At 70.3% G+C, this 57,671-nt stretch carries 46 protein-coding genes, 1 tRNA gene and 2 pseudogenes (1 of these 49 running past the window's edge); 27 read left to right on the forward strand and 22 right to left on the reverse strand.

Features of this window, described 5'->3' with window-relative positions:
- Positions 1–72: 72 nt before the first annotated feature.
- On the reverse strand, positions 73–666 hold the full coding sequence (locus ACGFYV_RS15160) for a hypothetical protein (protein ID WP_393878838.1): 594 nt from the start codon (positions 664–666) through the stop codon (positions 73–75).
- A gap of 582 nt (positions 667–1,248) precedes the next feature.
- On the opposite strand from ACGFYV_RS15160, the gene ACGFYV_RS15165 reads away from it, so the two are divergent.
- The 3 genes from ACGFYV_RS15165 (at position 1,249) to ACGFYV_RS15175 (ending at position 3,427) form a co-directional block, all read left to right on the forward strand.
- Positions 1,249–1,410, forward strand: coding sequence for a DNA-binding protein (locus ACGFYV_RS15165; protein WP_393878839.1), 162 nt, complete (start codon positions 1,249–1,251; stop codon positions 1,408–1,410).
- Between the two features lie 121 nt (positions 1,411–1,531).
- Entirely contained in the window at positions 1,532–1,861 is a 330-nt protein-coding gene (locus tag ACGFYV_RS15170) for a helix-turn-helix domain-containing protein (protein ID WP_393878840.1), read from the forward strand.
- A 48-nt stretch (positions 1,862–1,909) separates the two neighbouring features.
- Positions 1,910–3,427, forward strand: coding sequence for a LacI family DNA-binding transcriptional regulator (locus tag ACGFYV_RS15175; protein ID WP_393878841.1), 1,518 nt, complete (start codon positions 1,910–1,912; stop codon positions 3,425–3,427).
- A gap of 118 nt (positions 3,428–3,545) precedes the next feature.
- Here ACGFYV_RS15175 and ACGFYV_RS15180 read toward each other — a convergent pair whose 3' ends face one another.
- Positions 3,546–4,439, reverse strand: a complete 894-nt coding sequence (locus tag ACGFYV_RS15180) for a phosphorothioated DNA-binding restriction endonuclease (protein ID WP_393878842.1) — start codon at positions 4,437–4,439, stop codon at positions 3,546–3,548.
- 31 nt (positions 4,440–4,470) lie between these two features.
- A complete protein-coding gene (locus ACGFYV_RS15185) occupies positions 4,471–5,847 on the reverse strand; it encodes a DUF4041 domain-containing protein (RefSeq protein WP_393878843.1) in 1,377 nt (458 codons plus the stop codon).
- 716 nt (positions 5,848–6,563) lie between these two features.
- On the opposite strand from ACGFYV_RS15185, the gene ACGFYV_RS15190 reads away from it, so the two are divergent.
- Positions 6,564–7,406 carry a PE-PGRS family protein gene (locus ACGFYV_RS15190; protein ID WP_365160794.1) on the forward strand — a complete coding sequence of 281 codons (843 nt, stop codon included), beginning with the start codon at positions 6,564–6,566 and terminating at the stop codon, positions 7,404–7,406.
- Here the strand turns inward: ACGFYV_RS15190 and ACGFYV_RS15195 are convergent.
- From ACGFYV_RS15195 to ACGFYV_RS15210, 4 genes are all read right to left on the reverse strand, one after another.
- Positions 7,336–8,973: a PE-PGRS family protein gene (locus ACGFYV_RS15195; RefSeq protein WP_393878844.1), complete on the reverse strand. Its 1,638-nt coding sequence runs from the start codon at positions 8,971–8,973 to the stop codon at positions 7,336–7,338. The two genes, ACGFYV_RS15190 and ACGFYV_RS15195, sit on opposite strands and share 71 nt — an antisense overlap.
- 218 nt (positions 8,974–9,191) lie before the next feature.
- Positions 9,192–9,265: transfer RNA gene (locus ACGFYV_RS15200), tRNA-Pro, on the reverse strand.
- A gap of 66 nt (positions 9,266–9,331) precedes the next feature.
- On the reverse strand, positions 9,332–10,090 hold the full coding sequence (locus ACGFYV_RS15205) for a Pr6Pr family membrane protein (protein WP_393878845.1): 759 nt from the start codon (positions 10,088–10,090) through the stop codon (positions 9,332–9,334).
- 226 nt (positions 10,091–10,316) lie between these two features.
- A complete protein-coding gene (locus tag ACGFYV_RS15210) occupies positions 10,317–11,243 on the reverse strand; it encodes a metallophosphoesterase (RefSeq protein ID WP_393878846.1) in 927 nt (308 codons plus the stop codon).
- Between the two features lie 160 nt (positions 11,244–11,403).
- On the opposite strand from ACGFYV_RS15210, the gene ACGFYV_RS15215 reads away from it, so the two are divergent.
- Positions 11,404–11,871, forward strand: coding sequence for a GatB/YqeY domain-containing protein (locus ACGFYV_RS15215; RefSeq protein WP_393878847.1), 468 nt, complete (start codon positions 11,404–11,406; stop codon positions 11,869–11,871).
- A gap of 149 nt (positions 11,872–12,020) precedes the next feature.
- Here ACGFYV_RS15215 and ACGFYV_RS15220 read toward each other — a convergent pair whose 3' ends face one another.
- Positions 12,021–14,342, reverse strand: coding sequence for a transglycosylase domain-containing protein (locus tag ACGFYV_RS15220; RefSeq protein ID WP_393878848.1), 2,322 nt, complete (start codon positions 14,340–14,342; stop codon positions 12,021–12,023).
- Between the two features lie 474 nt (positions 14,343–14,816).
- Here ACGFYV_RS15220 and wblA point away from each other — a divergent pair, with 474 nt between their 5' ends.
- The gene (gene wblA, locus ACGFYV_RS15225; protein ID WP_063777071.1) at positions 14,817–15,155 is read left to right on the forward strand and encodes a transcriptional regulator WblA; all 339 of its coding nucleotides are present in this window, start codon (positions 14,817–14,819) and stop codon (positions 15,153–15,155) included.
- Between the two features lie 142 nt (positions 15,156–15,297).
- On the opposite strand, the gene ACGFYV_RS15230 is transcribed toward wblA, so the two are convergent.
- The 4 genes from ACGFYV_RS15230 to ACGFYV_RS15245 all read right to left on the reverse strand — a co-directional run bounded on the left by ACGFYV_RS15230 (position 15,298) and on the right by ACGFYV_RS15245 (position 21,593).
- Positions 15,298–16,719 carry an ArsA family ATPase gene (locus ACGFYV_RS15230; RefSeq protein WP_393878849.1) on the reverse strand — a complete coding sequence of 474 codons (1,422 nt, stop codon included), beginning with the start codon at positions 16,717–16,719 and terminating at the stop codon, positions 15,298–15,300.
- On the reverse strand, positions 16,716–17,693 hold the full coding sequence (locus ACGFYV_RS15235) for an ArsA family ATPase (RefSeq protein WP_393878850.1): 978 nt from the start codon (positions 17,691–17,693) through the stop codon (positions 16,716–16,718). Before ACGFYV_RS15235 ends, ACGFYV_RS15230 begins: the two co-directional genes overlap by 4 nt.
- A gap of 480 nt (positions 17,694–18,173) precedes the next feature.
- Positions 18,174–18,752 carry a recombinase family protein gene (locus tag ACGFYV_RS15240; protein WP_393878851.1) on the reverse strand — a complete coding sequence of 193 codons (579 nt, stop codon included), beginning with the start codon at positions 18,750–18,752 and terminating at the stop codon, positions 18,174–18,176.
- Positions 18,753–19,934: 1,182 nt separating this feature from the next.
- Positions 19,935–21,593, reverse strand: a complete 1,659-nt coding sequence (locus ACGFYV_RS15245) for a recombinase family protein (protein ID WP_393878852.1) — start codon at positions 21,591–21,593, stop codon at positions 19,935–19,937.
- Positions 21,594–21,618: 25 nt separating this feature from the next.
- Between ACGFYV_RS15245 and ACGFYV_RS15250 the strand changes: the two genes are divergently transcribed.
- From ACGFYV_RS15250 to ACGFYV_RS15265, 4 genes are all read left to right on the forward strand, one after another.
- Positions 21,619–21,795 carry a DUF4177 domain-containing protein gene (locus ACGFYV_RS15250; RefSeq protein WP_359401980.1) on the forward strand — a complete coding sequence of 59 codons (177 nt, stop codon included), beginning with the start codon at positions 21,619–21,621 and terminating at the stop codon, positions 21,793–21,795.
- Entirely contained in the window at positions 21,792–22,256 is a 465-nt protein-coding gene (locus ACGFYV_RS15255) for a RidA family protein (protein ID WP_393878853.1), read from the forward strand. Before ACGFYV_RS15250 ends, ACGFYV_RS15255 begins: the two co-directional genes overlap by 4 nt.
- A gap of 289 nt (positions 22,257–22,545) precedes the next feature.
- Positions 22,546–23,439: an NUDIX hydrolase gene (locus ACGFYV_RS15260; protein WP_393878854.1), complete on the forward strand. Its 894-nt coding sequence runs from the start codon at positions 22,546–22,548 to the stop codon at positions 23,437–23,439.
- The gene (locus ACGFYV_RS15265; protein WP_393878855.1) at positions 23,436–24,266 is read left to right on the forward strand and encodes an MBL fold metallo-hydrolase; all 831 of its coding nucleotides are present in this window, start codon (positions 23,436–23,438) and stop codon (positions 24,264–24,266) included. The genes ACGFYV_RS15260 and ACGFYV_RS15265 overlap by 4 nt, the downstream gene beginning before the upstream one ends.
- A gap of 44 nt (positions 24,267–24,310) precedes the next feature.
- On the opposite strand, the gene ACGFYV_RS15270 is transcribed toward ACGFYV_RS15265, so the two are convergent.
- Positions 24,311–25,147 carry a nucleotidyltransferase gene (locus ACGFYV_RS15270; protein ID WP_393878856.1) on the reverse strand — a complete coding sequence of 279 codons (837 nt, stop codon included), beginning with the start codon at positions 25,145–25,147 and terminating at the stop codon, positions 24,311–24,313.
- A gap of 149 nt (positions 25,148–25,296) precedes the next feature.
- A complete protein-coding gene (locus ACGFYV_RS15275) occupies positions 25,297–25,971 on the reverse strand; it encodes a Crp/Fnr family transcriptional regulator (RefSeq protein WP_393878857.1) in 675 nt (224 codons plus the stop codon).
- 339 nt (positions 25,972–26,310) lie between these two features.
- Between ACGFYV_RS15275 and nth the strand changes: the two genes are divergently transcribed.
- The 3 genes from nth to ACGFYV_RS15290 all read left to right on the forward strand — a co-directional run bounded on the left by nth (position 26,311) and on the right by ACGFYV_RS15290 (position 29,291).
- Entirely contained in the window at positions 26,311–27,099 is a 789-nt protein-coding gene (nth, locus tag ACGFYV_RS15280; RefSeq protein WP_393878858.1) for an endonuclease III, read from the forward strand.
- A gap of 179 nt (positions 27,100–27,278) precedes the next feature.
- Complete coding sequence (locus tag ACGFYV_RS15285; protein WP_393878859.1) at positions 27,279–27,974, forward strand: NUDIX hydrolase; 696 nt, start codon at positions 27,279–27,281, stop codon at positions 27,972–27,974.
- A 117-nt stretch (positions 27,975–28,091) separates the two neighbouring features.
- Positions 28,092–29,291, forward strand: a complete 1,200-nt coding sequence (locus ACGFYV_RS15290; RefSeq protein ID WP_393878860.1) for a MarP family serine protease — start codon at positions 28,092–28,094, stop codon at positions 29,289–29,291.
- 511 nt (positions 29,292–29,802) lie between these two features.
- Here the strand turns inward: ACGFYV_RS15290 and ACGFYV_RS15295 are convergent.
- From ACGFYV_RS15295 to ACGFYV_RS15315, 5 genes are all read right to left on the reverse strand, one after another.
- On the reverse strand, positions 29,803–30,738 hold the full coding sequence (locus tag ACGFYV_RS15295; protein WP_393878861.1) for an alpha/beta fold hydrolase: 936 nt from the start codon (positions 30,736–30,738) through the stop codon (positions 29,803–29,805).
- Entirely contained in the window at positions 30,735–31,214 is a 480-nt protein-coding gene (locus ACGFYV_RS15300) for a phage holin family protein (RefSeq protein ID WP_393878862.1), read from the reverse strand. Before ACGFYV_RS15300 ends, ACGFYV_RS15295 begins: the two co-directional genes overlap by 4 nt.
- A gap of 53 nt (positions 31,215–31,267) precedes the next feature.
- The gene (gene nhaA, locus ACGFYV_RS15305; RefSeq protein WP_393879028.1) at positions 31,268–32,710 is read right to left on the reverse strand and encodes a Na+/H+ antiporter NhaA; all 1,443 of its coding nucleotides are present in this window, start codon (positions 32,708–32,710) and stop codon (positions 31,268–31,270) included.
- Between the two features lie 307 nt (positions 32,711–33,017).
- Positions 33,018–34,973: an acetate--CoA ligase gene (gene acs / locus ACGFYV_RS15310; protein ID WP_393878863.1), complete on the reverse strand. Its 1,956-nt coding sequence runs from the start codon at positions 34,971–34,973 to the stop codon at positions 33,018–33,020.
- 126 nt (positions 34,974–35,099) lie between these two features.
- A complete protein-coding gene (locus ACGFYV_RS15315; protein WP_393878864.1) occupies positions 35,100–37,844 on the reverse strand; it encodes a SulP family inorganic anion transporter in 2,745 nt (914 codons plus the stop codon).
- A 351-nt stretch (positions 37,845–38,195) separates the two neighbouring features.
- Here ACGFYV_RS15315 and ACGFYV_RS15320 point away from each other — a divergent pair, with 351 nt between their 5' ends.
- Complete coding sequence (locus ACGFYV_RS15320; protein ID WP_393878865.1) at positions 38,196–39,464, forward strand: hypothetical protein; 1,269 nt, start codon at positions 38,196–38,198, stop codon at positions 39,462–39,464.
- Between the two features lie 3 nt (positions 39,465–39,467).
- On the opposite strand, the gene ACGFYV_RS15325 is transcribed toward ACGFYV_RS15320, so the two are convergent.
- Positions 39,468–40,448 (reverse strand): ATP-binding protein, encoded by a 981-nt coding sequence (locus ACGFYV_RS15325; RefSeq protein WP_393878866.1) that lies wholly within the window; start codon positions 40,446–40,448, stop codon positions 39,468–39,470.
- Positions 40,449–40,594: 146 nt separating this feature from the next.
- Between ACGFYV_RS15325 and ACGFYV_RS15330 the strand changes: the two genes are divergently transcribed.
- Entirely contained in the window at positions 40,595–41,419 is an 825-nt protein-coding gene (locus tag ACGFYV_RS15330; RefSeq protein WP_393878867.1) for an oxidoreductase, read from the forward strand.
- 397 nt (positions 41,420–41,816) lie between these two features.
- On the opposite strand, the gene ACGFYV_RS15335 is transcribed toward ACGFYV_RS15330, so the two are convergent.
- Positions 41,817–42,662 carry an HAD family hydrolase gene (locus ACGFYV_RS15335; RefSeq protein ID WP_393878868.1) on the reverse strand — a complete coding sequence of 282 codons (846 nt, stop codon included), beginning with the start codon at positions 42,660–42,662 and terminating at the stop codon, positions 41,817–41,819.
- Between the two features lie 567 nt (positions 42,663–43,229).
- Between ACGFYV_RS15335 and ssd the strand changes: the two genes are divergently transcribed.
- From ssd to ACGFYV_RS15370, 7 genes and pseudogenes are all read left to right on the forward strand, one after another.
- A complete protein-coding gene (gene ssd, locus ACGFYV_RS15340) occupies positions 43,230–44,336 on the forward strand; it encodes a septum site-determining protein Ssd (protein ID WP_393878869.1) in 1,107 nt (368 codons plus the stop codon).
- Entirely contained in the window at positions 44,333–45,517 is a 1,185-nt protein-coding gene (locus ACGFYV_RS15345; RefSeq protein WP_393878870.1) for a TadA family conjugal transfer-associated ATPase, read from the forward strand. Before ssd ends, ACGFYV_RS15345 begins: the two co-directional genes overlap by 4 nt.
- A gap of 242 nt (positions 45,518–45,759) precedes the next feature.
- Entirely contained in the window at positions 45,760–46,614 is an 855-nt protein-coding gene (locus tag ACGFYV_RS15350) for a type II secretion system F family protein (protein WP_393878871.1), read from the forward strand.
- Positions 46,611–47,423: a type II secretion system F family protein gene (locus ACGFYV_RS15355; RefSeq protein WP_393878872.1), complete on the forward strand. Its 813-nt coding sequence runs from the start codon at positions 46,611–46,613 to the stop codon at positions 47,421–47,423. The genes ACGFYV_RS15350 and ACGFYV_RS15355 overlap by 4 nt, the downstream gene beginning before the upstream one ends.
- Before the next feature lie 120 nt (positions 47,424–47,543).
- A complete protein-coding gene (locus ACGFYV_RS15360; RefSeq protein ID WP_393878873.1) occupies positions 47,544–47,744 on the forward strand; it encodes a DUF4244 domain-containing protein in 201 nt (66 codons plus the stop codon).
- Between the two features lie 22 nt (positions 47,745–47,766).
- Positions 47,767–48,093, forward strand: a pseudogene (locus ACGFYV_RS15365) (TadE family type IV pilus minor pilin); the annotation flags it as partial.
- A gap of 194 nt (positions 48,094–48,287) precedes the next feature.
- Positions 48,288–48,626 (forward strand): annotated as a pseudogene (locus tag ACGFYV_RS15370) (Rv3654c family TadE-like protein); the annotation flags it as partial.
- 50 nt (positions 48,627–48,676) lie between these two features.
- On the opposite strand, the gene ACGFYV_RS15375 reads toward ACGFYV_RS15370, so the two are convergent.
- Positions 48,677–51,277, reverse strand: a complete 2,601-nt coding sequence (locus ACGFYV_RS15375) for a DEAD/DEAH box helicase (protein WP_393878874.1) — start codon at positions 51,275–51,277, stop codon at positions 48,677–48,679.
- Between the two features lie 83 nt (positions 51,278–51,360).
- On the opposite strand from ACGFYV_RS15375, the gene bldG reads away from it, so the two are divergent.
- The 5 genes from bldG to ACGFYV_RS15400 form a co-directional block, all read left to right on the forward strand.
- Entirely contained in the window at positions 51,361–51,702 is a 342-nt protein-coding gene (gene bldG / locus ACGFYV_RS15380; protein ID WP_100827485.1) for an anti-sigma factor antagonist BldG, read from the forward strand.
- A gap of 156 nt (positions 51,703–51,858) precedes the next feature.
- Complete coding sequence (locus ACGFYV_RS15385; protein WP_393878875.1) at positions 51,859–52,296, forward strand: ATP-binding protein; 438 nt, start codon at positions 51,859–51,861, stop codon at positions 52,294–52,296.
- A 520-nt stretch (positions 52,297–52,816) separates the two neighbouring features.
- Positions 52,817–55,225, forward strand: coding sequence for a sodium-translocating pyrophosphatase (locus tag ACGFYV_RS15390; protein WP_393878876.1), 2,409 nt, complete (start codon positions 52,817–52,819; stop codon positions 55,223–55,225).
- Positions 55,226–55,420: 195 nt separating this feature from the next.
- Positions 55,421–56,029: a small secreted protein gene (locus ACGFYV_RS15395; protein ID WP_393878877.1), complete on the forward strand. Its 609-nt coding sequence runs from the start codon at positions 55,421–55,423 to the stop codon at positions 56,027–56,029.
- A 258-nt stretch (positions 56,030–56,287) separates the two neighbouring features.
- Positions 56,288–57,671: the 5' portion of a methyltransferase gene (locus ACGFYV_RS15400; RefSeq protein ID WP_393878878.1), read on the forward strand. Its footprint extends 158 nt past the window's final position; only the first 1,384 of its 1,542 coding nucleotides appear in the window; the start codon lies at positions 56,288–56,290; its stop codon lies off the right edge, out of view.

Below are 57,671 nucleotides of genomic sequence, written 5' to 3' on the forward strand. Positions count from 1 at the left end.
AGCTACTTGGCCGCCCTCCATCTCCGCGCCTCCATCATCTGGATCAAGGACCTCGCACGGGCCACTCAATGATCACGACCCGATACACGCCCTAGGTCCTAGATCCGGGCAGTGAGGGTTCACCGACGGCTCCGGAAGGACTCCATGAGTCCTTATGAAGTCCTCTATGAATCCGTCCTGACCTGCGGTTTCGCAAGCGGTACCCGGATTCGCTGCGGGCTCGCGCATTCCCCTTGTGTCCTCGCGGAGGGCTCCGTGAGACGGCAGTGAGGGCTCCGTGAATCCGGTCTCGGCTGGGTTTGGTGTGACTCCGGCCGGAACCTCGTGATGCGGGCATGCAGGGAGGCGGCTCTTGCTGGGCCGGTTGATCTTCTGATGGAGGCCCCAGGTGACGATGTGCAGGTACCGCTTGTGATCCGGCGCCTTGTAGCGGCAGATCAGCCCGGCGTCGGCGAGCTGGGCGAGGTCCGTCTCGACATCGGACGGGGTGTGCTCCGGGCGCAGGACCCACAACTGTCCGGCGATGATCGCGGCGTGGTCGCGGTGGCGGCCCTGGTCGTCGGCTTGGGTGAGCAGGCCGAGGAAGGTGCGCTCGGCGGTCAGGGAGACGGCGGCCAAGGACTCGGAGACGAAGGCTTCGGGCTTGATGGTGCGGATTCTTGCCAAGTGCGGGGCGGTCCTCACTCGGCGGCCTGTGCGTGGACAGCACGGCTCACCGTCGGTCGGGGCGGGATTCGAGCGGGGGACGTTGGCGCGGACGCGCCCGGGAAGCGATTGCGCTTCCGGGGGCGTCGTCAACATAGCCACACCCCCGTCGCGCAAGTCCAGCCCTATCCGGCGCAATCTCTCACGGCAGAAAGGCTGCGAGAAATGGGGCTGGGTGGCGGGCGGGAGGAAAACCGTAAGGCACGATCCGCTGTTGACCAAATAGTTGCCCGGACCGCAGAGCCAGAAGCATCACATCGGCAAGCCGTTGACGCGCCGCCGACATGGAAGCTACAACACAACACCCCACGTCAGAGCCCTGATCGATGCTCCGCTCCGCGCCGTTCCCGGTCCCTCGGGAACCACTTCGCGGCGAACCGCGCGAGCGCAACATAGCCGACGATCGCCGGTTACCAAAACCGGCGATTGGACCTTTCAATTGGAGTCATGCCCCCACGCTCATTGGAAGTCGGACCCGCTGGAATACAGCCGGCCCGCACCATCGGAATCTTCCGTACCGAACGAGGCTTGTCACAACGGCAGTTGGCCGGCCGAGTGACCGCCCTCGGCCACCCGATGTCCAACACCATGCTGTCCCGCATCGAACGCGCCCAACGACGATGCGATGCCGACGACCTCGTCGTGATAGCCGAAGCCCTCCTCGTCTCGCCTCTCGTGCTGCTGCAGAGGCCGACCGCCACGTGACGAGGCCCGCCCAGCGCCGCTGACAGAGCACGCTCCCACCCAGTAAGGACCCGCGCTTCTTGCACTCCGACATACCTCCTGCCCTCGTGCGACGTCTTCCCGGCACCGAGGGCGGAACCCATTGCCCCGTCTCTACCGCCCCGAGGAAATCGCCGAAGCCCTCGGCTGTTCCGCCTGGTGGGTCAAGGACCGGGCCCGACGCGGACTCATCCCGCACACCCGCGTCGGCCGCGCCTACCGCTTCACCGCCACACACCTCGCCGAGATCGTGCGCCTCCACGAAGAACGCCCGAGGCGATCCGTCAGCAGCGCGTCGGTCAGTCCGGCAGCAACAAGACCTCCCGCTGCACGAACGCGTGCCGCCCAGCCTCCTGGGTCGACTACGGCTCCGACGACAGGGCGTCTGCGGGCCCGACCGCCGCGCCGTACCCAGTACGAGACCGTCGCGTAGCACGCCCGCGCCCAGTCACAAGCCGAGAGCAGGGGAGGAAGACGGAAGTTGGGTTTCGCGGAGAAGCGCGGAAACTACTGGCGCGGCCGGTACAAGACGGCGCCCGGCAAGCACCTCACGGTCGTCGACGAGAATGGCAAGGCGATCCACTTCGCCACCAAGGGTGAGGCCCAGCGCGCCGCGAGCGAGGCCGAGAACAAGTACCGCCGCGGCGACTGGCGCGACCCGGCACTCGGCCATGAGACCTTCGGCGAGTACGCGAACCGCTGGTACGAGGCCCAGGACCTGGCCGCCTCGACCATGCAGAACTACAAGCGCCACATCGAGGAGCACCTGCTCCCCGACTTCGAGGACAAGGCGCTCGCCGGCATCCTGCGCACGGACGTCGACCTGTGGGAGAAGAAGGAGAAGGCCGTCTACGTGGCCTCCAGCGTCAAGACCTGGCGCTCGACGCTCCACCTGATCTTCGAGGACGCGATCGACGAGGGCCTGATCACGTCCAACCCGGCCACCCGACGGCGCGGACGCGGCAAGCGCGCCGGCCGCTCCCGAGACCGCGGCCCGGAGAAGGTCGTCACCGACCCGCTCGGCATCCTGCTGACCGCCGAACGGGCTGCCCTGCTCTCAGGCCGCGACGACGAGTTCGTCGCCGTCGTCCTCAAGGGCTACACCGGCATGCGCTGGGGCGAAATCGTCGGCCTAGAGGCCGAGTTCGCCCGCCCCGGTGCCGTCCGTGTCGAGTGGCAGCTGTACGAACTCGACACCGGCGAGCTGGTGCGCTGCCCGCCCAAGGACGACAGCTACCGCACCATCGACGCGATGGACTGGCTGTCGGCCCTGGTCGCCAACCACGTCGCCCGCACGAAGCCGACACCCTGCCCGTGCCACGGCAAGACCTACGTCTTCCGGGGGCAAGGTGCGGCCCGCACCGGTGGCCACCAGGGCGCGAAGCTCGTCGACGTCGCGCGCCGTGCCGAGGTCTCCACGGGCACGGTGTCCAACGTCCTCAACCACCCCGACCGCGTCACCGAAGCCAAGCGGGTGAGGGTGGAGCAGGCCATCGCGGACCTGGGCTTCGTGCGCGGCGGCCCGGTGTCGCAGCATGCCGCCCACTGGCGCCGCAACGGTTTCGCGACGTGGCTGTTCACCCCGGCGGTCTCCGGCTGGTACCCGAAGAAGGCACCGCAGGAGGCCCGTCCCGTACCGCTGCTCGGCGAGCCGTGGCCTGGTGTCCCGGCCCGAGGACGCGGCGCCAGCGACCGGGCCGACGCCTGCTGGCTCCCGATCGCCAAGGGCCTCACACCCCACGGCCTCCGCCACACCCACCGGACCGTGATGGAGGACCTAGGCACAGAGAAGGTCCTTATGGACGAGCGCATGGGCCATATCGACGGCTCGGTCTCCGCGCGCTACGCCCATGTCACCCCTGGCATGCGTAAGCGCCTCAAGCTTGGGCTGACCGAGCAGTGGGAGGCAGCGCTCGATGCCCGCTTGGCAATGAGCCCTCGCTCGCCGGTGAGCGTCCTCGACGCACTGTTGCGAGTGCGCCGTGAAGCGGTGAAATAGCGGAGTGTTGCCCGAGGCGACGGAGCGGGGGACACATGCGAGCGCTGAAAGCAGCATGGGGAGCGATCACCGATGCTTGGTGCGCCCAGTCCCTTGGCATCCGACATTGGACACCGGGTCAGGCGGCGGTCGGGCGTGGGCTGCCGTGGAAGACCTGGCTCGTGTGCCAGGAGCGGTGGGCTGCCGCGATGGGCGGGGTGCCAGGTTGAGGGCCTATGAGCGGACGGCCTGCGAGTGCTGTGACGTGCTCGCGGGCGGCGGGGCTGCGGCCGACGAAGCTCTGCGAGACCAGGATGCGGTGGCCGTCGCCTATGCCGAGCACGCCCTTGTCGAAGAGCTTGTGGTGCAGCGAGCACAAGCACAGCCCGTTGTCGACCTCGTCCGGGCCGTCGAACGCCCACCAGCGCACATGCGCGGCCTCCAGCCCGACGGGCGTCGCGCCGATCATGCCGTCGTAGCCGCAGAAGGCGCACTGGTACTCGTAAGCAGTCAGAACCATCTCCCGCATCCGCCGGTCCCGCTGCCGCCTCTCGGGCGTTGCCAGCGCGGTTGTCTCCGCCAGCTCCAGTTCCAGGCCCACCGTCTCGCACAGGTCCTGGTGCAACGACGGCGGGAAGTGCAGGTCCAGCAGCACCCTTGCCATGCGGCCCAGCAGCGACGGTTCCCGCCGCAGCGCCAGCCGCAGGTCCGGGGCCAGCCGCCCCGTGGCCCCACTGGCCCGCAGCTCCCGTACCCCCGTGCCAGGGCTGCCGGCGCCGCGATCGGTCCGTACCTCCCACACCTCGTCGCTGACCAGGTGGTGGAAGGGATAGGCGGGCGTGGTCCCACGCGTCGGGCCGTACTCCGCCAGCAGTTGCTTCAGGTCGGCCTCCACCGCGGTGTAGCGCAGCTCGTCCTCGGCATCAGCCTGAAACCGGCTCAGCGCGTACAGCAGCAGCAACGGCTTGTGCGGCGCCCGCACTCCGTCCCGACTCCACTGCCTCAGGTTCGCGGCCCGCTCCAGCCAGTCCATGACCGTGATCGTAGTGATGCTTGGCCGCACATCATGCTGTCCGGGTGGCAACTCCTCCTGCGCCTGCGGCGGGCGCACCGGCTTCGCCGCCCGTGTGCCTGCCGGCCCGCCATTCCAGCGCCTGGGGTTCCTCGGTGAACTCGATCAGGTGCTGTCCGGCGAACCGTTGCAGTGCGTCGCGTACCTCCGCCGGGGTGGCGTAGAAGAACTCCTTGCGACTGTTGACCTGGTTGACCCGCTTCGAGGCGAACTGCCGGTGGAGTTCCGTCTCCAGGCCGACCGCGTCCTTGCTGAAGATCAGCGCGTGCACGTCGAAGCGGAAGGGCACGGCCGCGCCGCTCAACTCGTATACGCGCTCCAGAGGTTCGAGTCGACGCGTCATGCCGATCTTCACCATGCGATCGCCGAAGGCGCCGATGTTCGAGATGACGTAGACGTAGCCGGCGCGGATGTTCGCCGCGCGGGACTCGACGTCCTGCAGAGCGTTCTCGATCTCGGCCAGTTTGGCCTCCATCTCCGCCACGCCCGCCTCGTCACCGCGCTCGCGCAGGCGGTCGAGTGCTGACTGGTAGTGGCCGAGTTCCTTGTTCAGCTTCTCGCGCTGCCGGTCGAGTTCCCGCTGGACCGCGGCCTCCTCGCGCTCGCGGGCGCGTACTTCGCGCTGGGCTTCCTTCTCCTCTTCCTTCTTCTGCAGGAAGTCGGCTGTGAGTTCCAACTCCCGTACGCGCGCGTTGTGGTACTCGTCGGTGATTCGGATGTGCATGGTGGCACCGAGCCGGGCGATCGTCTCGCGGCTCTTGTAGAGCCGGTCGACGAGGGAGCTCAGCCGGTGCGGTCGCATGGACCGCACGGCGTAGTCGGCTTCGGCGTTGTAGGCGCGCAGCATGAGCTTGGAGAAGTCGCGGACCATCTTCTGGCCCTCGCGTTTGGAGCCGTTGACCGTCCAGTCCGTGGCCGTCTGGACGGCGCGGCCCGCACGGGCGAGCGCCTTGATCTCGTTCTGCAGTGTGTCGAGCCGGCTGCGGTAGGCGATCGCGTCGTGCAGCGCGTGCCGGTAGGCGTAGATCCCGGCCTCCTGGAGCATGGCGGTCTCGTCGGCGTTGACGATCTGGGCCTGCAGTTCGGCAAGCCGTCGCTCGGCGTCGAAGACGTCCTTGCGGTGCCGGTCGGCCTCCTTGCGGACCCGTTCGGTCTCCTTTGCCGTACGGCGCGCTTCGGCGAGAATCTCCTTCGCCGTCTCGCGGGCGTCTTTGAGGATCCCCTCGGCCTCCTCGGCGGCTTCGGCGGATGTTCGCTCACGCAGTGCTGCGGCCTCCACCTCGACCTGCCGCACAAGACCGGCGACCTGCGTGGCATCCAGTCCCTGCGTCCTTGTGATCCACGCCCGCAGTTCCTCGGCCTCGGACACCGCATCCGAACGCCGGCGCCCGAACAGCCCTCCCTTCCGAGGAGCCGGTACCGCGGCCGTGCTCCCGGGAGCGGCCATGGTCGGCACCGCAGAGGCTCCCGTGGCAGTGCCCACAGCGAGGGCGCCGGTGGTGGAGTCGGCCTCAGGAACCCACAGCTGCCATCCTGCTGGCATCGGGGGCCACGTGGGGTCGGGCCGCCAGTCCGGCGGCGGCATCCATCCCGCGGGTGGCACAGGCCAACCCGGCGGCGGATTGAAACGGTAAGTAGTCATTCCCCACCCCCTCGCCCCTGAGGCTCCCCAGCACACAGGGTTCCGGATATTCCCGGCAAACGTAGAGTGACATTTTCTTGGTGATCAGCCACTTGATCACCCGCATATTCCAGCTCGTAACCATCCTGTGACTATGTGTGAGGGTCTCTCCGGGGGAGGGACACGACTTCCAGGTGGAACGCGACGAAGTCCCTGGCTGGGCGAACTAGCTGACGAGCCAATGAGTCTCGTACGTGGAGGGAGCGTCGTCCGGTGAGAAACGCTCCGAGGAACAGCGCGGATGGCCGGACGTGCTGCTGTGCCTCCTTGCACTTGCTGCCGGGCGAAGACATCTCGCGCCGTGCATCGCAGGGCTGCGGCGTCAACTTGGTGATGAGGAGTCGGCGCCGGTAGTTATGGCAAACGCCCAGTGACGGGCCCAACAGTCCTGGCTCAATAGGCACATGGAGATTGGCGAGCACTGGGCCTACCGCGCGAGGCCGAAGGAACTGGGCGGCGCGGTTCGCCAGGTGGAGGTCGTTCGCGTGGGCGGCCCTGGCAGGTCTGGCTGGGTCCACGTGCGGTTTCTCGAAGGCGATGCCGCCGGCCTGCAGGAGTGGGTCAGTTCCGGCTCCCTCGTAGCGCCGTGGGCGGATGTCGATACGTTCCGCGCGGACGACGCGGCTGAGTTGGCGCTGGTGGAGTCCTCGCGCCACGTCCGGGGTAGTACGGAATTCGAGGCCGCCCGCATGATCCTCGGATTCGTTCGCCCAAAGAACAGGTTGCGACTGCGCCGAACGGTGGCGGACGCAGGCGTTCTGGAGCTGAGCCGCCTCGACGAGACCGCACCGCTCATCGGCATGGACGCCGTCGAACTACGCGGGGACACCATGGTGTTCGAGAACCATCGCGGAATGTGCCTGGCCGGGTGGCCGGTCACCGAGCGCATCGCCCGCCACGTGGCCGGACGCCTCGCCGACGAGATCCTTCCGGAGGTGGACCGCAAGCAGCAGGACATCGAGCAGGAGCGTTCCCGGCCCTCCTGGTACTCCTACAGCCGGCGTGACGAGCGCAAGTTGGACGCGGAGGCGGCAGTCCTTCGCACCGTCCGAGCGTGGTGCGGCCAGGACAAGGCTGACCGCTACGACGAGTTGGTTGCGCTGCGCGCCGAGGTCATCCGGCTCGGGGAGTTGGTCGAGAAGGCGGTCAAGGCCCTACGCGACCGCGGCCATGGCGTCATCGCCTCCACCATTGAGCGCGACCTGGGCGTCCATATCTCCAGCCTTGATCCTGACGTGCGTCGATGAGACCGCGCCACGGATCTGGCTCCGCCCTAGGTGGTGCCGGCTGAGCAGGAGGCTTCGTCTCCTTCTCCGGCCGGTGTGGGTGCCAGCCGTCGAGGAACGGCCGCAGTTGATCTCCCGTCGGCTCCGCATGGAAGTTGAGAGAAGCCAAGCCCTTGCCGCTAAGGGTGGGGTCGAGCCGGTCGGCCTCCGCCTTCCCCCAAGCCGACCACTCTCGCAGCCTCTCAGCTTCGAGGGCGTCTCCCGACGCCGCGGCGGCTTCATCCAGAGCGGCGCAGAACATCCGGATCTCCCCTGCGGCCTGCCACTGCTCAAGGGCCGTGCCGAAGCGCTCGGCCCGTACCGCGTGAACCGCCTTGATCGAAGCCACGCTGACGGCGGCCTCCCACTCCCGCTGCTCGCGCTCCTCTCGCTCCGCTTCCAGCCGCCGACGCTCGGCCTCCTGACGCTCCCGCTCCTCTCGCAGCCGCTGTTGCTCCGCCTCACGTTCCAGCCGAGCCCGTTCCTGTTCCTCCGCACGGGCCTTCAGCGCCCGCAGGACTGAACCGATCTGGTCCTCCAGCGGCTTCTTGGCGGTGTCGGCCCACTCCTTCTTCCAGCCGTAGCTGTAGCCCGATTGCTGGCTGACCAGCAGCTCCAGTTCGCCGGACGGCTCGAACTTCTGGGCCGGGGTGACACGCTGCCAGTCGTACGTACGGCGGCCTGGCTGCTTGGGGACGTACCGGACCGGCTTCTGCCGTTCACGGAAGCTGACCTCGTACGTCCTGCCGTGGACGGTGAGCAGCGGCCTCGGCTGCCTGCGCTTCTTCGACACCGCGATCTCGCCGTGGCGTTCGAGGGCTTCCTCGGCGAGGAGCCGGAGCAGCGAGAGCACCCGGGGGAGGACCTCCTCCGAGATCTCGAAGGCGCTGTGGTCCGCGCTGACTGCGGCGATCACGTCCTCGACGTCGGTGATCACACGGCTGCGTGCCAGCCGGATACGGTTCCACTCGGTCTCGTCCTCGCCGGTCACCCGCAGCAGGCCGAGAAAGAAGTCCCCCTTCGCCCGCCCGCTGTACTTCAGGCTGTATCCCTCGGGGGCACACTGCCGGGCCGCGTCGAACGCCCTTCGGTAGCGGGCTCGCTCCTCGTCGCTGGGGTTCGGGATCCGGAGGAACCGCCCAGCCTGCTGTACCTCCGCGATCAAGACGGCTCCGACTTCCGCTGGCGACGGCTGGGGGGCCTTGGGGGCGCGCTTCGATGCCAGCTTCGTCGTGGACGGGGCTGTGTCTTGCTTCTGCGGCGGAGGGGCCGGTCGTGCCGGTTGGTCGGAACCTGTTGACCGCTGCTTGCGCTGAGCTGGTTCCGGCCGGTCCGGGTGATGGCCGTGTTCCAGGTAGAAGCGTCCCGCGTCAGTGATCTCCGCCTGCCATTTCCCGTCCTGCTTGGGCATGGTGATCAGGCGCCGCTCCTTGAGCGCGCGGGCGGTGAGAGCGAAATCGGGGCTGTCCGACGTCACGGGGTCGGCTCCACCCCCGATGCGGGTGAGGAGTGCGAGCTGCCGGTCATTTAACGGAGACCATCGGTGCATGTCGATCGTCGTACCGTTTGCTGTCTCCTCGGCACAAGCCGTGGGGATGACTCTTGCGGAGCGCACGGTGCACTGGGAGGCGGAACACCTCTCGCTGGGAGCCGCCGGGGAGCCGCTCCCCGAAGTCGGCTCCCAAATGGCTCCCAAAACGGGGCCGCAATGCAAATCAGGCCCAGTGCTGATCTCTCAGCACCGGGCCTGACCTGGTGTTTCAGCTGTCGGGGTGGCGGGATTTGAACCCACGACCTCTTCGTCCCGAACGAAGCGCGCTGCCAAGCTGCGCTACACCCCGATGTCACTGCTTGTCGCGGCGACGTCGTTTACTTTAGCCCACTGGTGGCTGGAGACGAAATCCGATTCAGACGCGGCGGCGGGTCGGGGTCGGGCGCGTGTGGTCCAGGCCTGTCAGGAGGAGCCCCAGGGTGTAGATCGCGAGGCCCAGGAGGAGGGCGTTCGCAAGTGTGCCGCGGTAGCCGTGGGCGGTGGCGTCGAGGAAGGGGTAGAGGTAGCGGCCCGGCGTGGAGGCGGGGAGGGCGGCGGCTCGGACGAGGTAGAAGAGCAGGTAGGCCAGGGGGTAGAGGAGCCAGGACGCGGCCATGCGCAGGTGCAGGCGGGCCGCGGGGGTGAGGAGGAGCCAGTCCAGGAGGGCCGCCACGGGGACCACCATGTGGAGGATCTGGAGGGCTGTCCACTGGCCGTGCCAGCGCACGGGCGGCACGGTCGCGCCCGTCATGGAGAACGGGGGCGTCGTGTGGGCCAGGAACAGGTGGTAGACCAGCGCCGCGACCACGACGTAGAGGAGTGCGGCTCCCGTCACAGCGGGGGAAAGCGGGCGGCGGGCCCACCAGGCCCTGGAGGCCGACAGGAGCATGACGACGGCCAGGACGAGCGTGGCCTGGACGCCGAAGTAGCTCAGGGTGCGAGCGGGGCTTCCCAGGAGGAGTTCCAGGGCGACCCCGGCGAACGCCACCACCGCGGTCACGAAGCGGAACAACGCGACCGCGGGACGATGGACCGGAGCCACCACCGCCGTGGCCGGGACGTGGGAGGGCATCAGCACGGGCGGGGCCGGGACTGCGGGCAGGTCCGGCATGTCCCTGGGTATCGGTGCCGTCATGCCCTCACGCTAAGCAGAGGGGATGAATGGGGCCATCTGGAGCACTCCGGGCGGGTGAATCAGGTCCAGGTCCCTGAGGGGCGGGGTGCCCTCAGGGCGGGGACGCCCTCGGGGGCTGGGCCGCCCTCAGGGCGGGGACGCCCTTGGGGTGGGTGCTCTCCGCTCCCCGGTTCCCGCTTGCTGGTCCCGGCTCCCCTCTCCCTGCTTCCCGCTTCCCGTCAGTCCCCTACTCCCTGCCCACCAGCGTCAGCAGCGTCGCCTCCGGCGGGCACGCGAAACGTACCGGGGTGTAGCGGTTGGTTCCGCAGCCGGCGGAGACGTGGAGGTAGGAGGTGTGGCCCTCGGCGGTGTGCGTGGAGAGGCCCTTCACGCGGTCCGTGTCGAGGTCGCAGTTGGTGACCAGGGCGCCGTAGAAGGGGATGCAGAGCTGGCCGCCGTGGGTGTGGCCGGCGAGGACCAGGGGGTGGTCGTCGGCCGTGAAGGCGTCGAGAACGCGCAGGTAGGGGGCGTGGACGACGGCCATCGAGAAGTCGTACGTACCGGACGGGCCCCCGGCGACGCGGGCGTAGCGGTCGCGCTTGATGTGGGGGTCGTCCAGGCCGGTCAGCTCGATGGAGACTCCCTCGACCTTCAGGACACCGCGGGTGTTCGTCAGGTTCAGCCAGCCCGCCGAGTCGAAGCCGTCCCTGAGGTCCTCCCAGGGGTTGTGGATCACGCCGACCGCCGGCGGGTTGCCGTTCAGGCCGTGGCGGCCGTTGACCTTCTCCAGCAAGTAGCGGGCGGGGTTGCGGGGTCGGGGGCCGTAGTAGTCGTTGGAGCCGAAGACGTAGGCGCCCGGGAACTCCATCAGCGGGCCGAGCGCGTCGAGGACCTCGGGGACGCCCTCGGGGTCCGACAGGTTGTCGCCGGTGTTGATCACGAAGTCGGGGCGCAGGCCCGCCAGCGACTGCAGCCAGCGCTGCTTCTTGCGCTGCCCGCCGACCATGTGGATGTCGGAGACCTGGAGCACGCGCAGCGGGCGCATGCCCGGCGGAAGGACGGGGACCGTCACCCGTCGGAGGCGGAAGGAGCGGGCCTCGAAGCCCGCCGCGTACGCCACTCCGGCGGCGCCTGCCGCCATGATTCCCAGGGGTACTCCGTATCGCGCGCGCATACGACCATCGTGTCAGACCCGGCCACCACCACCGCCACCGTCCCAGGGGCCGGCCGCCCGCCGCCCGTGGACCAGCGGGCGTTCGGCCCCGTGGAGCGCCGGGCGCCGGGCTCGGAAATCAGCGGGCGTTCGGCCTCGGACACCTGCGACAATCGACGGCATGACCACCACGCTCAAGTCGAAGCTGCACGACGACCTCAACGCCGCGATCAGGGCGCGTGACGAGCTGCGCTCCTCGACGCTCCGGCTGACGCTCGCCGCGATCACCAAGGAAGAGGTCGCGGGCACGGAGAAGCGGGAGCTCTCCGACGACGAGGTGCAGAAGGTGATCACCCGCGAGGCGAAGAAGCGCCGTGAGGCGGCCGACGCCTTCGCACAGGGTGGTCGTCCCGAGTCGGCCGAGCGCGAGAAGGCGGAGGGTGAGATTCTCGCCGCGTACCTGCCCAAGCAGCTGTCCGACGACGAGCTGAACGTGATCGTCGCCCAGGCCGTCGAGGAGGCCAAGGCCGCCGGCGCCGAGGGTCCGCGGGCCATGGGCGCCGTGATGAAGATCGTGAACCCGAAGGTGGCCGGCCTGGCCGAGGGCGGCCGCGTCGCCGCCGCCGTGAAGAAGCTCCTCCAGGGCTGAGCGGGGCTGAGCGGGAGCGCCGCCCGAAGCCGGCGGCGCACGGCACAGCGATACGGCGGCGGGGCCGCACCCTCACCAGGGTGCGGCCCCGCCGCCGTATGACCACGGAAACTCGGGCCCGGAGGCCCGGAGACCTGAACCCGTGAAGGTCAGCCCCGCGTCCCTCCGCGCCCGTTCCCCCCGTTCCCCTGTCCCTGGATGAAGTTCCCGGGGAGGGTGAAGGTCGGGTTCGGGTTCGGGCCGCCGGTAGTGCTGCCCGGACCTCCGGTAGTGCTGCCCGGACCGCCCGTGGCGTTACCCGGGCCGCCGTTCGTTCCGCCGCCGATCAGTCCCCCGATCAGTCCGCCCGTGTCCCCCTTGTGACCGCCCCGGTCGCCCTTGCCCCGGCCGTCCCCGTGGTCGTCGTCGGGGATGTCGACCAGGGTGAAGCCGGGTGCGTCCTTGCCGACCAGGGCGCCGGTCATGGCGTCCTTCCAGATCGGGCCGGGGACGTCGGCGCCGAAGACCTGGTCGTGGTAGACGCCGCCGATGGTGATCTGGTTCATCTTCACGTTCTGCCGGGCGCTGCCGACCCAGACCGCGCCGGCCATGTTGGGCGTGTAGCCGACGAACCAGGCGTTCCTGCGCTCGTCGGTCGTACCCGTCTTGCCCGCGCTCTCGCGGTCGGTCAGACCCGCCTCCTGGCCGGTGCCGGAGTCGATCACGCCACGCAGCAGGGTGTTGACGGTGTCGGCGGTCTTCTCGCTCATCGCGCGCGAGCAGGTCGACTTGGGCACCGGGATCGACTTCTGCTCGTTGCCGACCTTCTGGGTGATCGACTCGATGGCGACCGGGGTGCAGTACATGCCCCGCGAGGCGAAGGTGGCGTACGCGCTCGCCATCGTCAGCGGGGACAGGCCGATGGAGCCGAGGGCGATGGCGGGGGTCTCCGGGAGCTTGGAGCCGTCGCCCTGCACCACGTGCAGCGCGTCGGTCATCTTGACCACCGGGCACAGGCCGATCTCGGAGATCAGCTGCACGAAGTAGGTGTTGATGGACTTCGCCATCGCCTCCTTCATGCGGTACGGGCCCTTCTCGGACTCGTTCTCGTTCTCCACGGTCTCGTTCTTGGTGTTGACGTACGGGTTGCCGTCACACCGCTGGACCGGGCTCGGGTAGTTCATCTTGTACGGCGACGGGTACTCCTGCGTCGCCGGCTTGCCGCCCTCGATCGCGGCCGCCGCCACGAACGGCTTGAACGTCGAACCCGTCGGGAAGCCGTAGTTGGAGCCGCCCATGTCCCGGTCGACGGAGAAGTTGTACTCGGTCTCGTCCTTGCCGTAGCCGAAGGCCTTCGACTGGCCCATCGCCAGGACCTTGCCGGTGCCGGGCTCGACCAGGGTGGAGGCCGCGGCGACCGTGTCGGACTGGTTGATGTGCTCCTTGAGGGAGGCCTGCACGGAGTCCTGGGCCTGCGGGTCCAGGGTCGTACGGATCGTCAGGCCGCCCTTGTTCCACAGCTTGGCGCGGTCCTCGCGGGTCTTGCCGAAGGCCGGGTCGGTGAGGAAGACGTTCTCGACGTACTTGCAGAAGAACGCGGCGCCCCGGGTGGCGGTGATGCAGCCGTTCTTCGGCTGGCTGACGTGCAGCCCGAGCGGCGCCTCCTTGGCCCGCGCGGCCTCCGCCGGGGAGATGTCGCCGACCTCGGCCATGCGCTGGAGCACGATGTTGCGCCGCTTGGTGGCCTCGGCCTCGTCGTTGACCGGGTCGTAGCGGCTCGGGGACTGCACGATGCCGGCCAGCAGCGCCGACTCCTGGAGGTTCAGGTCCTTGGCGTGCTTGGAGAAGTAGCGCTGGGAGGCGGCCTCGACGCCGTACGCCTGCTCACCGAAGAACGTGATGTTCAGGTAGTTCTCGAGGATCTTCTTCTTGCCGAGCTTCTCCTCGATCTGGATCGCGTACTTCAACTCGCGGACCTTGCGGCCCATCGTCTGCTGCGTGGCCTGCGCGACCTTCGTCGGGTCGTCGCCGGCCTCCTCGATGAAGTAGTTCTTCACCAGCTGCTGGGTGAGCGTGGAGGCGCCCTGGGAGACCCCGCCGCTCTGCGCGTTCTTGTTCAGGGCGCGCAGCACGCCCTTGAGGTCGATCGCGCCGTGCTTGTAGAAGCGCGAGTCCTCGATCGCGACGATGGACTTCTGCATGTACGGCGAGATGTCCTTGAGTTCCACCACCGTACGGTCGCGGGAGTAGACGCTCGCGATCTGGTTGCCCTGGCTGTCCAGTATGGTCGTGCGCTGGCTGAGCTGGGGGCTCTTGAGGTTGGCGGGGATCTCGTCGAAGCCCTGGACCGAGCCCTTGGCCGCGAGGCCCAGCGCACCGGCCGCGGGCAGCGCGATGCCCGCCATGACGGCTCCCGCGAGCACACTGACACCGAGGAACTTGGCGGCCTGCTGCGTCGTGGACAGGCCACCGCCCGAGCGCTTCTTTGGCATGGAGGCAGCCTAATCCGTACTCCTGAGCGTTCCGAGGGAGCGGCTCTCTCTCGGGATGTTCGCCACAGCGCGACGCGTACGTTCCCATTCTCCGGACACGTGCACAGGCCTTGGCCTAAGCTGCTCTCAACTGTCACAGCACTGCGGTCACCCATCAATACGTCCGGCGACCCCGAATCGTTCCGGAAGTACCCCGATTTCCTGGTGGGGGAGTGTCCGAATCCGCCTCGTGTGTCACCTGGCGTCCGCTGTGAGGCACCACAGCTGTCCCGGTTTGCCGGGATGGTCGCGCATGTCGTCAGCTCACTCCCGCGGGTGATCTGCCGCTTACCCATAGTCCGTTCGGGCCATTCAAGATTGGGCCTGAAGGGGGTGTTGCGCTGTCCCCACCTTCCGTAACGTCCTCAACTGGCGGCGGTGAATATGCCGCTGCCGCCGTGGGGGAGCCTCGATTCGGGAGAGGACGGCGCCGGTATGGGCTGGGTGACCGACTGGAGTGCGCAGGCCGCCTGCCGCACTACCGATCCGGATGAACTGTTCGTTCAGGGAGCAGCGCAGAACAGAGCCAAGGCGGTGTGCACCGGATGTCCGGTGCGCACCGAGTGCCTGGCCGATGCGCTGGACAACCGCGTCGAATTCGGCGTGTGGGGAGGCATGACGGAGCGGGAACGCCGCGCACTGCTGCGCCGGCGGCCCACCGTGACCTCCTGGCGAAGGCTGCTGGAGACCGCCCGCTCGGAGTACGAGCGCGGCACGGGGATCGTGCCCCTCGACAACGACGAGGTGTACGAGAACTACGCGGCGGTGAGCTGAGGGCACCGCCCTCCGGCATACACCGAGGGCAACTCCGCGTGCCGCCGCGACGCTCGTCGAAGTGACGGCTGCCGCCACGCTTGGCGCAGTGATGGCTGCCGCCGTGGCGACGCTGCCATGAAGGCTGTGCCGTGACGAGCCGTTACGACAGCTCCGTGCGCCCCGCCGCCAGCAGCTCGCCGATGTCGCGCAGGCCCGTGAGGTCATGCACGTCGCCGGGAAGCGCGGGCACTTCGACGACCGACACCTCGGGGTGGCGGGCGGTGAAGCGGTCACGCGTGCGCTGCTCGCGCGAGAGCAGCTGCATGCGCTCGGCGTGCAGTCTCAGCAGGCCTGCGGTGAGCTGGTCGACGGACCGCTCGGAGTCGGACTGCTGTCTCTCGGACCGTTCCGCGCCAGACCGCTGGGTGCCGGACTGCTGTGTGCCGGACCGTTCTGCGTCGGTGCTGGCCGTGTCGGGCTGCTCCGTGTCCGTGGCGGGGGAGCCGTCGTCAGGAGCCGGTGTTCCGGAAGCGGGAGTTTCTGAACTGCCGTACGTATCGGGAGAGTTACGAAGTCCAGCTTTCCCGCCCCCCTGATCCACAATGCGGGGCTCCTCAAGATTTTCCGCGGCGGCAAGTGCCCGCTCGGCCGACAGCCGGTCGGCGCCGCTGCCGTGCACCCGGTTGAGCACCAGACCCACCAGCGGCATGTCCTCCGCGTCCAGCCGCTCCACGAAGTACGTCGCCTCGCGCAGCGCGTCCCGCTCCGGGGCCGCCACCACCAGGAACGCCGTACCGGGGGCCTGGAGCAGCTTGTACGTGGCGTCCGCGCGGGTGCGGAAGCCGCCGAAGGTGGTGTCCATCGCCGCCACGAACGTCTGGACGTCCTTCAGCAGCTGGCCGCCCAGCAGCTTGCCCAGCGTGCCTGTCATGATCGACATGCCGACGTTCAGGAACGCCATCCCCGCGCGGCCGCCCAGCTTGGCGGGGGCCGTCAGCAGGCGGATCAGCCGGCCGTCCAGGAAGGAACCCAGCCGCTTGGGCGCGTCCAGGAAGTCCAGCGCCGAGCGGGACGGCGGGGTGTCCACCACGATCAGGTCCCACTCGTCCCGCGCCCGCAGCTGGCCCAGCTTCTCCATCGCCATGTACTCCTGCGTGCCCGCGAAGCCCGCCGAGAGCGACTGGTAGAAGGGGTTCGCCAGGATCGCGGCCGCCCGCTCCCGGTCCGCGTGCGCCTCCACGACCTCGTCGAAGGTGCGCTTCATGTCGAGCATCATGGCGTGCAGCTCCCCCTCGCCGTCCGTGCCCTTCACCCGCCGGGGCACGTTGTCGAGGGAGTCGATGCCCATCGACTGGGCCAGCCGCTTGGCCGGGTCGATGGTGAGCACGACAACCTTGCGGCCCCGCTCGGCCGCCCGGAGCCCGAGGGCCGCCGCGGTCGTCGTCTTGCCGACCCCGCCGGAACCGCAGCACACCACGATCCGGGTGTCCGGGTCGTCCAGCAGCGGGTCGACGTCGAGCACGCCCGCGGGCGAGAGACGAGCGCGGGCGGCGTCCTGCGCCTCGGCCGGGTCCGGACTCATGACAACCCCTGCTTCCGCAGCTCGGTGGCGAGTTCGTACAGGCCCGCCAGGTCCATTCCCTCGGCGAGCAGCGGCAGTTCGTGCAGCGGCAGGTCCAGCGTGGCGAGGGCCCCGCGCTGCTCCTGCTCCAGCGCGTACCGCTCGGCGTACTCGGCGGCCTGCCGCAGCAGCGGGTCCACCAGCTGCTCGGCCTTCCCGCCGCGCCGTGCCCCGCCGAGCCCGGCCGCCGACAGCGACTGCGCCACGGCCGTGCGCGGCACGGACCGCACGAGGTCCAGGTCGGTCGCGTCCAGCAGCCGGGGCCGGACCATGTTCACGATGACCCGGCCCACCGGCAGCCGCGCCGCGTGCAGTTCGGCGATGCCGTCGGCGGTCTCCTGGACCGGCATCTCCTCCAGCAGCGTGACCAGGTGCACGGCCGTCTCCCGCGACTTCAGCACCCGCATCACGGCCTGGGCCTGATTGTGTATCGGGCCGATCTTCGCCAGGCCCGCCACCTCGTCGTTGACGTTCAGGAAGCGGGTGACGCGACCGGTCGGCGGGGCGTCCATGACGACGTAGTCGTACGCGAACCTGCCCGACTTGTCCTTGCGGCGCACCGCCTCGCACGCCTTGCCGGTGAGGAGGACGTCCCTGAGGCCCGGCGCGACGGTGGTGGCGAAGTCGATCGCGCCGAGCTTGCGCAGCGCCCGGCCCGCGCCGCCGAGCTTGTAGAACATCTGGAGATAGTCCAGAAGGGCCAGTTCGGGGTCGATGGCGAGGGCGTACACCTCCCCGCCCCCGGGAGCGACCGCGATCTTGCGCTCCTCGTAGGGCAATGCCTCGGTCTCGAAGAGCTGTGCGATTCCCTGCCGGCCCTCGACCTCCACGAGAAGCGTCCGCTTCCCCTCGGTCGCGAGGGCCAGCGCAAGTGCGGCGGCGACCGTCGTCTTGCCGGTCCCGCCCTTGCCGCTGACGACCTGGAGCCTGCTCACGCCTTCGAGACTAACCAGTCCGGCCGACACTCACGCGCGAGGCTGTGGATAAACCGTGCTCAGGCCCTCCGAGGGCCCCGCCGGTCGCAGCGGCTACAGTCGGCCCATGACCAAGTGGGGATACGTAAAAGTTACGCCACAAACCATGGCATGAATAGTTGTCGTCGTTTCGACCTGCGGCTATGCATGCTCCTCCGGCCTCCGCGGACTGCCATCTCTCCAGCGATCCAACTGCGCACAAGGGGCACGGAACCTATCCGATCGCGTGACAGGTACGACAGCCGTCGAAGTCCCGCAGCGCGGGCGCTACACAGATCGGGACTGATCTGAGATGCCCCCCGGTCGAAATTTCGCGGCGATGCGTGCGGAGCTGGGGGCCGGGTCCGTGGGGCGCGCTCGCCTAGAGATTGACCCACCCCCCCCGTGACACGCGAAAGACCTTCCACCACGATGGGTAGACGGTCTCTCAAGTGGGCAAAGTCACTCGATGTCGGCAAGCGCCCGGTACAGCGTCGCGCGGGACACCTTGAGCGCCTTGGCAATGGCCGTGACGCTCTCTCCCTTGGCCTTACGTGCCTTGGCTGCAGCGAGTTTGTCAGCACCCATGGCGGTGGGTCGACCGCCGGTCCGACCCTGGGCCTTGGCGGCGTCCAGCCCGGCGCGGGTCCGCTCAATGATCATGTCTCGCTCAAGCTCCGCAAAGGCAACCATCATCGTGAAGAAGAACTTGCCCTCGCCCTTCGGGGAGTAGCTACCGGCCAGCGTGCCCGTCAGAATCCGCAGCGCGATCCCCCGGGCGTGCAGATCCTCGGCGATCGTGAGCACTTCCTTGGTGGAACGGCCCAACCGGTCCAGCTTCCACACGGTGAGGGTGTCACCCTCCCGCATGTAGTCGAGAGCAGCGAGCAGCCCGGCACGGTCGACGTTCTTGCCCGACGCCTTGTCCTCGAAGATGCGGGCGCACCCTGCCTCAGTGAGAGCGTCCGCCTGAAGCTGCGCATCCTGGGCATTGGTGCTGACTTGCTGGTAGCCGATCAAGGTTCCGGTGTTCGTCGCCATGCCGAGATTGTCTCATAACTCGTCTCAAAACATCAGGTCTTGCGAGTGGGTTCTGAGACGGGTTTTGAACGGCAGGGGTGCCCTCAGGCTGTTTCGGGGCGGCCGTCTCAATAACCGTCGTTTGATAGACACCCACCGACGATCACACACAGCAACACGAGTTACGCGCTGGCCCTCACTGTCCCGTATCTATCGATGTGCCCTGTCTCAAGTGGCCTGGTGAGATTCGCTCATCCCGTCAGACGATCTGGTTCCGTGAGCGGTGGAAAAGGCAGTGGGCAAAGATCGCGCAAGCGGCGGACTTACCCCCCATGACCGCATCGGATCCCAAGGTTGACCTTCACTTCTACCTGCAGTCCGCCCGTGATGCCCTGTTGTGGAAGACACCGCCTTGAGGGCTGTCACCTCCCCAAAAGTCACTGCCACCTCAAGCATGTCGGCTTCGGCGCACAGTAGGGCGGCGTCGGCGTGTGCGTACTCAGCCTCCGAGGCGTCGAGCGCGTCAATGGAGATCAGTAGGCGCTCTGCTTTCTGCCTCAGCTGTGCAGCCTGCTCGGGATCGGGCGCACCGTTGTGAAAGCCGAGGCAAGAGTCAGGCGCCTTCGCAAGGCTGGCCAGCCAGTCACCCATACCGCCGCGGATCAGTGGAAGATCACGCCGCTCACCTGACGGAGTGGCCCGCACGGAACCATCCCAAACGAACGGGGTGGGTTCGGGGCCTTGTCGGAGTACTGTGCGGCGATGGCGAGGGCTGCGTGGGCGCGCGTGTTCTCTATGTACATCGGCAAGCGCGTAACTCCTTGTGCTGTGGCTGATCCGCGCTGTCTCACAGGTGAGCAGCCGATCAGGTGACTTGCTGGGGGCCAGGCACCCCTGAAAGGGGCGATCAACGTACCTAATTCCCGCAGGTCAGAAAGCGAATAGGTGATTAGAGAGACACAAAACCATCCCTAGCTGTAGCGCAATGCAGAAATGGTGCGCCGAGCGTCACCTTCGTCATTTCCGCAGGTCAGTCCGTTGACGAGTCGAGTCAATTCGTCACGCCGTCGCCCATGCCGACTCGCTACCCACCTCCGAGGAGCGCAAAGGTTCCCAGCGCGCTGTGTGGCTGTCTGCGGGCATGAGAAGTCCCGCCCTGCCGCACCCGGACCGAACGGGGCTGAGAGGGAGACTCAGGGGCGCCTAAACCCACTCGATGGACACGCGTCCCTCGATCACGGCAGATGCCTTGCTGCCTCGGCTCTTTTCGCTGGGCAGCGCCTTCCGTACGGTCACCCGCTTGCAGAACAGCGCCACGAAGCTGCGCCGGTCGGCCAGCGTCGCCGACTCCCACCAGGACCCCGGACCCAGGGGGTCACCGTTGTCTGACCCGGTCCACGCGCTGATGGGCAGCACCAGCGAACCGGCCTGCCCGAGTGTCTCCATCCTGCTGTCAGCGGCGCGTAGCCGCTCCTGCTGAGTCCGGATGTCTTCCTGCCAGCGTGCCCGGCCGACGGGGTCACCGGCGTAAAGGTCCCGGTCGTCGTACAACTGCGTCAGAGCCCGCGTAGCGTCTGCCCGCTCCTGCATGACCGCTTGCCGCTCCTGCGCCGCCTCGGGCGTCTCGTTCACCTCAGCGTAGTGCGCGCTGACGCGAGTGAGGGTTTCCCGCGACTCCTCATCCCATTCCGCTGCCGCAATCACCGCGAAAATGCTCCGGACCACATGATCGTCAACGGCGGCGCGCGAAATGTAGCTGCGCCCCTCATGGTCACCAGGGGCAGCGCTCAACGGCTTCCCTGCCGGGCGGTTGCAGAAGTAGCTGGGGCGCGCCGAGTTGTTGGCTGACATCGAGCAGCCACACGCACAGGCCAGTACGCCCATGGACGAGAGCAGCGCCGTAGTCCGGTGTTCATTCATGCGGACCGGCCGGGCGTCGAGCCATTCCTGCACGGCGAACCAGTCGGCTTCGCTGAGGATCGGTTCCCATGCGCGGACCGGCTTACCGTCCGCGTCCCGTTGGATTCGGTGGCCGGTCACGCGCCCATTGGTGTTGTAGGTGGCCTCAGCGTAGAAGCCAGCGATATGCGGGTGGCGAAGCATCCGGATGAGCGTCTTGGGGTGCCATGAACTACCGGCCGTGCGCTTCCCGCGCGAGGCACCCAAGGTCGGGACCCCTTCGGCATTCAGCGTTGAGCAGATCGAGTGCACAGAGTCAGTGCCAGCGAGCAGAGCTTTCACAATGCGCCGGATAACTTCCGCCTCTTCCAGCTGAGTTGTAAGGGTCTGCACGGCAACAGGTTTACCGCCGGGAGTAGTCCGGTTCTCCTGCTGAAGCCTGCGACCATATGGCGCCTTACCGCCCATATAGCCGCCCAGCGAACGGGTCAGCGCAGCAGCGTCACGGACAGCCGTCGACTTGTTCTTGGACTCCTGGTGTGCTGCGTCAAGGCGGAAGATCAGGTGAATCAGGTCCATGGTGTCGCCGGGCCGGAATACGCCCTCCATGGTCGACACGATGGTTACGCCCAGCGAGAGCAATTCGTTGACGATCGGGATTGCGTCGCGCGGTTCCAGGCGGGAAAACCTTGAAATGTTGTAGACGACGACCACGTTGACCCGGCCCATGCGGCAGTCGCGCAACAGCCGCTCAAAATCCGGCCGCTCCGTCCCGCTGTAGGCAGAGATGCCGACGTCCTCATAGTGTCCACACCAGGTGGTTTCGCGGCCCTGCCGCGCGGCCTCAGTGGCGAACGATTCGAACCGTGCCCGGTTGGCGTCGCGCTGGCTCGCGGGGCTTGCCTCGCTGCCGTTGGCCCGTCCGTAGGACTGCCGTGTGTAGCCTGCGACGTGAAGGTTCATACCGCTTACCACCTGGGGTGTTGTCATGGCAGATTCTCGCCATCGTTCGTGGGAATACGCAACCGTGCCGCTGCTCGTCCATGCCACGAAGCAGATTCTGGACACCTGGGGCGAGGACGGCTGGGAGCTCGTCCAGGTCGTGCCCGGACCCAACAACCCCGAGCAGCTGGTGGCCTACCTGAAGCGGGAGAAGCAGGCGTGAGCGCGGTCGAGACCAAGCTGGCCGAACTCGGCCTGACCCTGCCGGAGGTCGTGCCGCCGCTGGCCGCGTACCAGCCGGCCGTGCGCTCCGGCGTGTACGTCTACACCGCCGGCCAGCTGCCGATGGTGGACGGCAAGCTGCCGATCACCGGCAAGGTGGGTGCCGAGGTCACCCCCGAGGAGGCCAAGGCCCTGGCCCGCACCTGCGCGCTGAACGCGCTGGCCGCCGTCAAGTCCGTGGTCGGCGACCTGGACCGTGTCGCGCGCGTTGTGAAGGTCGTCGGATTCGTCGCCTCCGCCGCCGACTTCACCGGGCAGCCCGGTGTCGTCAACGGCGCCAGCGAACTGCTCGGCGAGGTCCTGGGCGAGAAGGGCGTCCACGCCCGCAGCGCCGTGGGCGTCGCGGTGCTCCCGCTGGACGCGCCGGTGGAGGTCGAGATCCAGGTCGAGCTGGTTCCGTAGCCTTCTGCTGTGTCGGGGCGGCCTCTGCTGTGTGCGGGGCCGCTTCTGCCGTGTCCGGGGCGGCCTCTGCCGAGTCCGAGGCAGCTTCTGCTGTGCCAGAGACGGCCTCTGCTGTGTCCGGGGCCGGGCCGGCCCCTGGGCGACAGCTTCGGGCGACGGCAGCTTCCGGGCGGCGACAGCTTCCATGCGGCGACAGCTTTCGCGTGACGACATCCGGGACCGGCCCCCGAAACCCCTCTGACCTCGGGCACCTCTCGAACATTCGCCCTACACGGGATAGCCTCCGGCCATGGCGAACGGTCAGAACGGTCAGTGGTACCCCCCGGAGTGGCCCGACCGCATCCGCGCGCTCGCGGACGGCACCCTCACGCCGGTGACGCCCAGGCGCGCGGCCACGGTGCTGCTCCTGAAGGACAGCCAGACCGGGCCGGTCGTCCACATGCTGCGCAGACGCGCCTCCATGGCCTTCGCCGGAGGCGCGTACGCGTATCCGGGCGGCGGTGTGGACCCGCGGGACGACGACCGGCAGGTCCGCTGGGCGGGCCCTACGCGCGCGTGGTGGGTGGACCGGCTCGGCGTCGACGAGGCCGGCGCGCAGGCGATCGTCTGCGCGGCCGTGCGCGAGACGTACGAGGAGGCCGGCGTGCTGCTCGCCGGTCCCGGCCCCGACTCGGTCGTCGGTGACACCACCGGGGACGACTGGGAGGCGGACCGTGCCGCCCTGGTCGCGCGCGAGCTGTCCTTCGCCGAGTTCCTGGACCGCCGCGGCCTGGTCCTGCGCTCCGACCTGCTCGGCGCCTGGACCCGCTGGATCACCCCGGAGTTCGAGGCCCGCCGCTACGACACCTGGTTCTTCGTGGCCGCCCTCCCGGAGGGGCAGCGCACCCGCAACGTGTCCACGGAGGCGGACCGCACCGTGTGGATCCGGCCCGAGGAGGCCGCCGCCGGCTACGACAAGGGCGAGCTGCTGATGATGCCGCCCACCATCGCCACCCTGCGCCAGCTGCTGCCGTTCCGCACCGCCGCCGAGACGCTGGCCGGCGCCCCCGCGCGCGACATGACCCCGGTGATCGCGCGCGCCCGTCTGGAGGACGGCGAGATCGTGCTGTCCTGGCCGGGGCACGACGAGTTCACCAAGCACGTCCCGTCGTCCGCTCCGAGCACCGGTGGAGGCCCCGCATGACCGACGCAGCAGTCCTGCCCGGCCAGCCCCGGGGCACCGTCGTCTCCGGGCCCGCCACCGAACGTGCCGTCAACGTGCTCGCGCCCAACGCCTCCGCGATGACCCTGGACGGCACCAACACCTGGATCGTCGCCGAGCCGGACTCCGAGCTGGCCGTGGTCATCGACCCGGGCCCGCTGGACGACGCCCACCTGCGCAACGTCGTCGACACCGCGGAGAAGGCCGGTAAGCGCGTCGCCCTCACCCTGCTCACACACGGCCACGCCGACCATGCCGAGGGCGCCGCCCGCTTCGCCGAAATCACCGGCACGCGCGTGCGTGCCCTCGACCCGGCGCTGCGGCTCGGCGACGAGGGCCTGGCCGCCGGGAACGTGATCGCGCTCGGCGGGCTGGAGCTGAGGGTCGTGGCGAGCCCCGGGCACACGGCGGACTCCCTGTGCTTCCATCTCCCGGCCGACCGGGCGGTGCTGACGGGCGACACCGTCCTCGGGCGCGGCACGACCGTCGTGGCCCACCCCGACGGCCGCCTGGGCGACTACCTGGACACCCTGCGCCGGCTGCGCTCGCTGACCGTGGACGACGGCGTGCACACCGTCCTGCCCGGCCACGGGCCGGTCCTGGAGGACGCCCAGGGCGCCGTCGAGTTCTACCTCGCCCACCGCGCCCACCGCCTCGCCCAGGTCGAGACCGCCGTCGAGGACGGCTACCGCACCGCCGCCCAGGTCGTCGCGCACGTGTACGCGGACGTCGACCGCTCCCTGTGGCCGGCGGCCGAGATGTCGGTACGGGCCCAGATGGACTACCTCACCGAGCACGGGCTGATCTAGGGCCCGTCCTCCCGACCTCCCGTCCTCCCGACCTCGCCGGGTCGTCAGTCCCAACCCTCCGGTCGCGGGGTCTTCACGCCGTGCACGCGCGCGTACTCCTCGGCGAGCCAGGGGCCGAGGTCGTCCACGTACGTCCGCAGGACGTCCCGGTCGCCGACGGGCTCGGAGCCGTAACGGGCGGCCGTGCGCAGCTGTGCGGCCCAGTACGGGTAGTACGCGCCGAACGCCTCGGCCATCTCCCGCAGATCGCTCGTCCAGCCGTTCCAGCGGGGCATGACGAGGGTGAAGCCGGTGCGTACGAGGTGCCGGGACATGAAGCGGACCAGCGGGCGCCGGGCGGTCTCGGTGTCGTCCGCCCCCGCGATCCGCTCGCGCCAGCGCGGCAGCCGGCCGGCCAGGTCACCGTTCGTCTCCCGGGCGAGCAGGGAGTTCGGCCGGTAGCGGGGGAGCCGCCCGGCGAGGTCGTCCCCGAGCAGCGGTGTGCACAGGCAGGCGAGGAACCAGCCCAGGTCGTGCCGCTCCAGGTCGCTGAGCAGCCGCGCCCGTCCGTACAGCAGCGTCCCCACGCCGTCGATCTGCGCGAACTCCGTGTCGAGCGCCTCCCCGAGGGCGCGTACGGCCTCCCGGTCGGCGTCCGTCGGCTCCGCGCACAGGGCCACCAGCAGATCCAGGTCGCTGAGCCCCACGCACGCGGTGCCCCGCGGGATCGACCCGTAGAGGTAGGCGCTGTCCAGCCGCGCCCCGAGGACACCGGGCAGCCGCTCGCGCACGGCGTCGACGACCGGCCGGAAGTCCCGCCGCACGCGCGCGAGGGAGCCTTCGCGGGCGAGGAAGCCCTGGGCGTCGAGACCGCGACCGTGGGAGGCGGGAAACTCGATCATGCGGCCACTGTGCCCCGCCGGGGCCGTGTGTGCAGACGAATTACCGCGGGGCGCGAATTACCGCGCCGCTACGGCGTCATGGGTCATGCCTCAGGACCGACCGGCCAGGGACCGGGCGTCAGCAGGACCGACCGGCCAGGGAACCGGCGTCAGCGCGACCGCTTGGCCAGTCGCTCCACGTCCAGCAGGATCACGGCCCGCGCCTCCAGGCGCAGCCATCCACGCTGGGCGAAGTCGGCCAGCGCCTTGTTCACGGTCTCGCGCGAGGCGCCGACCAGCTGGGCCAGCTCCTCCTGCGTGAGGTCGTGGACGACGTGGATGCCCTCCTCGGACTGCACGCCGAAGCGGCGGGACAGGTCCAGCAGGGCGCGCGCCACACGGCCGGGCACGTCGGAGAAGACCAGGTCGGACATGGCGTCGTTGGTCTTGCGCAGCCGGCGGGCGACCGCGCGCAGCAGCGCCGTGGCCACCTCGGGGCGCGCGTTCAGCCAGGGCTGGAGGTCGCCGTGGCCCAGGCCCAGCAGCTTGACCTCGGTCAGCGCGGTGGCGGTCGCCGTGCGCGGGCCCGGGTCGAACAGCGACAGCTCGCCGATCAGCTCGCCGCCGCCGACCACGGCCAGCATGTTCTCGCGGCCGTCGGGTGAGGTGCGGTGCAGCTTGACCTTGCCCTCGGTGACGACGTAGAGCCGGTCTCCGGGGTCGCCCTCGTGGAAGAGGGAGTCCCCGCGTGCGAGGGTCACCTCACTCATGGAGGCGCGAAGCTCCGCGGACTGCTCGTCGTCGAGAGCCGCGAAGAGCGGGTTGCGCCGCAGAACGTCGTCCACGAGTTCTCTCCTTGTCGACCTGCTCAGGGGATCTTGCTCCCCCTTGGTTCCAGGGGACCGTGCTCCCCATTTTGCCGGACGGTCCAAACAGTGTGATCTGTCACAAGGATGCCGCACAGGTGTCCCGAGGTAAGCGGCAGGGGTCCAATCGGGGGCGGATCTTCCGGGTCAGGGGCGGATGTCAGTGGCGGGCTCTAGGCTGGCCGGGTGTCCAAAACGCCGGTGAGAGCACAGGCCAAGGGGGCTGGGCGGGTGACGGTACGTCGGGATTCCGCTGTGGGCGAACAGGCGTCCAACGGAAGTAGCAAATCGGTGAAATCTGTAAAAAAGGTACCAGGCGTGAAGGTGCCCGCCAACGAGTCCCGTACCGCTCTGGTCCGCCGCGCGCGCCGGATCAACCGCGAGCTCGCCGAGGTCTATCCGTACGCCCATCCCGAGCTGGACTTCGAGAACCCCTTCCAGCTCCTGGTGGCCACGGTGCTCTCGGCCCAGACCACCGACCTGCGCGTCAACCAGACGACCCCGGCGCTCTTCGCGAAGTACCCCACCCCCGAGGACCTGGCCGTCGCCAATCCGGAGGAGGTCGAGGAGATCCTGCGCCCCCTCGGCTTCTTCCGCGCCAAGACCCGCTCGGTGACCGGGCTTTCCAAGGCCCTCGTCGAGGACTTCGGCGGCGAGGTGCCCGGAAAGCTGGAGGACCTGGTCAAGCTGCCCGGCGTCGGACGCAAGACCGCCTTCGTCGTCCTCGGCAACGCGTTCGGCCGGCCAGGTATCACCGTGGACACGCACTTCCAGCGCCTCGTGCGGCGCTGGCAGTGGACCGACGCGACCGACCCCGACAAGATCGAGGCCGCCGTCGGCGAGCTGTTCCCCAAGAAGGACTGGACCGACCTGTCCCACCACGTGATCTGGCACGGTCGCCGCATTTGCCACGCCCGCAAGCCCGCCTGCGGAGCCTGCCCCATCGCCCCGCTCTGCCCGGCCTACGGCGAGGGCGAGACCGACCCGGAGAAGGCCGCGAAGCTGCTGAAGTACGAGAAGGGCGGCTTCCCCGGGCAGCGCCTGAAGCCCCCGCAGTCCTACCTCGACGCGGGCGGCAAGGCAGCCCCGCCCCTGGGCGCCGGATGACGGACGGGCCGCACGCAAGGCCGTACGCGTCGTACGCAAGGTCGTTCGTAAGGCCGCACGCAGGCACGGCCGTACGCCGAGAAGGCCGGATGAGGGTGACGGGTGACAGGTGATGAGTGACGGATGACGGAACGATCTCGGTGCCCTCGGGCGTTGGACTCGGCAGGACGGGGGTGGCCATGGGGTACATGCGCGACACGCACGACGGCGCGGTGACGCTGAGCGAGGAGGGCCTGCCGGACTGGCTGGAGCCGGTGGTGCGGGCCGCGGAGACGGTCGAGCCGACCCAGCTCAGCCGCTTCCTGCCGCCCGCGAACGGGTCGGGGCGCAAGTCGGCCGTGCTGATCCTGTTCGGCGAGGGTGAGCAGGGCCCCGAGCTGCTGCTGATGGAGCGTGCCGGCTCGCTGCGCTCGCACGCCGGGCAGCCGTCCTTCCCGGGCGGCGCCCTCGACCCGGAGGACGGCGACCCGGGGGGCGACGGGCCGCTCAGGGCCGCGCTGCGCGAGGCCGAGGAGGAGACCGGCCTCGATCCCGCGGGCGTCCAGCTCTTCGGTGTCCTGCCCGCCCTGTACATCCCGGTCAGCGGCTTCGTCGTCACGCCCGTGCTCGGCTGGTGGCGCGAGCCCAGCCCGGTCGGCGTCGTCGACCCGAACGAGACCGCGCGGGTCTTCACGGTCCCCGTGGCGGATCTCACGGACCCCGCCAACCGCGCCACCACCGTCCACCCCAGCGGTCACAGAGGCCCGGCATTCCTGGTCGAATCGGCCCTGGTGTGGGGTTTCACGGCCGGAGTGATCGACCGGCTGCTGCACTTCGCGGGCTGGGAGCGCCCCTGGGACAGGGCCAAGCAGGTCCCGCTCGACTGGCGGTCATGACAGGGTGTCGTCCGTGCTGTTCATCTTCGGGGGCCGTGACACCGGCGGCTTCGCCACCGACCCCCGGATCCCCGGCCGCGCTGCTGGGACCGGAGTGAGTAGGCGAGGCCTGAAGCAGTGAACGTGCTGGACATCCTGTTGCTGGTCGCGGCCGTGTGGTTCGCGGTCGTCGGCTACCGCCAGGGCTTCGTCGTCGGCATCCTGTCGGTGATCGGCTTCCTCGGCGGCGGTCTCGTGGCCGTGTACACGCTGCCCGTCATCTGGGATGCCGTGACCGGCAGCGCGCAGGTCGGCACCACCGCCGCCGTCGTCGCCGTGGTCGTCGTCATCGTCTGCGCCTCCGTCGGCCAGGCGCTGACCACCCACCTCGGCAACAAGCTGCGCCGCCACATCACCTGGTCCCCGGCCCGCGCCCTGGACGCCACCGGCGGCGCCCTGGTCAACGTCGTCGCGATGCTCCTGGTCGCCTGGCTGATCGGCTCCGCGCTCGCCCAGACCACCCTGCCCACGCTGGGCAAGGAGGTCCGTAACTCCAAGGTGCTGATCGGGGTCTCCGAGGCGCTGCCCGGACAGGCCGACACCTGGTTCAAGGACTTCACCTCGGTCCTCGCGCAGAACGGCTTCCCGCAGGTCTTCAGCCCGTTCTCGGACGAGCCGATCAAGGACGTCCGGCCGCCCGATCCGGCGCTCGTCAACAGCGTGGTGCCCGCCCGCGCACAGCGCTCCATCGTCAAGGTCACCGGGACCGCGCACGGCTGCGGCAAGGTCCTGGAGGGCAGCGGCTTCGTCTTCGGCGACCGGCGCGTGATGACCAACGCGCACGTCGTGGGCGGGGTGGACGAGCCCACCGTGCAGATAGGCGGCGTGGGCCGCAAGTACGACGCGAAGGTCGTCCTCTACGACTGGCGGCGCGACATCGCCGTCCTGGACGTGCCCGACCTGAAGGCGCCCGCGCTGACGTTCTCGAAGCAGGACGCGGCCACCGGGGACGGCGCGATCGTCGCCGGCTTCCCGGAGAACGGCTCGTACGACGTCCGCTCCGCGCGCGTGCGCGGACGCATCACCGCCAACGGCCCGGACATCTACCACCGCGGCACGGTCAGCCGCGACGTCTACTCCCTGTACGCGACCGTCCGCCAGGGCAACTCCGGCGGCCCGCTGCTCACGCCCGACGGCAAGGTCTACGGCGTGGTGTTCGCCAAGTCCCTCGACGACGCCGAGACCGGCTACGCGCTCACCGCCGACGAGATCCGGCAGGACATCGACCGGGGGCGTACGGCGAACCAGCAGGTGGGCACCGACAGCTGCGCCCTGTGAGCGGGAACGTGCCGCGCGAGGGGGGAAGGAACGCCCGGCTGAGTGCTGCCGGCGCTCGGTCGCGTGGTGCCGGCGTTCAGCCGCGTGGGTGACGCAGGCGTACCGAGACCCAGCGGGCCCGGCGGCGCAGGATACGCGGAATCCCCACCCTCGGGTCCGCCTCCGCGAGTTGCGGGGAACCGCGCCGGGAGGAACCCACGGCGGCGGAACGGCGGTTGCGGGGTGCGTCACTGTAGTCGTGCGTCCAGCCCATACCCCGACGTCTGCCCCTGCCCCAAGGTCGATAACCGCCTCCGCACCGCCCAATTGGCCTATGCGCCAGGCATGTGGCCGTTCGACGGACATGTGTCCGGGAAGCGCACGCGAAGCGCACGGGAACCGGACACTCCACGCACCGGTCCACGCACCGGTCCACGCACCGGTCCACGCACCGGTCCACGCACCGGTCCACGCACCGGTCCACGCACCAGTCCACGCACCAGTCCACGCACCGGCCCGCGCACCGGTCCGCTCACCGATCGGGTTCGGGATCCTTCAGCCAGTTGACGAGCTCCGCCGAGAAGGCCACCGGGTCCTCCTCGTGCGGGAAGTGACCGAGACCGTCGAACAGGCGCCAGCGGTACGGGGCTTCGACGTACTCGCCCGAGCCGGCCGCGCTGCGGGTGCGGGTCACCGGGTCCAGGGAACCGTGCAGATGCAGCGTGGGCACCCGCACCGGCCGCTTCATCCTGCGGTTGAACTGGATGCCGTCCGGGCGGGCCAGCGAGCGCACCAGCCAGCGGTACGGCTCGATCGAGCAGTGCGCGGTGGACGGGATGCACATGGCCCGCTGGTACGCCTCCACGGCCTCGTCCTGCGGCGGCTGCGGCCCCGACCACTCGCGGATCAGCCGGCCCACCAGCGCGCCGTCGTCGGCGGTCAGCTGCCGCTCGGGGATCCACGGCCGCTGGAAGCCCCAGATGTAGGAGCTGGCGGCCGTCTGCCGGGCGTCCCGGAGCATCGCGGAGCGCCAGCGCCGGGGGTGCGGCATCGACACGACCGCGAGCCGCCGTACGAGCTTGGGCCGCATCGCGGCGGCCGTCCACGCCAGGTAGCCGCCCAGGTCGTGACCGACCAGCGTGGCGTCCGGCTCGCCGAGCGAGCGGATCACACCGGTGACGTCCAGGGCGAGGTTGGCGGGGTCGTACCCGCGCGGGGTGCGGTCGCTGCCGCCGACGCCGCGCAGGTCCATGGCCACCGCCCGGTAGCCCGCGTCGGCGAGCGCGGTCAGCTGGTGCCGCCACGTCCACCAGAACTGCGGGAAGCCGTGCAGGAGCAGCACGAGCGGACCGTCGCCGATCTCCGCGATGTGGAAGCGCGCGCCGTTGGCGGCGACGTCCCGGTGCGTCACCTTGTCCCCGGAGGGAAGATCGATCCGTACGGCCGCTGCGGCGGCGGGCTCCGTCATGAAGACGAGCGTGCCACAATCTCGGGCCTGCGGTCCCGCGGCAGCTCCGCGCGCGGGTGCGGCTTGGCGTTCTGCAGGACGCCCGCGGTCTCCCTCACCGACGCGGCGACCATCTGCGGGCCCTTGCTCCGCTTGGCCTTCTTGGCGAACACCACACCGATCAGGGCGAGCAGCCCGGCGACCAGGACGTTGGCCGCGAAGGACAGCACGAAGCAGATCGCCAGGTTCCAGTTGCTCCAGGTGCGGATGCCGTACGCCAGCGCGAAGTTGAGCATCGGCAGGGAGAACAGCAGCACGGCGCCCGCCACCGTGAACGAACCGCCGCTGACCGCGCCGCGCTTCACGTCCTGCTTGAGCTGTGCCTTGGCCAGCGCGATCTCGTCGTGCACGAGCGCCGACATCTCGGTCGTCGCCGAGGCGACCAGTTGGCCGAGGCTGCGTTCGGCGCCGACCGGGGTGCCGTCGGGTGCGCTCATCGCGTTCTCCCTCTGAGGTTTGCTGCCGTCTTGTTTTGTACCGTCTCGTCAGATCATGCCGGACGACCGTCCTCCTCGCCTGCCCCGCCCGGCACTTCCGTACGCCCGTGGCGCGCCGCGGCGGCCTTCTCGGCGGCGATGCGGCGGTGCTCGACGGCCTTGCGCTCGTGGATCGCGGCCATGCGCAGGTGGTACGCGGGGTCGTCCTGCTCGTAGATGTCCGGGATGCCGTCCTGGTCCTCGTCGCGCTCCTCGTCCGCGCACAGGTTCCGGTACTTGGTGTTCCGTATCTTCAGCAGCACCGTGGCGCCCATGGCCGCGATGAGCGATCCGGTGAGGACGGCCGCCTTCACCTCGTCGGTCAGCACGGCGTCGCCGTCGAAGGCCAGCTCGCCGATGAGCAGCGAGACGGTGAAACCGATCCCGGCGAGGGCCGCCACCGCGAACACGTCGGCCCAGGCGAGGCCGTCGCTGAGGGAGGCGCGGGTGAAGCGCACGGTCAGCCAGGCGCCGCCGAAGATGCCGAGGGCCTTGCCGACGACCAGCCCGAGCACCACCCCGAGCGTCTCGGGCCGTGTGAACACGTCCCCGAGCGCCCTTCCGGAGACCGGGACCCCCGCGCTGAACAGAGCGAACAGCGGCACCACGAGCCCGGCCGACAGCGGCCGCACCAGATGCTCGATGTGCTCGCCCGGCGAGTGCTGCTCGCCCTCGCGGGTGGTGCAGCGCATCATCAGGCCCATCGCCACGCCCGCGATGGTGGCGTGGACGCCGCTGTTGTACATGAGCGCCCAGTTCGTGACCGCCAGCGGCACGTACACGTACCAGCCGCGCACGCCCTTGCGCAGCAGCAGCCAGAAGACCACCAGTCCGGCGACGGCCCCGCCGAGCGTGGCGAAGTTGATCCGGTCGGTGAAGAAGATCGCGATGATGAGGATCGCGAAGAGGTCGTCGACGACCGCGAGGGTCAGCAGGAACGCGCGCAGGGCGCCGGGCAGCGAGGTGCCGATGACCGCGAGGACGGCGAGCGCGAAGGCGATGTCGGTGGCGGTGGGCACCGCCCAGCCCTGCCCGGAGCCGTGACCGGCGAGGTTGGTGAGCGTGTACACCAGGGCGGGTACGGCCATTCCGCACAGCGCCGCCACCACGGGCAGCACGGCCGCCCTGGGGTCGCGCAGGTCGCCGGCGACCAGCTCGCGCTTGAGCTCGATGCCGGCGACGAAGAAGAACACGGCGAGCAGGCCGTCGGCGGCCCAGTGGGCGACGGAGAGATTCAGCCCGAGGGCGCCGGGCCCGAGACGGAAGTGGCTGACCGACTCGTAGCTGTGGTGCAGTGCGGGGATGTTCGCCCAGGTCAGCGCGGTGAGGGCGGCGACGAGGAGCAGCACGCCGCCGACGGTCTCGGTGCGCAGCGCGTCCGCGACGATGGCCCGCTCGGGCAGGGACAGGCGTCCCAGGACCTTGCGGGCGGTGTTCGGGGTGCGGTGCGCGGTCACGGTGGGACCTCCGGTGAAGGGGTAGGGCGGAGCGATCGCCGACCAGACTTCCCGGCACACCTTGAGGTTCCTTGGCCTCGGCGCTCTTGTCGCGTCGAGGGATTTGGTTAGTTTACCTAAGTTCGCCGTCGGACGCATCCGCCGAGGTGCGAGTGCCGCACGAAAAGGGCGCCCGGCGTGTGCACGCCGGGCGCCCTTCAGGCATGTACCGCCTGCCCGTGCTCAGTCCTCGCCCGTGCTCAGTCCTCGCTCGTGCTCAGTCCTCGCTCGTGCTCGGTCCTCGCTCGGGTTCAGTTCCCACCCTTGCTCAGTCCTCGCTCGACGAGGTCGGAAGCTTGGCCTGGATGAGGCCCATGACCGCGGAGTCGGTCAGCGTGGTGACGTCACCGAGCTCACGGTTCTCGGCCACGTCCCGCAGCAGGCGGCGCATGATCTTGCCCGAGCGGGTCTTGGGCAGCTCCGCCACCGGCAGGATCCGCTTGGGCTTGGCGATCGGGCCGAGCGTGGCGCCGACGTGGTCACGCAGTTCGCCGACCAGCTTCTCGTCCTCCGACGCCGTGCCGCGCAGGATGACGAAGGCGACGATGGCCTGGCCGGTGGTCTCGTCGGCGGCGCCGACGACGGCCGCCTCGGCGACCGCCGGGTGCGAGACGAGCGCCGACTCCACCTCGGTGGTGGAGATGTTGTGCCCGGACACGAGCATCACGTCGTCCACACGGCCGAGAAGCCAGATGTCCCCGTCGTCGTCCCTCTTCGCGCCGTCGCCCGCGAAGTACTTGCCCTCGAAGCGCGACCAGTAGGTGTCGAGGAAGCGCTGGTCGTCACCCCAGATGGTGCGCAGCATCGACGGCCACGGCTCCGTGAGGACCAGGTAACCGCCGCCGCCGTTGGGCACCTCGTTCGCCTCGTCGTCCACGACCGTCGCGCTGATGCCGGGCAGCGGGCGCTGCGCGGAACCGGGCTTGGTCTCGGTGACGCCCGGCAGCGGCGAGATCATCATCGCGCCGGTCTCGGTCTGCCACCAGGTGTCCACGATCGGCGTCCGGTCGGCGCCGATGTTCTTGCGGTACCAGATCCACGCCTCGGGGTTGATCGGCTCACCGACCGAGCCGAGGATCCGCAGCGAGCCCAGGTCGAACTGAGCGGGGATGTCGTCGCCCCACTTCATGAACGTACGGATCGCTGTCGGCGCGGTGTAGAGGATCGTGACCCGGTATTTCTCGACGATCTCCCAGAACCGGCCCTGGTGGGGGGTGTCCGGGGTGCCCTCGTACATCACCTGCGTCGCACCGTTGGCCAGCGGCCCGTACACGATGTACGAGTGCCCGGTGACCCAGCCGACGTCGGCCGTGCACCAGAAGACGTCCGTCTCCGGCTTGAGGTCGAACACCGCGTGGTGCGTGTACGCCACCTGGGTGAGGTAGCCGCCGGAGGTGTGCAGGATGCCCTTCGGCTTACCCGTCGTCCCCGAGGTGTAGAGGATGAACAGCGGGTGCTCCGCCTCGAACGCCTCCGGGGTGTGCTCGGCGGACTGCCGCCCGACCAGTTCGTGCCACCACACGTCCCGCTCGGCGTTCCAGGCCACGTCCTGTCCGGTACGGCGCACCACCAGCACGTGCTCGACGTTGTCGACCTTGTCGATCGCCTCGTCCACGGCCGGCTTCAGCGCGGACGGCTTGCCTCGCCGGTAGCCGCCGTCGGAGGTGATGACGACCTTGGCGTCCGCGTCCTGGATGCGGGTGGCGAGCGCGTCCGCCGAGAAGCCGCCGAAGACGACCGAGTGCGCGGCGCCGATGCGGGCCGAGGCCAGCATCGCGATCGCCGTCTCCGGGATCATCGGCATGTAGATGGCGACCCGGTCGCCCTTGCGGACGCCCAGCTCCAGGAGCGCGTTGGCGGCCCTGGAGACCTCGTCCTTCAGCTCCGCGTACGTGATCGCACGGCTGTCGCCCGGCTCACCCTCGAAGTGGATGGCGACCCGGTCCCCGTGCCCGGCCTCGACATGCCGGTCCACGCAGTTGTAGGCGACGTTCAGCTCGCCGTCCTTGAACCACTTCGCGAACGGCGGGTTCGACCAGTCCAGCGTCTCGGTCGGTTCCTTGGCCCAGGCCAGCCGACGGGCCTGCTCGGCCCAGAAGCCGAGCCTGTCAGCCTTGGCCTGTTCGTACGCTTCGGCCGTGACGTTGGCGTTGGCGGCCAGATCGGCAGGCGGCGCGAAGCGTCGCTCCTCCTTCAAGAGGTTGGCCAGGCTTTCGTTGCTCACGACATCTCCCTTTCCCAGGGTGTCCGTTGTGTCCCAGGCCACACCTCATCAGACACCGGGGGTCGATGACAAGGGCGGCCCTCGATTGGTTTAGACCTGTCGGGGCTGATGTCGTGAGCTGCGGCTTCACACCGGACCGAGCGCTTCCTCCGTGTCCCTCATCTCCTCCCTCACATCCTCGAACACCGTGCCGTCCTCCGTGCCGCGCAGCAGGTAGGCCTGGGCTTCACCCACATGGAAGTACATCCCGTGCAGCTCCAGCGCGCCGGCCGCCAGCGCCCGCGCGACCGACTCGTGCGCCCGCAGGTGCTCCAGCTGCTGGAGCACGTTGGTCAGGCACAGCTGCTCGACCGCGTCGGCCGGTGAGCGTCCGGCCAGCCGGGGCCTGGCCCGCCGGTCGCCCGCCATCCGCTCCAGGCTCGGCTGTCCGTGCCTCAGCCACCGCTTGAGCGGGGTCATGACACCCCCGGCATCGGCCGCGAGCAGCGCCTGCATCGCCCCGCACCCGGAGTGCCCGCACACCGTGATGGAGCGCACCCGGAGCACGTCCACCGCGTACTCGATGGCCGCCGCCACCGAGTCGTCCCCGTGCTCCTCGCCCGGCGGCGGCACCAGGTTGCCGACGTTACGGACGACGAACAGGTCGCCTGGACCACTGGAGGTGATCATCGACGTCACCAGCCGGGAGTCGGCACAGGTGAGGAAGAGCTGCGAGGGCTGCTGCCCCTCCCGCGCCAGCCGCGCCAGCTCGTCCCGGACCAGCGGCGCGGTGTTCCGCTGGAACGAACTGATGCCACGGGCGAGTTCGCGGGGGATGGGGTGGGGGTGGGGGTCGGGGTGGGCGAGGGGGGTGGTTCCGGTGGTGTTGGTGGTGTCGGCGGTGTTGGTGGTGGTGCCGGTGTGGGGGGCGGTGCTGGTGGGGATGGCGGGGTTCGGTCCGGCGGCGGGCTCGGCGGGCTCGGCGGTGCTTGTGGCGGCGGCGAATTTGGTGCCGGTGCCGGTGCCGGTGCTGGCGCCCGTGCCGGTGACTCTGTCCGCGCCCGGCCCCGTGTCTCCGGGCGCCCCCGCCTCCGTACCGGGCCCGTCGGAGCCGGAACGGGAGCCGGTACCGGAGCTAGAGCCGGAGCCGGAGCCGGAGCTAGAGCCGGAGCCGGAGCTTCTCGATCTCGCACCCGCGCCGTCCGTACCGCCCTCCGCCGTACCGCCCTCCGCCGTACCGCCCTCCGCTCTACCGCCCTGCGCGCCACCACCTGCCGCGCCGCCGGACGGCATCGCGCACGCGTGGTTGCGCCACGGTGTCCAGGGCCGGCACTGGCACACCGCCGACTCGGCCGGGGTGGCGGCGGTCCGGACTCCGCCGCGCCGGCCCACCAGCTCGGCGGTGCCGCCCCGCGCGATGTGGGCGCTTCGCCAGTCCTGCAGTGACTCGTACGCCGCGTGGTCCATGAACGACCCGTCCAACTCCACGACGGCGTGGGCGCCTTGGGGTACGAGATGCAGGGCTCTGCTGAGCCGGGGCACCGCGAGGAATGTCAACTGGCCTCGGGCATGTACGTGATGGACTCCTTCCTTCTCCGTATGCGTGATGCGTGTGTGGGCGAGGCGGTGCAGGGCGACGGCGACCGCCATGGCGACTCCGAGGGACACGCCCTCAAGGACGCCGAGGAAAACCACGCCGAGTGTGGTGGCGGCGTACACCAGCACTTCGCGGTGGCGCGTCACCGTGCGGATGTGGTGCAGGGACACCATCTGGATACCGACGGCCATCACTAGGGCGGCGAGCGAGGCGAGGGGGATCCGCTCCAGGAGCGGGACCATCAGCAGCGCGGCGACTACTACGAGAACGCCGTGCAGCATCGTGGAGTTCCGGCTCACGGCACCGGAGTTCACATTCGCCGAACTCCGCACGGCGACGCCCGCGACCGGCAGTCCGCCGAGCATCCCGGAGACGACGTTGGCGGCGCCCTGGCCGAGCAGCTCGCGGTCGAGATCGGAGCGGCCGACGAGTCCCTGGGACGCGGGCCGGGCGGCGATCAGCTTGTCCACCGCGACCGCGCCGAGCAGCGACTGCACGCTGCACACCAGGGTGGTGGTGAGCACGGCGGCGGCGATGCCGAGCACCGGTCCCTCGGGCAGCCCGGCCAGGGCGTGGCTGCGCCAGGACGGCAGGTCGACCCGGGGCAGGGTCAGTCCGGCGAGCGCCGCGGTGACGGTGGCCCCGGTGACGGCGACGAGGGCGCCCGGGATCCTGCGCAACAGCCGGCCCGCGCGGCCGGGCAGGCGGGGCCAGGCCAGCAGGAGCGTCAGGGTCAGTGCGCTCATCGACACGGCGGCCGGGTCGAGGTGGGCCAACTGGGCGGGCAGGGCACGCAGGTTGGCGAGGACGGAGCTGTCCGGGCTGCCGCCGAGGACGATGTGCAGCTGGGCGATGGCGATGGTGACACCGATGCCGGCGAGCATGCCGTGCACCACGGCCGGGCTGACGGCGAGCGCTCCGCGCGCCACGCGCAGACAGCCGAGACCCAGTTGGGAGAGTCCAGCGAGGACGGTGATGCCGCAGGTCGCCCGCCAGCCGTACTGGTGGATCAGGTCGGCGGTGACCACGGTGAGTCCGGCGGCGGGCCCGCTGACCTGCAGCGGGGAGCCGCCGAGCCGCCCGGCGACGAGTCCGCCGACGGCCGCGGCGACCAGGCCGGCCTGCAGCGGGGCGCCCGTGGCCAGGGCGATGCCGAGGGAGAGCGGCAGGGCGATGAGGAAGACCGCGAGGGACGCGGACAGGTCGGCGCCCGCGACGTGAAAGCGGCGGCGCCGGGTGGGCGGGGTGTCGGGGGGCGGATGGTGCTGGATACGAGGGGGTGCGCAGGCTGACATGTTCCCGTCTCCTCCGGGGCAGCGCGGTCGCGGAATGGGGGGCCCTCGCCGACAGGCGAGGTGGTCGCGGCCGTGGGTCACGGCGTGCAGCGGCGGGATGAACCAACTCTCGGTAAATGAACCGTAATGCAGAGTAAAGGCTCGGCATAGCTTTCCGGGGCAATTGGCGCACAAGATCACCTGCTCGGATGAAGCGAGCATTTCATCGGCTTGTCGTACTAATTCCTTCTCGGCCCCGTGCGACCTTGGCGGCGCTGTCGGTGCAACCCCGGCAGATCGCCAGAAAAGCCCTCGTCAGCGTCCGCCTGAGAGTCGGTGGCCGCCCGAGAGAAGGAAGAAGGTGGGCGGAATATGGCCGCCACCCAGAGGATCGCTGTCGGCGTCGCGGTCGCGGTCGCGGCCTGTGCCGCGTCGCTCGCCGGCTGTGCGACCGGCTCCAACGGCTCGAAGGAAGGTTTGCCCGGCCCGCAGAAGGGGATGCCGGCCCCGCAGAGCGTGGTCCGTCTGATCGGTGACGGGTCCACGGCGTTCACCGGTGCCCAGCCGCACCTGCCCACCCCCGAGCGGCTGAAGCCCGGTGAGAAGCCACCGCAGTTCGTGGTGTTCTCCTGGGACGGCTCGGGCGAGGACAGCCAGAAGCTGTTCTCGCACTTCCGTAAGGTCGCCAAGGAGAACAACGCGAAGATGACGTTCTTCCTCAGCGGCGTGTACATGCTGCCCGAGGAGAAGCGCGACCTCTACAAGCCGCCGCAGCACTCGCCGGGCCGCTCCGACATCGGCTTCAACGACCAGCAGGGCATCGCCGACACTGTGAAGCAGGTCCGGCTGGCCTGGCTCGAGGGCAACGAGATCGGCACCCACTTCAACGGCCACTTCTGCGGCCCCGACGGCGGGGTCGGCCAGTGGTCGGTCGACGAGTGGAAGAGCGAGATCGCCCAGGCCAAGCAGTTCGTGCGGTCCTGGAAGACCAACACCGGCATGACCAAGGCGGCACCGCTGCCCTTCGACTACGACAAGGAACTCATCGGCGCCCGTACGCCCTGCCTGGAAGGGCAGAAGAACTTCGTGAAGGCGGCCCGCGACCTGGGCTTCCGCTACGACTCCAGCGGTGTCGACGACCAGGTCTGGCCCAAGAAGAAGAACGGCCTGTGGGACCTGTCGATGCAGCTGGTCCCGTTCCCCGGCCACACCTATGAACAGCTGACCATGGACTACAACTTCATGGTCAACCAGTCCGGCACCCAGACCCAGGGCGACCCGGACAAGTTCGACTACTGGGGCGACCAGATGCGGGACGGCCTGCTCAAGGGCTTCTACCGGGCCTACGACGGCAACCGCGCGCCCCTGATCATCGGGAACCACTTCGAGTCCTGGAACGGCGGCACGTACATGAGGGCGGTCGACGAGGTGGTGAAGGAGGTGTGCAACAAGCCCGACGTGCGCTGCGTCTCCTTCCATCAACTCGTCGACTGGCTGGACGCCCAGGACCCGCAGACGCTGGCGAAGCTGCGCACCCTGGACGTGGGCGAGGCGCCGCGTCAGGGCTGGGCTTCCCTGCTGTCCGGCCGCCCGGCGCCGGCGCCGAAGGGGGTGCCCGGGGCGCCGGCCGTCAAGCAGTAGGTTTCAGACGGGGGTTGCCACACCCTCGCCGAGCACGAACCCGGGGTCGACCTGGGCCGCCAGGTCGACCCCCGTGCGCTCGTTGCCCCACGACTGGGCGTTCTTCAGATGGAAGTGCACCATCTGGCGCGTGTAACGCTCCCAGTCGCGCTGCTCGTGCGTCGCGTCGGCCGCCGCCCGAAGGGCCTGCAGGGCGCGGACGTTGGGCTCCTCCAGGAGGTCGAACCGGGGCGGGCGCCCCTTCTCCATGGCGCGCACCCAGTCCGAGTGCCCGACCGTCACGAGCAGGTCGTCGCCGGCCTCCGCGCGCAGGAAGTCGATGTCGTCCTGTCCCTGGACCTTGTTGCCGACGACCTTCAGGGTGATGCCGAAGTCGCGGGCGTACTCCTTGTACTGGCGGTAGACGGAGACCCCCTTCCGGGTCGGCTCGGCGACGAGGAACGTCACGTCGAAGCGGGTGAACATGCCGGAGGCGAAGGAGTCCGAACCCGCTGTCATGTCGACCACGACGTACTCGTCGGGGCCGTCGACGAGGTGGTTCAGGAACAGCTCCACCGCTCCCGTCTTGGAGTGGTAGCAGGCGACCCCCAGGTCGGCGTCCGTGAAGGGCCCGGTGACCATCAAACGGACGGCGCCGCCGTCGAGTTCCACCGGCCGCGCGCAGGCGTCGTACACCGCGTTGGGTTCCCGCACCCGCACCAGCCGCGAGCCCTCGCCCGGCGGGGTCGTCTTGATCATCGTCGCGGCCGAGGCGATGCGCGGATTGGAGCCGCGCAGGTAGCCCTTGATCAGGGGCAGCCGGTCGCCCATGGCGGGCAGGGCCGCCGCTTCCGACTCGCCGAGGCCGAGCGCGGGGCCCAGATGCTGGTTGATGTCCGCGTCGATGGCGACCACCGGCGCGCCGGCCGCCGCGAGATGGCGGATGAAGAGGGAGGAGAGCGTGGTCTTGCCGCTGCCGCCCTTCCCGACGAAAGCAATTTTCATGTTCACGAACAGTAGTCAGCTGATAGCTGTATGTGGCAGTGGGTGAGGGGAAGACCACTCCTTCGTGGGGTGTGGCGGTCGGGCGCGGGGCGGAGCCCTTGGGGGGTGGAGGCCCCGGCAAGGGGTAGACGCGTACTGTCGTACTCATGAGTACGACAGGCGCGGCCGCCGATCCGCTCGCGGCCCTGGGCTCGCTGCCCGGTGTGACCGAGTCCGTTGAGTCCGTGCGCAAGGCCGTGGACCGGGTCTACGGCCACCGGATCATGCGGCGCCGCAGCAACGAGATCACCTCGGAGGCGGCACTGCGCGCCGCCCGCGGTTCGGCGGCACTGTCCGGTGCCGACTGGGCTCTGGAGGAGGTGCGACGGCGTACCGACTTCGGCGTCGACGCCGACGCGCGCGTGATGGGCGCCGCCCTCCGGCTGACCGCCGAGGCGGGCCAGCTGCTGTCCATCTGGCGGCAGTCCCCGCTCCGGGTGCTGGCCCGGCTGCACCTGGTGGCCGCCGCGGGCGGCGGTGACGAGGTCGGCCGACCGCGCCACGAGGGCGAACCGGTCGAGGAGCCCCTGGTCGAACTGCCGCTGCCCGACGCCAAGGAGGTGTCCGGCCGACTGGACGGACTGGCGGACCTGGTCATCGCGGGCAGCTCGGCGCCCGCGCTGGTGACGGCGGCGGTGGTGCACGGCGAACTGCTCGCACTGCGCCCCTTCACCTCGTACAACGGCTTGGTCGCGCGCGCGGCCGAGCGGGTCGTCCTGATCGGCAGCGGGCTCGACCCGAAGGCGGTCTGCCCGGCCGAGGTGGGCTACTCCGAACTGGGCCGCGCCGCCTACCTCGCCGCGCTGGACGGGTACGTCTCCGGCACTCCGGAGGGCATGGCGGCCTGGATCGCCCACTGCGGCAAGGCGGTCGAGCTGGGTGCACGCGAGTCGACGGCGGTGTGCGAGGCGCTGCAGCGCGGAGCCGCGTGAGAAACACCCCCGGGAAAGGGTTGCGGCGGTACGAGTTCTCGTACCGCCGCTGGCATGCTCACCTGGTTACCAAGCGTCCTCGATATGTTGCCCATCAGGTCGGGTACTTCGCCCGTCACCTGGTGCGGCAGGCCCGTAATCGACGGGTCGACGTCGCGTGGGTGCCCTGTGTTCATGCGTGGTCCGTGGGGCCAAGTGCGTAGTGGAAGGTGATCCTCTCGGATGTCCTTTGGTCTCGCGGGCCGCTGAATCCTTTCTACTGCAAGCCGGGAACAACCGGAACCCCTGCCTGTACTTCTTTACTTTCGGGTTCAAACAGGGGTGAACTGGGTTAACTGGTTTAAGTGGGTGAACCGGGCGGGCTGGGCGATCCGGGTGATCCGGGCGGGCGGACCGGTCAGGTGGCCGTGGCGCGGCGCCGGCTGGCGTACCAGACGAGGCCGGCGGTGGCGGCAGCCGCGCCCACGGCCGCGGCTGCGACGAGGGCCGGGCGGGGCGGCACGGAGAACGTGGGCAGCCGCTGCTTGAGCGGGACCGGCCGGCGGAACTCCAGCACCGGCCATCCGCGTGCGACGGCCTCGCGGCGCAGTGCGCGGTCGGGGTTCACGGCGTGCGGGTGGCCGACCGCCCGGAGCATCGGCAGGTCGGTCGCCGAGTCGCTGTAGGCGTAGCTGCGCTCGAGGTCGTACCCCTCGGAGGCGGCCAGTTCCCTGATCGCCTCGGCCTTGGTCGGGCCGTAGGCGTAGTACTCGACCTCGCCGGTGAAACAGCCGTCGTCGCCGACGACCATGCGTGTGGCCACCACCCGGTCCGCGCCGAGCAGCTCGCCGACCGGTTCCACCACCTCGGCGCCCGAGGTGGACACGATCACGACGTCGCGGCCCGCCGTGTGGTGCTCCTCGATGAGGGAGGCGGCCTCGTCGTAGATGATCGGGTCGATGAGATCGTGCAGCGTCTCGGCGACGATCTCCTTCACCTGCTGCACGTTCCATCCGCGGCACAGTGCGGACAGGTACTCGCGCATGCGCTCCATCTGGTCGTGGTCCATACCGCCGACCAGGAAGACGAACTGGGCATATGCGGTCCGCAGTGCGGCCCTGCGGTTGATCAGTCCGCCTTGGTAGAAGGACTTGCTGAAGGTGAGCGTGCTCGACTTCGCAATGACCGTCTTGTCCAGGTCGAAGAAGGCTGCTGCGCGGGGCAGGGAGTGGTTTTCCACGCCCCGAGCATAGGCGCCCACCATTCGGCGTAAGGTGGGGCGCGTGGGTTTGCCTGAGAGGGCTCTCGGGTACACCATGGAAGTCACGGATCGTTCGCGACCGTGCTAACCCGGCCCGACTCCTCCCCCCCCGAGTCGGCCGTGGGGACGACCCCCGCTCTCCCCCCCGGCGGGGGTCGTCGCATGTCTGGGTGGGTTTTTCCTCTTCTTTCGCTCGGCTCGGTGCCCGACGTGTGTTGGCGTCGAGAGTTGTTTGTCATGCCCATGGTTGATTGCTGAGGGTAATCGGTGCGCTGCTCTGCGGAAGTCGCACGCGGTCGGCGCAGGGCTCACTGGTATGGGTGACGGCGATATTCACAGGGGGTCTGTTGTCCCCAGTTTTCCACCAAGATCCACAAGATTTCCGGGTCCGCTGCACCGTGATTCCAGCGCGCTCGACCGCGGCGAGTTCATGGCCGGCTCCGATTGCCGGGCGCGTTCGGCCGGTTTCTGTCGACCGCTCATATGGCGGCCATCTGCCGGTTCTTGACCACTTTGGGAATCGCGGGGCCACGGGGGCTGCGCGGAACAAGCAGCGAAGGGGGAGCACACGTGACCGGAACCGTCACCCACGATCCGCAACCGGCCGCCGCAGGCCGGCCCGGACGGCCGCTCATCGTCACCGAGGACGCCGCACTCCTCGACGATCTACTGCGCCTGTGCGCGGCCGCGGGCGCCACACCCGAGGTCCACCACGGCCCACCCGAACACGGCGGCGGCTGGGAAGCGGCCCCGCTCGTGCTGGTCGGTGACGACGCCGCCCGCCGCGTGCGAGGGGCCACCCGACGGCACGGAGTGGTGCTGGTCGGCCGCGATCAGGACGACTCCGGGGTGTGGAAAAGGGCCGTCCAGATCGGCGCCGACCACGTCCTGATGCTGCCCGACGGCGAACAGTGGCTGGTCGACCGCATCGCCGACGTTGCCGAAGGCGTCGGCCGTCCAGCCCTCACCGTGGGCGTCATCGGCGGCCGGGGCGGGGCCGGCGCGTCCACACTGGCCTGTGCGCTCGCCGTCACCTCGGCACGCGAGGGACTGCGCACGCTGCTGGTGGACGCCGATCCACTCGGCGGCGGAATCGACGTACTGCTCGGTGGTGAGAGCGCCGAAGGTCTGCGCTGGCCCGCCTTCGCCGCCTCGCGCGGCCGGGTCGGTGGCGGTGCCCTGGAGGAGTCGCTGCCCGAACTGCACGCGCTGCGGGTGCTCAGCTGGGACCGCGGAGACTGCGTCGCCATCGCGCCCCAGGCCGTCCGCGCGGTGCTCGCCGCCGCCCGGCGGCGCGGCGGCACCGTCGTCGTCGACCTCCCCCGCCGCCTGGACGACGGGGTCGCCGAAGCCCTCGCCCAGCTCGACCTTGCCCTGCTCGTCGTCCCGGCCGAACTGCGCGCCGTGGCGGCGGCCGGCCGGGTGGCGTCCGCCGTCGGCATGGTCGTGCGCGACCTGCGGGTGGCGGTGCGCGGGCCGTACGAGCCGGGGCTGGACGAGAGCGAGGTGGCCCGCCTGCTCGGCCTGCCCCTCGTCGGCGACATTCCCGTCGAACCCGCACTGCAGCGCCCGCGCGGTACGGCGAAACCGCCCGGCGCGAGCGCCCGCGGCCCGCTGGCCCGGTTCTGCACCACCTTCTGGGAGCAGGCGCTCGTGGAGACGGGAGCCGCGCGATGACCCTCCCGGGACTCGACCGGGCCGACGGCGCGGCCCTGCTCGACGGCGTCCGGCGCCGACTGGCCGAGAGCGGAGCCGAACCCACCCCCGCGCGCGTGGCGCAGGCACTGCGCGAACAGGGCCGGGTGCTGGGCGACGCCGAGGTCCTCGGCGCGGCCGAGCGCCTGCGGTCCGAACTCGTCGGCACCGGCCCGCTGGAGCCGCTGCTCGCCGACCCGAACGTCACCGACGTCCTCGTGTCCGCGCCGGACCAGGTCTGGGTGGACCGCGGTGGCGGCCTGGAACTGACACCGGTGACCTTCCCCGACGCCGCTGCCGTACGACGCCTCGCCCAGCGCCTGGCAGCCGTCGCCGGACGCCGGCTCGACGACGCGCGGCCCTGGGCTGACGCCCGCCTGCCCGACGGGACCCGGCTGCACGCGGTGCTGCCCCCGGTGGCCGTCGGCTGCACCTGCCTGTCCCTGCGAGTGGTGCGGCCCCGGGCGTTCACCCTCGACGAGCTGGTCGAGGCCGGCACCGTGCCGCCCGGCGGGGAGCTGATCCTGCGGGCGCTGCTGGCGGCCCGGCTGTCCTTCCTGGTCAGCGGTGGCACCGGCAGCGGCAAGACGACCCTGCTCAGCGCCCTGCTCGGCCTGGTCGGACCCGGCGAACGGATCGTGCTGGCCGAGGACTCGGCGGAACTGAGACCGGAACACCCGCACGTCGTCCGGCTGGAGACCCGGCCCGCGAACCAGGAGGGCGCCGGCCTGGTCACCCTGGAGGACCTCGTCCGGCAGGCGCTGCGGATGCGGCCCGACCGGCTGGTCGTCGGTGAGGTGCGGGGCGCCGAGGTGGTGCATCTGCTGGCCGCCCTCAATACGGGCCATGAAGGCGGCTCAGGAACGGTACACGCCAACGCGGCCGCCGACGTCCCCGCCCGCCTGGAAGCGCTCGGCACGGCGGCCGGGCTCGACCGGGCCGCGCTGCACAGCCAGTTGGCGGCTGCCCTTTCGGTGGTCCTCCACTTGGTACGGGACCGGTCCGGGCGGCGCCGGATCGCCGAGGTGCATGTCCTGGAGCGGGACGGCTCCGGGCTGGTGCGGACGGTTCCCGCGCTGCGGTGGGGCGAGCGGGCCTTCGCCTGCGAACGCGGCTGGGAGCGGCTGAGGGAGCTGCTGCGTGGCGAGTTCGAGAGGGGGTGAGTGCTTGGGGGTGTGGTGCGGAGGGTGCATGCGACGGGAGAGGTGCGTGTGGTGCGGAGAGGGCTTGTGACGGGAGGGGTGCGTGTGGTGCGGAGAGGGCTTGTGACGGGAGGGGTGCGTGTGGTGCGGAGAGGGCTTGCGATGGGAGAGGTGTGTGGCGCGAAGGGTGCTGGTGACGAGCGGGATGCGAGGAGTTGGGAGGAGTGATGGAAGTGCCGCAGGTGGAGGAAGTCGGCAATGGGATGACGTTGGCCACGGTTCTGGCCGGCCTCGGGGTCGCGGGATGGCTGCTGGGGGAGCGGCAGCACGGACTGCGGCGGGCGCGGCTGCTGCTCGGCGCGGGCGGCGGGGTGGTGGCGACGGGAGCCCCTTCCTGGGAGCGGGTCCTTGGTGAACTGCGGAGACTGGGCGGCCGGTTGGGCGCCGAGTGGTGGTCGCTCGCGGCGGGTCTGCTGCTCGGGCTGCTGGGTGCGTCCGTGATTCCGGTCGTCGCGGGGGCGGCCGGGGTGCCGGTGCTGCGCCGGATGCGGCTGGCCCGGCAGGCCAGGAGCGCCCGGGAGCGCCGGACGGACGCGGTCATCGCCCTGTGCGGGGTGCTCGCCGGTGAGGTGCGCGCGGGGCGGCAGCCCGGCGAGGCGTTGTTGCGGGCGGCGCGGGACTCCGGCGGGCTGGGCGACGCGCAGGCGGCCGTGGTCGCCGCGGCACGGTTCGGCGGGGACGTGCCGGGCGCGCTCGCCGTCGCGGCCCGGCAACCGGGCGCCGAGGGGCTGCTGGGGCTCGCCGCGTGCTGGCGGGTGGCCGTGGACCAGGGCGCGGGACTCGCCGCCGGACTCGACCGGCTGGACGCTGCCCTGCGTGCGGAACGAGACCAACGTGCCGATCTGCGCGCCCAGTTGTCGGGTGCACGGGCCACGGCACTGCTGCTGGCCGTCCTTCCCGCACTCGGGCTGCTCCTCGGCTCGGCCATGGGCGCCGACCCGTTGAGGGTGCTGCTGCACACCGGGGCCGGACTGGGCTGCCTGGCGGTGGGAGTGGTGTTCGAGGGCGCCGGGATGTGGTGGTCAGCCCGGATCGTACGAGGAGCGGAGGCGGTATGAGCGGGGATGTCGTCCACAGGCTGGGGGTACCCCTGGCCGTGGTGCTGGCCCTGGGCTGGGCGGTCCGGCGGGTGGAGCTGGCCGGGCGGCGGCGCCGGGCGCGGCGTCGGGTGGCCGAGTTACTGGCCTTACGGACGGTGGAGTCGGGGCCGTCCTCGGCGTCGGGGCTGTCCTTCGATGTCGCGGCCGTGGCGCGGCGGTGGTTACCGCCGGCCGGGGTGGTGTGCGGGCTGTGGGTGCTGGTCGGAGGGGTTGCCGGGGCGCTGCTGGGGCTCGGTGCGGCCGTAGGGCTGTGGCAGTGGCGACGCCATCAGGCGGCGGGCCGGGCGGCGAGCCGCACCGAGGAGATCGACACCGCGGCAGCCGCCCGCCAACTCCCGCTCGCCGCAGAGCTGCTGGCCGCGTGCATCGCGTCGGGTGCCGGGCCGGTCGTCGCCGCACAAGCGGTGGGGGAGGCCCTCGGCGGGCCTGTCGGGGACGCGCTGGCGCGGGGCGCGGCGGAGGTGCGGCTCGGCGGTGAACCGGCGGACGCCTGGCGGCGGTTGACCGTACTGCCCGGCGCCGGAGCGCTGGCGCGGTTGCTGGAGCGGGCCGACGAGTCCGGACTCCCCGCGGCCGGCCCCGCCGCAAGGCTCGCCTCCGACGCGCGCGCGGAGCGGACACGGGTCGCCACGGCGCGGGCCCGCCGGGCGGCCGTGATGATCTCCGCGCCGGTGGGGCTGTGCTTCCTGCCCGCGTTCATCGCCGTCGGCGTGCTGCCGGTGGTGCTCGGTCTCGCGGGTGGCGTGGTGGGAGGGGGTGGTCGCTGACGGGACAGCGCGGCGGAGGGCGGCACGGGACTGATGGCAGTGGGGAAAGCAGGGACGTCAGTGATGGCGAGGGCAGCAAGGGCAGCAAGGCCAACAGGGCCAAAAGGGAAGGAGTTTGAGATGCGGGAGAGGGCCGGGAAGGTGTGGGCGTTCCTGCGGGAGCGGTGTCGCAGGGACGTGGGAATGGTGACCTCCGAGTACGCGATGGGGATCATCGCGGCGGTCGGGTTCGCGTTGCTGCTCTATGAGGTCGTCACCAGTAGCCAGGTCAAGGCGGAGCTGCAGGCCATCGTGAAGCGAGCCCTCAGTGCGCGGATGTGAGCGAGGGGGCGATCGCGGGTTCGTGACCGCGGAGGCGGCCATGGTGCTGTCCGTGCTGGTTGCGTTCACCATGGCGCTGATCTGGGGGCTGCTCGCGGTGGCGGCCCAGATCCAGTGCCTGGACGCCGCTCGCACGGGCGCCCGGGCCGCCGCCCGGCAGGATCCGCCCGACGCGGTCGTACGGGTCACCCGGGAGGCGGCACCGCGTGGGGCGCGGGTGACTGTCGCCCGTTCGGGGGACCAGGTCCGGGTGACGGTCGTGGCCAAGCCACCGGTGCTGACCGGGTTGCCGTTCGAGGTACGGGAGGACGCCGTGGCCGCGGCGGAGGACGCCATGGGGAGGGCTGGGCCGACCGAGCCGGCCTCGGGGACGGGCAAGGGAGTCCCTGGGACGGTTCGGGGCGCCCCTGGGACGGCGGAGGGGGCCTCTGAGGCGGGGGAGGTGGGACCGTGAGGCGCTGGTGCCCGAGTGGCAGTCGACAGGGTTCCGACGGCGGGTGGCCTCTTCGCCGCCGGGGGCATTCCGACCGAGGGTCCGCCACCATCTGGAGTCTCGGGGTGATCGCCGTGCTGTGCGCGGTGTTCGGCGCCGTGCTCGGCCTCGGACACGCCGTCGTCGTCCGGCACCGGGCGGCCGGCGCCGCCGACCTCGCGGCGCTCGCGGCGGCGGACCACTGGGCCGAGGGCAGCGCGGAGGCCTGCGCACGGGCGGAGCGGGTGGCGGCGGCTCAGGGGGCGCGGCTGGTGCGGTGCGCGGTCGTCGGGGAGATCTCGGACGTGACGGCGGGCTCGGGACGGGGGCCGTTCACGGCGGAGGTCAGGGCCAGAGCGGGGCCGGCGGAGACGGATCCGGCGGAGCCGGGGTCGGCGGCACCACCACCGGTTCGGCCTGAGCAGTCGGGCGGCACTGCGGACCCGGCCATTACCCGGGCTCACCCCAGGGCCGGTCGCCCACCCCGGTCTTCCGCCGTCTTCGGGTCCTCCGCCTCGGCCCGCCTCTCCGCCGACTCCGTCCCTCCCGGCTGCCCCAACTCGCGCGACTCCCCCGACTCCCCCGACTCCTCTTCGGCCTCGGCCGGCTTCTCCTGCGGCGCGCCCCGCAGCAGCACCGTGAGGAGCCGTACCGCGCCCCTCTTGTGCAGGGGGTCGTTGCCGTTGCCGCACTTGGGGGACTGGATGCAGGACGGGCAGCCGGCCTCGCACTCGCAGGAGGCGATGGCCTCGCGGGTGGCGGCGAGCCAGTCGCGGGCGGTGTGGAAGGCGCGCTCGGCGAAACCCGCACCGCCGGGGTGGCCGTCGTAGACGAAGACCGTGGGGAGGAGGGTGTCGGGGTGGAGGGGGACGGAGACCCCGCCGATGTCCCAGCGGTCGCAGGTCGCGAAGAGGGGCAGCATGCCGATGGAGGCGTGCTCGGCGGCGTGCAGGGAGCCGCCGAGGATCTCCGGGTTGATCCGGGCTTCGTCGAGCTGGTCCTCGGTGACCGTCCACCACACCGCGCGCGTGCGGAGCGTACGAGGAGGGAGGTCCAGTTTCGTCTCGCCCAGTACCTCGCCGGTGATCAGGCGTCTGCGCAGGAAGGAGACCACCTGGTTGGTGACCTCGACCGAGCCGTAGCAGAGGCGGCCCGAGCCCCACGGGATCTCGACGTCCGTCTCCAGGACGGAGATCGACGTGGTGTCACGGGCGACCGTCGAGTACGGCGGGTCGGCCTGTTCGACCAGGGCCACGGAGGCTTCCAGGTCGAAGGAGCGCACCAGGTAGGTGCGGCCCTGGTGCAGGTGGACCGCGCCCTCGTGGACCGTGGAGTGCGCGGCGGCCGCGTCGACCGTGCCGAGCAGGCGCCCCGTGCCGGCCTCCACGACCTGCACCGGCGACCCGCCCGAGCCGCGGATGTCGGTCAGGTCGGCGGCCCGTTCCCGGCGCGTCCAGTGCCAGGCCTTCGTCCGGCGGCGCAGCAGCTTCGCGGCCTCCAGCTGCGGTAGCAGTTCCTCGGTGGCGGGGCCGAAGAGGTCCAGGTCCTCCTCGGTCAGCGGGATCTCTGCGGCGGCGGCGCACAGGTGCGGGGCGAGGACGTAGGGGTTGTCGGGGTCGAGGACCGTCGATTCCACCGGTTGGTCGAACAGGGCCTCGGGGTGATGGACGAGGAAGGTGTCCAGCGGGTCGTCGCGGGCGACCAGGACTGCCAGGGCGCCCTGCCCGGCGCGGCCCGCGCGGCCCGCCTGCTGCCACAGGGAGGCCCGCGTGCCCGGGTATCCGGCGATCACCACCGCGTCCAGGCCCGAGACGTCCACGCCCAGCTCCAGGGCCGTCGTGGCGGCGAGTCCGAGGAGTTCGCCGGAGTGCAGGGCCTGCTCCAGGGCCCGGCGCTCCTCGGGGAGATAGCCGCCGCGGTAGGCCGCGACCCGCCGGGCGAGGGAGCGGTCGACCTCGGCCAGCCGTTCCTGGGCGATGACCGAGATCAGCTCGGCGCCGCGCCGGGAGCGGACGAAGGCGACCGAGCGGACGCCCTGCACGGTGAGGTCGGTGAGCAGGTCGGCCGTCTCGGCGGTGGCGGTACGCCGTACGGGCGCACCCTTCTCGCCGTGCAGTTCGGTGAGCGGGGGCTCCCACAGGGCGAAGACGAGTTCGCCGCGCGGGGAGGCGTCGTCGGCGACCTCGACCACCGGCAGGCCGGTCAGCCGGCGGGCGGCGACGGCGGGCTCGGCGGCGGTCGCGGAGGCCAGCAGGAACACGGGCGACGCGCCGTAGCGGGCGCACAGTCGGCGCAGTCGGCGCAGCACCTGGGCGACGTGCGAGCCGAAGACGCCCCGGTAGGTGTGGCACTCGTCGACGACGACGTACTTGAGCGACTTGAGGAAGGAGGACCAGCGGGGGTGTGAGGGCAATATGCCGCGGTGCAGCATGTCGGGGTTGGTGAGCACGTAGTTGCCGTACTGGCGGATCCACTCGCGTTCCTCGAACGGCGTGTCTCCGTCGTAGACCGCGGGGCGCACCGCCGTGCCGAGGGGTTGTGAAAGTTCCTTCACCGACCGGCACTGGTCCGCCGCGAGCGCCTTCGTGGGGGACAGGTACAGGGCGGTGGCGCCGCGCCCGTTGGGGGCCTCGGAGCCGTCCAGGAGGGCGGACAGGACGGGGACGAGGTAGGCGAGGGACTTGCCGGAGGCGGTGCCGGTGGCGACGACCACCGAGTCGCCGTCCAGGGCGTGCTCGGCGGCCAGCGCCTGGTGCGCCCACGGGTGCTCGATTCCGTGCGACTGCACGGCCGCGATCACCTCGGAGCGAATCCGGTCAGGCCAGACGGCATGGCGACCCGCGCGCGGGGGCAAGTGCTCCGTATGAGTGACACGCGCAGACCGGCTCGGTCCCGAGGCGAGCCGGTCCAGGACAGCGCCCGGAGACGGGCGCGGAGCCGGGGCCGCCGGGGATCGTTCGGATCGGTGATTCTTGGCCATCGGCACCGAGTGTGTCACTGGCGTGACGGACAATGGGGCCAAGGCGTCGTGCACGCCTGCCAGTAAGTGATTGAATGCCATCGCGGCTGGCGTTACGTCCCGGGGGCCGTAGGCCGAGATGTTCCCGAGGGGCGACCGCTCGATAGCAAGGTGCTGGAGGATCCGTGGACCTGTCCCTGTCGACCCGTACCGTCGGCGATCGTACGGTCGTCGAGGTCGGTGGCGAAATCGATGTATACACCGCGCCCAAGTTGCGCGAGCAGTTGGTCGAGCTGGTGAACGACGGGGCGTTCCACCTCGTCGTCGACATGGAGGGCGTGGACTTCCTCGACTCCACCGGGCTCGGCGTGCTGGTCGGCGGCCTCAAGCGAGTGCGTGCCCACGAGGGCTCGCTGCGCCTGGTCTGCAACCAGGAGCGCATTCTCAAGATCTTCCGCATCACCGGCCTCACCAAGGTGTTCCCGATCCACACCTCGGTCGAGGAAGCGGTGGCGGCCACCGACTGACCCTGGACCGTTCACCGGTCCGGGCCGATCTGAGGCCCGGATCCGGTTCGGTCCGGCCCGGACCGGTGGGTCCGGGGCACGGAAGTTCATCAGGGGGTGCGGGCTTGTCGGCGGCCTCGCCCCCGCACCGCACGCCCGTAGTCGCGAGGGGGATGCATGGCCACCGTCGAACTCCGCTTCAGCGCGCTGCCCGAGCACGTCAGGACCGCCCGGTTGGTGGCGGCAGCGGTGGCGCGCCGGGCCGGAGTGGACGAGGCCGTCCTTGACGAGGTCCGGCTCGCCGTGGGCGAGGCCTGCTCCCGCGCCGTGGGGCTGCACCAGCTCAACGACATCACCGCGCCGGTGAAGGTCGCGCTGATCGAGGAGGAGAAGCAGTTCTCCATCGAGGTCGGCGACGAGGCCCCGCACGCCGTGCCCGCCGAGCGGGTGGCCGGCGGAGCCGCCGCGGGCGCGGACGTGGAGGCCGAGGAGGACGAGATGGGCCTCGCGGTCATCAGCGGTCTCGTGGACGACGTGGAGGTCACCACGGGCGAGAACGGCGGCCTGATCCGCATGTCCTGGCCGACCGCCCCCCAGGCCGTCGAACCCGTCTGACGCAACCGGCCACAACCGGCCGCGTCCGCCCTGGCCTCGCCGGCCTGGCCCCGTGCGCACCGGTCTCGTCCGCACCGGTCTAGCCATCCTGGCTCCGTGCCTACCGGTCTCGTCCCCGTCGGCCGCGTCCGCCCCGGTCGTGCGCCGCGCCCGCGGTGCCACGCGCACCACACCGTCGAAGTGCACCGCACTCTCGAAGTGCACCGCACTCCTGATGCGCACCCCACCCTCGAAGGGCCCTGCTGAGCAGGGCCTTTCTCGTTGTTTCCACCGTGCGTTTCCGTCGCCGCGGAATTCGTGAATGAATTCACGATCAATACCCCGATAATTTGATCAAGCATCAATGTGGCCGTCAATGCTTTTGGGGCGTTACCTCTTTCGGGCCCCGTGGCGCGTCCTCGATCATTTGCTGAAGTGGGCACGAAGGCCATTTCTGTTTACCGTCCCCTGTTTAGATCACTCGGGGGTACCTACAATCCCGTCCACATCTTGAGCTCAGCCCAAGCGTCAAGGAGGACGAATGGCGGGGCTTTCTACCCCTCATCAGTTGGGCCACCCCACAACCCTCGCAGCCGCGGTCCTGACCCACGACAACCGGATCATCGTGGCGGTGATCGCGGCGGTCGCCGTGGCCGCCCTGGCGGTCGCGGGCGTCCTGGTGCGTCAGGTGCTGGCGGCGGGCGAGGGCACCGACAGCATGAAGAAGATCGCCGCGGCGGTCCAGGAAGGAGCCATGGCGTATCTCGCCCGGCAGCTGCGCACGCTGGGTGTCTTCGCCGTCGTCGTGTTCTTCCTGCTCATGCTGCTGCCTGCGGACGACTGGAATCAGCGTGCGGGACGATCGGTGTTCTTCCTGATCGGTGCGGCGTTCTCGGCGGCCACCGGTTATATCGGCATGTGGCTCGCCGTGCGCAGTAATGTGCGCGTCGCCGCGGCGGCCCGGGAAGCCACCCCGGCCCCGGGCGAACCCGAAAAGGATCTCACCACCGTCTCGCACACCGCGATGAAGATCGCATTTCGTACGGGCGGCGTCGTCGGCATGTTCACGGTGGGGCTCGGCCTGCTGGGCGCCTCCTGCGTGGTGCTGGTGTACGCGGCCGACGCTCCGAAGGTGCTGGAGGGCTTCGGCCTCGGTGCCGCCCTGATCGCGATGTTCATGCGTGTGGGCGGCGGCATCTTCACCAAGGCCGCCGACGTCGGCGCCGACCTGGTCGGCAAGGTCGAGCAGGGCATTCCGGAGGACGATCCGCGCAATGCCGCGACCATCGCGGACAACGTGGGCGACAACGTCGGCGACTGCGCGGGCATGGCGGCGGACCTCTTCGAGTCCTACGCCGTCACCCTGGTGGCCGCACTGATCCTCGGCAAGGCCGCCTTCGGCGACTCCGGACTCGCCTTCCCGCTGCTCGTGCCGGCCATCGGTGTCCTCACCGCGATGATCGGCATCTTCGCGGTCGCCCCCCGGCGTTCCGACCGCAGCGGCATGACGGCGATCAACCGCGGCTTCTTCATCTCGGCGGTGATCTCCCTCGTGTTCGTCGCGGTCGCGGTCTTCGTCTACCTGCCCGCGAAGTACTCCGGCCTCGACGGCGTCACGGACGCGGCGATCCGGGGCAAGGACGGCGATCCGCGGATCCTCGCGCTGGTGGCGGTCGCCATCGGCATCCTGCTCGCCGCCGTCATCCAGCAGTTGACCGGCTACTTCACCGAGACCACCCGCCGTCCGGTACAGGACATCGGCAAGACCTCCCTCACGGGTCCGGCCACCGTCGTCCTCGCCGGCATCTCGCTCGGCCTGGAGTCGGCCGTCTACACCGCGCTGCTGATCGGGCTCGGCGTGTACGGCGCGTTCCTGCTCGGCGGTACGTCGATCATGCTGGCGCTGTTCGCGGTCGCCCTGGCCGGCACCGGCCTGCTCACCACGGTCGGCGTGATCGTCGCCATGGACACCTTCGGGCCGGTCTCCGACAACGCGCAGGGCATCGCCGAGATGTCCGGCGACGTCGAGGGCGCGGGCGCGCAGGTGCTCACCAACCTGGACGCGGTCGGCAACACCACCAAGGCCATCACCAAGGGCATCGCGATCGCGACCGCCGTCCTCGCGGCGTCGGCGCTGTTCGGGTCGTACCGGGATGCGATCACGACCAACGTGCAGGACGTCGGGGCGAAGCTCACCGGGCCGGGGGCGCCGCTCAGCCTGTCGCTGGACATCTCGCAGCCCAACAACCTCGTGGGCCTCATCGCGGGCGCGGCGGTCGTCTTCCTCTTCTCCGGACTGGCCATCAACGCCGTGTCGCGGTCGGCCGGTTCGGTGGTGTACGAGGTGCGGCGGCAGTTCCGTGAGAAGCCCGGGATCATGGACTACACGGAGACGCCCGAGTACGGCAAGGTCGTCGACATCTGCACCAAGGACGCTCTGCGGGAGCTGGCCACGCCCGGTCTGCTCGCCGTCATGGCGCCGATCTTCATCGGGTTCACGCTCGGCGTCGGCTCGCTCGGCTCCTACCTCGCGGGCGCGATCGGCGCGGGCACGCTGATGGCGGTGTTCCTCGCCAACTCCGGTGGTGCCTGGGACAACGCCAAGAAGCTGGTGGAGGACGGTCATCACGGAGGCAAGGGCAGCGAGGCCCACGCCGCCACGGTGATCGGTGACACGGTCGGTGACCCCTTCAAGGACACCGCGGGTCCGGCGATCAACCCGCTGCTGAAGGTCATGAACCTGGTCTCGCTGCTCATCGCGCCCGCGGTGATCAAGTTCTCCTACGGCAGCGACAAGAGCATCGGCGTACGGATCCTGATCGCGGTCCTCGCGCTCCTGGTGATCGTGATCGCGGTGTACGTGTCGAAGCGGCGCGGCATCGCCGTCGGCGACGACGAGGAGGGCTCCGAACGGGTCTCCAACTCGGCCGATCCGGCGGTGGTTTCGTAGGCCGTCCACGGAGGGCCTGTTCAACGGGCGGGCGGGTGGCGCGTGTTGGCGCGCCGCCCGCCCGTTCGTGTGTGGAGGTCCGATGGTGCCGTGAGTCTTCTCTCTCTCGGCGCATAGGGTCGCATAATCGGACTTATCATGCGTTCGGTGGCAGGGCCGGTCGGTCCGCCGTGTAGATTCCGTGGGCCGAGAGCCATGGAAGGGACCGATCCGGTGAACAAGAAGCTCGCGGCCGCACTGTCCAGCGGTGCGGTACTGGTGGTGGCGCTGTCGGGATGCAGCAGCAAGGACAGCGGCCCCGACCCCAAGCTGCTGGACTGGGCCAAGTCGGTGTGCGACGCGGTGCCCCCGCAGGACACGAAGATCCGGGCGGCGAACGACTCGATCGCCAAGATCGCCACGGACAGCAATCTGCCGCCCAAGACCGCCAAGGCCACGTACGCGCAGGCCTTCCAGGACATGTCCGAGGCCTACAAGGCGATCGCCTCCGCCATCGCCGGTGCCGGAACGCCTCCCGGCGTGGACGGCGGCGCGAAGAAGCAGCAGGACGCCGTCAAGAACCTCAACGGCCTCTCCACGTCGTACGCCGACCTGAAGAAGCAGGTCGACGGGCTCGACACCAAGGACCAGGGCAAGTTCGCCAAGGGCCTGCACGACGTCGCCGACCAGACCAAGCAGATCGGCGAGCAGAGCAACAGCGGCACGGCAGCGCTCAAGCGGCTGGAGGAGGGCGACGTGAAGGAAGCGATCGCCCAGCAGCCCAGCTGCAAGGTCAACGCGTCACCGTCGGCGAAGACCGGCTGACGCCGCCCGGCCTCCGGTTGACGCCGCCCGGCCTCTGCTTGACGCCGCCCGACCTCCGGCCTGCACGCCCCGACGGCCGTAGCCATAGAGGCATAGGCAGCCGCAGCCATAGCGGTAGCCGTTGCCGCAGCCGCCGGTGAGGCGCCGGCGACGGCTACGGTCGACCGACCCCACACCTATGGCCCACCCTGCGGCCCACCCTGCGGCCCACCCTGCGGCCCGCGCTGAGGCAGCCTCCGGCCGCCCGCGCGGGCCACAATGGGGGGTGTGACTGACTCAGGCCCCGCCCCTCTGCCCGCCTCCCTGCCGGCCGCCGACCGGCCCGACGTCGCCGCCCGCCTGCGCGACGCCCTCCTGACCGCCTCCTTCACCGCGGACGGCCTGCTCGACCTGCTCGGCGCCCCCGCGTACGCGGCGCTGGCCCGCAGCGAGACCGTGCCCGCGCTCCGGGCGACCCGCGGCGACACGCCGCTGGAGACGCTCGTCCGGCTGTTCCTGCTCCAGCAACCGGTGCCCCACGCGCGCGTGGCGGCCGTTCTGCCGGTCGACGACGCCCTGGACTCCGGGTGGCTCACCCGCGTCGGCGGCGACGAGGTGGCCGCGACCGTGGACGTGCGCCCCTACGGCGGCCCGGACGGCGAGGACTGGTTCATCGTGTCCGACCTGGGCTGCGCCGTCGGCGGCGCGGGCGGCATCGGACAGCACGACGAGGGAGTCGTCCTGGGCGTCGGCGGCGCCTCCACGACCCTCGCCGGCATCACCGTCCGCACCCCTGTCTCCTCCGCTCTCGACCTCGGTACCGGCTCCGGTATCCAGGCGCTGCACGCCGCACAGCACGCCACGCGCGTGACGGCCACCGATCTCAACCCGCGCGCGCTGCACATCACCGCGCTCACCCTCGCCCTCTCCGGGGCGCCCGCCGCCGACCTGCGCGAGGGTTCGCTGTTCGAACCGGTCCGGGACGACGAGACGTTCGACCTGATCGTGTCCAACCCGCCCTTCGTGATCTCCCCGGGCGCCCGGCTGACGTACCGGGACGGCGGGATGAGCGGGGACGATCTGTGCCGCTCGCTCGTTCAGCAGGCAGGGGAACGGCTGAACGAGGGCGGGTTCGCGCAGTTCCTCGCCAACTGGCAGCACGTGGCAGGGGAGGACTGGCAGGACAGACTCAGGTCATGGGTGCCGCGCGGGTGCGATGCCTGGATCGTGCAGCGCGAGGTGCAGGACGTCACGCAGTACGCCGAACTGTGGCTCAGGGACGCCGGCGACCACCGCGGCGACCAGGCGGAGTACGAGGCGCGGTACGACGCCTGGCTCGACGAGTTCGAGGCGCGCAAGGTGAAGGCCGTCGGCTTCGGCTGGATCACCCTGCGCAGGACCGGGGCGGCCGAGCCCTCGATCACCGTGGAGGAGTGGCCGCACTCGGTCGAGCAGCCCCTCGGCGAGGCGATCAGGGCGCACTTCGACCGCCTCGACTACCTCCGGGAACACGACGACGCGGCCCTGCTCGAAGGCCACTTCAGGCTGACCGCGGAGGTGGTCCAGGAGCAGGTCGGGCTGCCCGGGGCCGAGGACCCGGAGCACGTGGTGCTGCGCCAGCACCGCGGGATGCGCCGTGCCACGAAGGTGGACACGGTCGGCG

The sequence above is a fragment of the Streptomyces sp. NPDC048297 genome, from assembly GCF_043201585.1.
GTDB lineage: Bacteria > Actinomycetota > Actinomycetes > Streptomycetales > Streptomycetaceae > Streptomyces.

Coding starts and splice junctions, on each gene's coding strand:
- ACGFYV_RS15285 (WP_393878859.1), top strand. CDS start 27,279: ATGGGGTACATGCGCGACACGCACGACGGCGCGGTGACGCTGAGCGAG.
- ACGFYV_RS15300 (WP_393878862.1), bottom strand. CDS start 31,214: ATGAGCGCACCCGACGGCACCCCGGTCGGCGCCGAACGCAGCCTCGGC.
- ACGFYV_RS15205 (WP_393878845.1), bottom strand. CDS start 10,090: ATGACGGCACCGATACCCAGGGACATGCCGGACCTGCCCGCAGTCCCG.
- ACGFYV_RS15335 (WP_393878868.1), bottom strand. CDS start 42,662: ATGGTGGGCGCCTATGCTCGGGGCGTGGAAAACCACTCCCTGCCCCGC.
- ACGFYV_RS15265 (WP_393878855.1), top strand. CDS start 23,436: ATGACCGACGCAGCAGTCCTGCCCGGCCAGCCCCGGGGCACCGTCGTC.
- ACGFYV_RS15250 (WP_359401980.1), top strand. CDS start 21,619: ATGGCAGATTCTCGCCATCGTTCGTGGGAATACGCAACCGTGCCGCTG.
- ACGFYV_RS15210 (WP_393878846.1), bottom strand. CDS start 11,243: ATGCGCGCGCGATACGGAGTACCCCTGGGAATCATGGCGGCAGGCGCC.
- ACGFYV_RS15220 (WP_393878848.1), bottom strand. CDS start 14,342: ATGCCAAAGAAGCGCTCGGGCGGTGGCCTGTCCACGACGCAGCAGGCC.
- ACGFYV_RS15350 (WP_393878871.1), top strand. CDS start 45,760: ATGACGTTGGCCACGGTTCTGGCCGGCCTCGGGGTCGCGGGATGGCTG.
- ACGFYV_RS15215 (WP_393878847.1), top strand. CDS start 11,404: ATGACCACCACGCTCAAGTCGAAGCTGCACGACGACCTCAACGCCGCG.
- ACGFYV_RS15355 (WP_393878872.1), top strand. CDS start 46,611: ATGAGCGGGGATGTCGTCCACAGGCTGGGGGTACCCCTGGCCGTGGTG.
- ACGFYV_RS15180 (WP_393878842.1), bottom strand. CDS start 4,439: ATGGACTGGCTGGAGCGGGCCGCGAACCTGAGGCAGTGGAGTCGGGAC.
- wblA (WP_063777071.1), top strand. CDS start 14,817: ATGGGCTGGGTGACCGACTGGAGTGCGCAGGCCGCCTGCCGCACTACC.
- ACGFYV_RS15320 (WP_393878865.1), top strand. CDS start 38,196: ATGGCCGCCACCCAGAGGATCGCTGTCGGCGTCGCGGTCGCGGTCGCG.
- ACGFYV_RS15240 (WP_393878851.1), bottom strand. CDS start 18,752: ATGGCGACGAACACCGGAACCTTGATCGGCTACCAGCAAGTCAGCACC.
- ACGFYV_RS15390 (WP_393878876.1), top strand. CDS start 52,817: ATGGCGGGGCTTTCTACCCCTCATCAGTTGGGCCACCCCACAACCCTC.
- ACGFYV_RS15270 (WP_393878856.1), bottom strand. CDS start 25,147: ATGATCGAGTTTCCCGCCTCCCACGGTCGCGGTCTCGACGCCCAGGGC.
- ACGFYV_RS15245 (WP_393878852.1), bottom strand. CDS start 21,593: ATGAACCTTCACGTCGCAGGCTACACACGGCAGTCCTACGGACGGGCC.
- ACGFYV_RS15295 (WP_393878861.1), bottom strand. CDS start 30,738: ATGACGGAGCCCGCCGCCGCAGCGGCCGTACGGATCGATCTTCCCTCC.
- ACGFYV_RS15325 (WP_393878866.1), bottom strand. CDS start 40,448: ATGAAAATTGCTTTCGTCGGGAAGGGCGGCAGCGGCAAGACCACGCTC.
- ACGFYV_RS15395 (WP_393878877.1), top strand. CDS start 55,421: ATGGAAGGGACCGATCCGGTGAACAAGAAGCTCGCGGCCGCACTGTCC.
- ACGFYV_RS15330 (WP_393878867.1), top strand. CDS start 40,595: ATGAGTACGACAGGCGCGGCCGCCGATCCGCTCGCGGCCCTGGGCTCG.
- ACGFYV_RS15195 (WP_393878844.1), bottom strand. CDS start 8,973: ATGCACCGATGGTCTCCGTTAAATGACCGGCAGCTCGCACTCCTCACC.
- ACGFYV_RS15345 (WP_393878870.1), top strand. CDS start 44,333: ATGACCCTCCCGGGACTCGACCGGGCCGACGGCGCGGCCCTGCTCGAC.
- ACGFYV_RS15260 (WP_393878854.1), top strand. CDS start 22,546: ATGGCGAACGGTCAGAACGGTCAGTGGTACCCCCCGGAGTGGCCCGAC.
- ACGFYV_RS15360 (WP_393878873.1), top strand. CDS start 47,544: ATGCGGGAGAGGGCCGGGAAGGTGTGGGCGTTCCTGCGGGAGCGGTGT.
- ACGFYV_RS15375 (WP_393878874.1), bottom strand. CDS start 51,277: ATGGCATTCAATCACTTACTGGCAGGCGTGCACGACGCCTTGGCCCCA.
- ACGFYV_RS15190 (WP_365160794.1), top strand. CDS start 6,564: ATGGAGATTGGCGAGCACTGGGCCTACCGCGCGAGGCCGAAGGAACTG.
- ACGFYV_RS15315 (WP_393878864.1), bottom strand. CDS start 37,844: ATGTCAGCCTGCGCACCCCCTCGTATCCAGCACCATCCGCCCCCCGAC.
- ACGFYV_RS15385 (WP_393878875.1), top strand. CDS start 51,859: ATGGCCACCGTCGAACTCCGCTTCAGCGCGCTGCCCGAGCACGTCAGG.
- ACGFYV_RS15230 (WP_393878849.1), bottom strand. CDS start 16,719: ATGAGTCCGGACCCGGCCGAGGCGCAGGACGCCGCCCGCGCTCGTCTC.